Consider the following 57,671-nt stretch of genomic DNA (forward strand, 5'->3'; position numbering starts at 1 on the left):
TTATTGGTTTAAAACCCGTAGCGGCGTATGGCCGAAATCGAAGTCAAAGTGGAACTTAAAGTCAAAGTTGAAATCAAAGTGAAAGTCAGAGTCAAAGTCAAAGTCAAAGTCAAAGTCAAAATCAAAGTCAAAATCAAAGTCAAAATCAAAGTCAAAATCAAAGTCAAAATCAAAGTCAAAATCAAAGTCAAAATCAAAGTCAAAATCGGATCGAACTCAACCCAAACCCAAACCCAAACCCAAACCCAAACCCAAACCCAAACCCAAACCCAAACCCAAACCCAAACCCAAACCCAAACCCAAACCCAAACCCGAACTCGAACCCAATCTCAAAACTCCATCTTCAACCCAACATCCCTCTCAAAAAAGTCAGGGACCGTCCGGACGTTTTTGTCGACGGTTTTTTTGTTTTCTTTCCATGCCATGGAATTTAAGCCCTTCAACGTGGCTGCAAGTACATTTAAAGCGCTTGTTCGTCCCTAAACCCGTTTCCTTTTCTATTTTTGTCATAGCTCTCCTCGGATAGGGTCCTCCAAATGCGGGAACATTGTGAATGGAGGTGAGGGTCGATGGCAAAGCCATTGGTGAAATGCAGCGTATCTAACTGTGCTTTTTGGGGCGAAAACAACAACTGCAGAGCCGACGCGATCATGATCGATATCGACAGCCACGCGGGAGCGAAATTCAACGAAGAATTTGCAGGAGAAAGCTTCGATTCCGAGCATCAGGATTCCGCACCAACATCTTCCGCAACATGCTGCCATACGTTTAAGCCCAAATCCTAATTTATTCGATTGGCGGTATCGCCAAGGAGGGCATTTTGATGGGTGATCGTTTTGATGAGCTGGATAGAGACATGGAGGCAACGAAAAGCAACGAATATTACGAAAAGCCGGATGGCCAATTCGATGAGGAGTACGGCGCCGAGCTGACGCCTCCCGCCGCGCCGCTATTCGTCAATAACCGGGTGCGCGCCGATCAGGGAGACGTGCCGGATCATCCAGAGCCGAACCGCGATCTGCATGCGGAGGAAGGCGCAGGCGTGGAAACGGGCGGGGCGACCATCGGCTGGATCGGGCTTGTGCTGGCCATCGCTTCGCTGTTCATCTATCCGGCTATACTCGGTACAGGCGGCATCGTTCTCGGCATTATCGCGTATGTTCAGGGAAGCCGTGCGCTTGGTGCATGGTCGGTCATTATCGGCGGAATTGCCTTATTGTCGTTCGTAGTGCTTGTTCCGTATTACACGTAGCGGCACGAAAAAACCGTCCCGGCGATCTAGAGCCCGGACGGTTTTTCTTTAAAAAACAAGCAAGCTCAAGTTTCAGCGTAGCCGAATCGTTTCTGCTCGCAAAAAAATTCCGCTTACGCGGTCCTTATCTCGGTAAGGGCTTCGTTTAGTCGTTAGAAGCTTATCCGATACGAAAGTCCAACTTTACTAAAAGCGTTTAGAGGGGTGCAGCAGGCTGTATTGCTCAATCGTTTGATTTGCGCGTCATTCTGCCAAAGGCTTGGATCGCCGCGATGACGCCGGTTTCGACGAAAGCGGCCAAAAGCGCCAGCATAAACCAGCTTCCGTTGCCAAGCGAGTAGTACAGGAGCGCATGAAGCGCGAACAGGATAACGAACGCCCATAGCAAGCTGATCCGGTTAATCCACTCCAGCATGATCGTCCCACCTTTATACTCATTCTAAAACGTTGCATGCAACCATTATGCGCCAAATCCGCAGCCGTTATTCGTGCAGCACAGGCAAGCGGGAAGCGGGGGGAAATGAAAGGAAACCGGTAATATCGGGAGCTGTTTCAAGAACGGACTGTTCGTCCGGCAAAAAACGTTGTACAATAAGCAGGAAACCAATTGCTGAAACGGGGCTTAAGGATGAGTATAGATCCGAGGATTATGAAGCAGCTGTTGCAGCTGCAATTTCAACCGGGTGATCCGCTATCGGTGCGCAGTACGTCAGCCGACGATTCGGGAGACTTCACCGCGCTGCTCCAATCTCTGCTCGGGCAAGCGTCCGCGGAAGGGGAGAGCGGCATGACGGCAGCCACTTCCAGGCTGGGAACCGCGTCGATGCCGGCATCGGTATATAACGCACATGCGGCTTTGCAGAGCATGCAGCGTTCGGCGATTGCCCCGTCCAAGCCGAGCGCCTACCAGTTGCTTGTCGAGGAGGCGGCCGGCCGGCACGGAGTCGAACCGAGCCTGATCACGGCGGTGATTCATGCCGAGTCTTCCTTTAATCCGTACGCGGTATCGTCCGCCGGTGCGAAAGGCCTTATGCAGCTAATGGATAAGACGGGCCAAGGTTTGGGCGTCACCGACCCGTTCGACCCTGCCCAGAACATAGAAGGCGGTACCCGCTATCTGGCGGAGCTGATTCGAAAGTATGACGGCAATGAAGCCGTCGCCTTGGCCGCCTACAATGCCGGTCCCGGCCGTATAGACCGTCTCGGGGTTCGCACCGATTCCGAACTGCGGGAGAAGCAGCACCTGCTTCCTCAGGAAACGAGAAACTATGTGGACAACGTCTTGGAGCGCAAAAGGCAGTACGGCGCCTAATCGTGCTATAGCGGGATGTGAACTAGCAGGCCGTTTGAGCAGACAAACGGCAGCTTGTTTTCTAAGTTACGGTAGGGTTTCTAAGTTACAGTAACGCAAGTTTAAGTTTTCTAAGCCTCGCTTCGAAAAAGCAAACGGAGTTCTGAACCAAGAAGAAAAGCTGTTTTAAGCAGAGTAATCTGTTGTGGGAAAACCTCCTGTGGTAGCTTTTATTAACGTTTTAGAATGGAGAAGCTCGTTAAAGTGTTAAAGCGAACCGACACGTTCTGAACCAAGAAAGCAACCACTTGTGTGCGGTTTTTCATCGTGGAAAAGGCTTCGTTTAAGCTTTTCGAATAAGCACCGATACGATCAATGCGGATAGCTTGATATCCGGCATTGATCGTCTTTTTTGAGCCAAGAAGGTTATGTTTTCAGGGAATAAGGGTGGTTTGTACCCTCTATTTTGTCCGAAAACCGGCTTGGGCACGGAATAAGAGTGGTTTGAAGCTGTTAAAATCCGCGAAAAGGGCGCATCCCCCACCAGATGGTAGGAATAAGGGGTATAAACCGCCTCTATTCGTCTCGGTTCCCCGCGTATGCTCAAAATAGAGGGTGCCAGAGACTCTTATTTTGTTGGTTAGCGTTAGGTAGGTAGTCAGTCAGTTAGTCGCAGTCAGCCTGCTCACAAGAAACTTAAACTTTGAAGTGCAAAGGAGTCATCCGTTATGCTGTATTTCGACCATTGCGCGACGACGCCTCCGTATGAGGAGGTCGTTGAAGCGGTTCGAGAGGTGATGGCCCGTCACTACGGGAATCCTTCCTCGATTCACAGGGTCGGCATCGACGCGGAGCGGATGCTGACGAAGGCCAGAGAGGTTGCGGCGCGGCAGCTTCGCGCCGCTCCCGAAGAAATCGTATTTACGTCCGGTGGGACGGAAAGCAACAACACGGCCGTGCTTGGAGCGGCTCTGCAATATGCCGGCCGCGGCAAACACCTGATCACAACCGCACTCGAGCATGCCTCGGTGTATGAATGCTTCGAGTATTTGAGACAGCGGCTGGGTTACGAGGTTACGGTTATTCAGCCGGACGGAGACGGCCGAATCCGTTCGCAAGATGTGCTGGATGCGGTTCGCGACGATACGATTCTTGTGAGCGTCATGCATGTGAACAACGAGATCGGCACGATTCAGCCGGTCCGGGAGATCGGGCAGGCTTTGCGTCAACACCGCAAGGTGCTGTTTCATGTCGATGCGGTCCAAAGCGTAGGAAAAATTCCGATATGGCCGGGCGAATGGGGCATTGATCTGCTGTCCGTATCGGCTCATAAAATCCGCGGCCCGAAAGGCGCCGGCCTGTTGTACCGGCGCAAAGGCATCGCCCTGCAGCCGCTGCTGCACGGCGGCGGGCAAGAAGCCGGGCAACGCTCGGGAACGGAGAACGTGCCGGGCATCGTCGGCTTCGCCAAGGCGCTGCGGATGACGTTGGAACGGCAGGAGGGGGCGTTTGCCCGGTTATCCGGACTGCGTACACGGCTATTGGCCGCTCTTCGGACCGTTCCGGGTCTGGTCTACAACGGCTCCGAATCGGCTGCGGATATGGCGCCCCATATTGTTCACGTATCGGCTCCGGGATTGAAATCGGAAGTTTTTGTCCACGCTCTGGAAGAGCATGGCATGATGATCTCCACACGGTCGGCCTGCTCATCGGGGGAAGACCGGCCAAGCCGCGTGCTGCAGGCGATCGGAGCGGACCTCGATCGTGCGGTCAGCGGTCTTAGAATCAGCTTGTCCCCCGACCACACCGAAGAAGATATAGACTATCTTGCGGATGTTGTAGCCCGCACGATGGAACAGCTAAGGAGGTACCGGTGAATACGGAAGTGATCCTGCTTCGCTTCGGCGAGCTTATGTTAAAGGGAAGAAATCGGAATCGGTTTGAAAATCAGATCGTTCAACAAATCAAGCGAGTGTTGAAGCCGCTTGGCCGTGCGGTCGTACGTACCGAATCGTACGGAAGGATGTATGTTGAGCTCAACGGCGAATCGCATGCCGACGTCGAGAGGGAGCTCTCCAAAGTATTCGGCCTGCATTCCTTCAGCCGCGCGATCAAAACGGCGCCGGATCTGGAGGAAATCCGCGCGGCCGCACGGATCGTAATGGACCGGCTGGAGCGGGTCCCGGAGACGTTTCGGGTAACCGTAAGACGCGTCAACAAGCAGTTTCCGCACGATACGTTCGAGATGCATCAATTGCTGGGCGGATATTTGCTGGAGTCATACGAGGGACTGAAAGTGGATGTGCATGAGCCGCAGGTGAATGTGCATGTCGAGATCCGCCACCAGGAGGCGTTTGTCTATATCGGCACGCTCCCCGGTCCGGGCGGCTTCCCTCTGGGAAGCAACGGAAAAGCGATGCTGATGTTGTCCGGCGGGATCGACAGCCCGGTCGCCGGATGGTTTGCGATGAAGCGCGGTCTGCGCATCGAAGCGGTACATTTTCACAGCTACCCGTATACGAGCGAACGCGCCAAACAAAAGGTGATCGACCTGACGAGTGTGTTGGCAGAATACGCCGGCTCGATTATGATCCATATGGTTCCTTTTACGGAGATCCAGACCCGGCTGAAGGAATCGTGCCGTGAAAACTTGCTGATCACGATGATGAGACGGGTAATGTTCCGCATTACCGAACAGCTGGCCGAGCAGAGGGAAGCGCTGGCGATCGTTACGGGCGAGAGCCTCGGTCAGGTGGCGAGTCAGACGTTGTCCAGCATGAATGTGATCGGCCGGGCGGCGACGCTGCCGGTGCTGCGTCCACTGATCACGATGGACAAGCTTGAGATTATCGCCATCTCCGAGAAGATCGAGACGTATCCGATCTCGATTCTCCCGTACGAAGATTGCTGCACGTTGTTTATGCCGAAGTCGCCTTCGACGAATCCGAGCCTGAAGGTGGTTGAGTACTCCGAGAAAGCGATGGATTGGCTGCCGGAACTGATCCGCGAGGCGGTGGAGAAAACGGAGACGATGTGGGTGAAACCGGAGCAAAAGTCGGAGGAAGACCACTTGTTTTAGTCGTATGCCCACATAACAATTCCGCTACGCGCCATATGTAGGGCTCCTGGGCACGGGGCCCTTTTCCCGTTCTTCGCTCCAATTGCTGTGCGGAGTTGTACTAGAAAGGGCTGCAGGGCGCATACGTTAACCAATAAAGGGACGGGTTTCGCAAGAGACTAGGATCGGGAGGGTGTACGATGCTGGAATGGCTGTTGTTATTTTTGCAAATTTTGCTGATCAATATCGTGCTGAGCGGAGACAACGCCGTCGTCATCGCGCTGGCGAGCAAAAACTTGCCGCTGCATCAGCGGAAGCAGGCGATATGGTGGGGAGCGTTCGGGGCGATCGGGCTTCGGCTCGTTCTGACGGTTGCGGCGGTGTTCCTGCTGTCCATTCCTTTTATCCAGGCGGCCGGTTCCTTGCTCCTGTTATGGATTGCGATCAAGCTGCTGGCGGACGACGAAAGCCATGCTTCGGTAAAAGAAGCGTCTTCGCTCGGTAAAGCCATATGGACCATTATCGTGGCCGACTTCGTCATGAGTTTGGACAACGTGCTGGCGATTGCGGCTAAAGCGCAAGGAAACTTGTCGGTTATTATCCTCGGGATCGGACTGAGTATCCCGATTATCGTATGGGGCAGCAACCTGGTCGTCGTGCTGCTGCAGCGTTATCCGATTTTCATCTACGCAGGGGCCGGCATTCTCGGTTTTACGTCGGGGGAGATGTTTATTAGCGACGGCAAAATGCAGCAATATTTGCTTCACCATAACCCCACGGCTCACTGGGCGATTCCCGTCGCCACGACGCTGATCGTTCTGCTGATCGGAGCGCTGTGGAAAAGACACAGTCCCGGCAAGCCGGCGTAATGTGAAGATGAACGATTGCATGCCTATAGCAGCCAGCCTCGCTCCCGAGCTTCTCGGGAGCTTTTTGGTATGCGGAAATGCCCGAATAACGGGGGGAAAGTCCGATTTCCGCACCTGTAACCTTTTGACGCAAGGTTCGTCTATAATGAAGAAAGTAAGGAGTAGAATCGGAAATGGAGAGGGGTTCGAATGTGAGTATTCGGAGCAACCTGCGGACGAAGCTGACCGGATGGGTATTTTACCTACTGGTCTTGACGCTGATCGCAGCCAATCTCGCCCTGTGGGGAAGCGGGAAGGCTAATGCGGAGCGATTGCCGCTTGATATCGTGATCGAGCACGGCTTTGACGGTAAAATGAAGGACGGAAAATGGTTTCCGGTCAAGATGACCGTAACGAATCCGGGTGACGACGTCTCCGGCGATCTGACGGTTCGGATGACGGGCGACGTAAATGGCGGCAAAGGGATCGTGTATGCCGAACATGTCGATCTCCCCAAACAAAGCACGAAGGTCGTCTGGTTTGCTCTGCCCGGCAAACAACTGAACGAACGGAACAACGTCATCGCCTTTTATGAGAAAGGAGCCGACAAGGGCAAGGTGATCCCGTTCTCCCAGGAAGACGTATCGATCATCACGAAGCCTTTATCACCGGAAACGCTTATGGCGGGCGTGATGGCCCGTGATCCGGATACGCTTAACTTTTTATCCCTGCTGAACCAGAAGGGGTATCAAGTGCAGACGACGCTGCTTACGACGGGCGATTTTCCTTGGGAAGCCACGATGCTTGACGGTCTCGATGTAATTGCCTTCAACGATGCGGAAACGGACAGGCTGAAGCCCGAGCAGGTGAAGGACATTGAAGCGTGGGTCGAGCGCGGCGGCAAGCTCATACTCGCGGGCGGCGCCGGCTATGCGAAGACGGCCTCTCCTTTCAGCGCGATTGCGCCGGTCACGGTTTCCGGTACCGCCTCGGTTGCGGAGCTCAGCTCGTTCGTTCAGGCGACCGGCCGGGAGCTGGACCTGAAAGGTCCGGTTACGGTATCGGCTGCAGCGGTAAAATCGGGCGAGACGCTGTACGCCGAGAAAGGGATTCCGCTTGTCGTGGAAGCCCCTGTCGGACAAGGCTCGGTCACTTATATCGCTTACGACTTGTCGATGGAGCCGCTGGCGTCCTGGAACGGCAATCCGGCGATCTGGGAACGGATCTTGTCGGATGTTCTGGTTATGAATAATAGCGGCAAATCGGTGCGTATGGACGGAATGTGGGAGCTGAACAACGCGCTGGAAATATTCCCGCAACTGATTCCTCCCGCTTACGGAATTCTTGCGCTGCTATTTTTGGTATATGCCATCGTCGTGGGACCGGCGCTGTATATAATTCTAAAAAGAGTGGACCGCCGCGAATGGGCCTGGTTCGCAATCCCGATCGTAGCGATCGTAACCAGCGTCTCGATCTATGCGATCGGCGCATCCGGCCGCGGTTCGACGCTGGCTCAAACGCTCGGAATGAACATCCTCTCCGGGAAAGGGGAGGCAACCCGGACCGCAGCTTCGTCGGTATTCGTGCCGAGCGGCGGCAGCTACGAGCTGGAGTGGGCCGGCAAGCGCAGTATATCTCCGTTTATGGTGAACGACGGAAACTCCCTGCAGTCCGGAAATGCCGATATGATCATTCGATCCGAGCCCGAAAAAACAGTGGCGGCGTTCAAAAACGTTCCGTTCTGGTCGGTGCGCAAAGTGTTCGGCTCGCCAGAAACGGTAGCGGATGCGGGACAGTTCGAATACACGATCCGGCTCGACGCCTCCGGCGCCAAAGGCGAGATCGTCAACAATACGAAATCCGAGATGTACGAAGCCGGCATCTTCATCGGAGGGCAGTGGATCCGGATCGGCGACATGAAGCCGGGCGAGAAGAAGCCGTTTCAGGTCGGAACGACCAACCTATCGTCCATGATGTACTCCGACTGGGGACATATCGTATTCCCGTACGCCGGCAATCAGGACGTATGGGAGCGGGAACGCTCGCTTCTGAACAGCTTCTCGCGCAGCTATGCGAGCGGTATGCAGAGCGCCCTGTCTTCGGAGCCTATGATCGTCGCGTTCTCCAAATCGGCCAGCGCGTTGTTCAAGATCGACGGCAAAGATGTGCAGTCGGAGCGGATCGATCTGTACGCCCAGCCGCTCAAGCTAGACTACGTCCAAGGCGACCGCATTTTCATCCCGCGCGGCGTTGTCGTTCCTTTTGTAGAGTCCAGCAACGTGGCACATATGAGCACTTACAATAACGGCGGTATCGATGTAGGCAAGGGCGACTTTAAGCTTGTCTACCGCATACCGTCCCGTTCCAACTGGAAGTTTGAGAAAATAACGCTGGCGATGCAGGTTCAGCAGCAGTTTACCGTGGAACTGTGGAACGAAAGCAGCCAGTCATGGGAAGCGTTAAACGGCAATCCGAGCGAGCTGGACACCGCCCGTGTGAAGCAAGTGCTGACCGCCGCTAACGAGCTGCGCCTGCAAGTCACGAACAGTCAAAACGGCGGCCGGTTCACGTATCCGACGATCGGTGTGGAAGGGGTAGTGTTGCCATGATCGAAATTCGCGAGCTCACGAAAACATACGGACAATTCACGGCGCTTAACCGGCTCGATATGACGATTGACAAAGGAACGGTATTCGGATTCGTCGGTCCGAACGGAGCCGGAAAGTCGACGACGATGTCCATCCTGGCTACGCTGCTCATTCCGACGTCGGGATCGGCCAAAGTGGGCGGGTACGAGGTAACCGAATATCCGAAAGAAGTCCGGAAACTGATCGGGTATATGCCCGACTTTTTCGGAGTGTACGATAATTTCAAAACGACCGAGTATTTGGATTTTTACGGGGCCAGTTACGGCATTCCCCGCGCGGAACGGCTTAAGCTGATCCCCCAGCTGCTGGAACTGGTTAATTTGAGCGAGAAAGCGGACTTTTACGTCGATTCCTTATCTCGCGGCATGAAACAGCGGCTTTGTCTGGCGCGCTGCCTCGTGCACGATCCGGAGCTGCTCATTCTCGACGAGCCGGCTTCGGGCCTCGACCCGAGGGCGCGGATCGAAATGCGGGAAATTTTGAAAGAGCTCAAATCGATGGGCAAAACGATTATTATTTCGTCGCATATTTTGCCGGAGCTGGCGGAGATGGTGGACGAGATCGGCGTCATCGAAAACGGCACGCTGCTGGCCAAAGGGAAAGTGAACGACATTCAGCAGCGCATGCGCGCCAACCGGGTGCTGCATCTCCGGATCTTGGATCGGGAAGCGGAAGCCGTCGCTTTCCTGAAAGATTTGCCGCTGGTGACGCTGGTCCTGCAAGACGAACTGGGCATCCGGGTCCACTTCGGCGGGCGCGACGAAGAACAGTGGGAACTGCTAAAACTGCTCGTCGCAGGCGGATATAAGGTACTGTCGTTCCATGAAGCGCAGACGGATCTGGAAGACGTCTTCCTGGAGATTACGAAAGGGGTGCGGGCATGACCTGGAAACAAAAGTGGATCAACCCGGTGCTGGAAAAGGAATTCCGCCTTCGGATGCGGACGATCCGATCGCCTCTTGCGCTTCTCGCCTATCTGGTCGTAATCGGCCTGCTGGCGCTCGGGTATATTTATCTCGAGATGCACAGCCGCGGATCGCGCGGTTTCAGCCCGGAATCGAGCCGGATGCTGTTTTACTTTTTGAGCGGCGCACAGCTGGTGCTGGTCTGCTTTATGGCGCCAGGCTTGACGGCCGGCGTTATTAGCGGCGAGCGGGAGAAGCAGACGCTGAATATTTTGCTGACGACGCAGCAAAGCTCGGCGACGATTATTTTAAGCAAGCTGTTTTCTTCGCTTAGCTTTATGTTTTTGATCGTGTTCGCTACATTGCCGGTGTACAGTATCGTGTTTTTGTTCGGGGGCATCTCCCCTACGCAGTTGCTTGCCGTGTTCGGTTTTTATATTCTCGTCATGGTGGCGCTGGGCTCGATCGGCGTATTGTTCTCGACGGTGCTGAAGAAAACGGTCGTTTCGCTGATCGTCACATACGGGGTCGGATTGTTCCTGTACGTATTTACCGGCTTGGCTGCGATTTTTATTATGGGTGTCACGAACAATCAGGCGAGAGAGGTTTCCGGATTTTTAATCGGCATTAACCCGCTGGCGGCGATGATCAGCATATTCGAACCCGGATTTTCGGATGAGTTTTTCAGAGGCGGCTGGAAAGGGATGGAGCTTTGGCATATCTTCGTTCCGATTCATATCGTGATTTCTATTGTAGCGGTACTGCTGGCGATCCGATTCTTGCGGCCGAAAATGAAAAAGCAGACGGTGTAACGCCGGGAGCCGAATTTGAGAGGAGGACTCATCATGCCGACGGAAACTTTGCGGCGCCACATAGCGGCAGTACGAAGACGTCTGATCGCCCTGCGGATGATCCGGCTCGTCCAGTTCGGACTGATCGGCGGAGCGGCGGCGGCGGTAGCGTTAGCGGTAGCGGGCCGATGGTTTCCGATCGGGCATTACCGGCTGCTCGCGCTGATACTGGTTGCGGCCGGGGCATTAGCCGGAGTCGTCGCGGGGATGTTCCGGAAGCCGGATGAGCGGGACGCCGCCCGGGAGATGGACCGCAGCGGAGGCTTGGAAGAACGCGTCGGCACGGCGCTCGCCCATCTGGAAGCCGATTCCCCGATTGCGAAGATGCAGCGGGCCGAGGCGATCCGGTATGCGGAGTCGTTTCGGAGGGAAGCGCCGAAGCGGCTGCCGGTCCGGCTCGATCCGAAAAAGCTCGGCATGCTCGCCGGGATGGCTGCCGCACTCGTCTTCCTGCTCCTATGGCCCAATGCGATGGACGAGAAAGTGAAACAAAGGCAGGAGGCCGAGATGTGGATCGAAGAGCAGGCAGCCCAGACGGAGGAAAATCGGGAGGAGCTAAAGTCGCAAAAGCTGCCTCCGCTCGAATTGCAGAAGCTTGATAAAGAGCTGCAGGCATTGGAGCAAGGTCTGAAGAACAGCGAGACGCCCGTGCAGGCGCTTAACGAAATGGAAGAAGCGATGAAAAAGCTCAAGGAGCAGGAGGAGCAGTGGGTCAAGGAACAGAAGCAGGCCGAGCTGTGGGCCAAGCAGTGGGAAGCGAATCCGGCGTTGAAGGAGCTCGGCCGCAACTTGTCGGGGCTGAATCGCGAAGGAGTGAACTCGGCGCTGGAAGGGCTTCGTCAGGAAGCGGCCCGGATGACCCCGGAGCAAAAGCAGGAGCTCGCCAAAGCGCTTGAGAAGCTGGCCGAATCGGCCGTGTCTGCGGACAAGGAAGCGGAGCAGCAGTTGAAAGATGCGCTGAACCGGCTTGCAAGCGAAGCGAGCGGCCCGGCTTCGGCCCAGGCAGCCGGAGGGCTTAGTGAGGAAGCGCTCCAGGCGCTTCAGGAGGCGCTCGCCCAATCGATCGCCGGCCAGCTTGCCCAGCTCCAGCTCGCCGCGCAGGCCGGGCAGATGAGCGGCCAACTCGCGCAGGCCGGCCTGCAAGCCGCCGGCCAGTTGGCGGCGCAAGGCGTAGCGCTGCCGGCGGCTTGGGGCGCGAACGGGTTGGCGGCCGGGCTGGCCTCGGCCGCTTCGCCCGGAGCGGTTCCGCCGGGAGCCGGCAGCCAGCCGGGCAGCGGCACCGGAACCGGGACCGGACCAACACCCGATCAAGGCTCGGGAAGCGGGGCAGGCTCGGGCTCCGGTTCCGGGAGCGGCTCCGGGTCCGGTTCTGGTAGCGGAAGCGGCTCGGGTTCAGGCAGCGGAAGCGGAAGCGGCTCCGGATCGGGAGGCGGCGGTGCGGGCGGTCTTGCCGGTGGCGTCGGCAACGGCTCGCGCGGCTTGGTCCATACGCCCCGGACCTCTACAGGCGGCGGTACGACCGAGACGGACAGCGGACCGGTTAACGGCAGAGGGGAAGTGTCACTGGACGGATCGGCCCCCGCTATGGACGGCGCATCCCGTCCGTACGAGGAAGTGTACTCCGAATACGAAGCTGAAGCGACGCGTTCGCTGAACCGGTCGGAGCTGCCGCAGACGGTTCAGCAGCTGGTCCGCGACTATTTTACCGAAATACAACCGAATCGATAACGTTAGGAGGAATTCCTGTGATCGAAACTAAGGAACAGCTGGAGCGGCAGCTGGCGACCGTCGCCGCGATCCGCGAGCAGATCGGACGTGTCATCGTCGGCCAGAAGGAGATTGTCGAGCAACTGCTGTGGTGTCTGCTCGCAGGCGGGCATGCGCTTCTGGAGGGGATTCCCGGACTCGGTAAAACGATGCTCGTGCGGACGATCGCGGATACGGTCGACCTCAGCTTCTCGCGCATTCAATTTACGCCGGATCTGATGCCGGCCGACATTACCGGAACAACGGTGATCCAGTTTGGAGGCCAAGGAGACACGACGTACCGGTTCCAGAAGGGGCCGATATTCGGGCACCTCGTGCTCGCGGACGAAATCAACCGGGCTACGCCCAAGACGCAAAGCGCGCTGCTGGAGGCGATGCAGGAGAAGACGGTAACGGTCGGCTCCGAAACTCACGCTTTGCCGAAACCGTTTTTTGTGCTCGCGACGCAAAATCCGCTCGAGAACGAAGGGACTTACCCGCTGCCGGAAGCTCAGCTGGACCGGTTTCTGGTCAAAATCGTCGTCAGTTATCCGACGAAGGAAGAACTGAAGGAGATTGTGCTCCGCACCACTTCGACTACGACTATTCAACCGGAGAAGGCGGCGGACGGAGAAGCGATTGTGCACATTCAACAAACCGCCAAGCAGATTCTGGTTGCGGACAACATTCTGGATTATGCGGTCAACCTGCTGATGTGCACGCATCCGGCGGAGGCCGACGCTCCCGAATCGGTCAAGCGATACGTTCAGTTCGGCTCAGGTCCGCGCGGCATTCAGGCGATCGTATCGCTGGCCAAAGTCCGAGCGTTCTGCGCAGGGCGGATGAACGTGTCGTTTCACGATATCGAGCAAGTGGCGATTCCGGCTTTGAGGCACCGCGTGTTTCTTAACTTTGAAGGCCAGGCGATGGGAATAACGACCGACCGGATTTTGCAGGACGTGCTTGCCGCGATGGAGAGCCGCCGATGAGCGGGAATATGGCGCTGGATTCGGAGACGCTGCTGCGGCTCGAGCGGATGTCCATTACCGCCAAGACGAGAGTCCGGGGCACGATGCAGGGCAAGCGCAGGTCCAGACAGACCGGCGCTTCGCTGGACTTCGCCGATTACCGGCTGTACGCTCCCGGGGACGATATCCGGCAGATCGACTGGAATGTGTACGGGCGCAGCGGCAAGCCGTTCGTCAAGCTGTTTCTCGACGAGCAGGAGCTGATCGTCCGGTTGTGGGTCGATGTGTCGGCTTCGATGAATACGGGAGGCGAGCGAAGCGAAGGAACGAACAAGCTGGACTATGCCAAAAGACTGGCTGCCAGTATCGGGTATATGGCGCTCGCCGGGTACGACCGGGTAGGCGCCGGACTGTTCGGCGAGCAGGTGTCGTCGACGCTTCCCGTGATGCGCGGCAAAGCGTCCGCACGCAGGCTGTTTCAATATTTGTCGGAGGCGGAAGCGGAGCGGACGGGCGATCTGTTCAAGGCGCTCGGACAGCCCGGAACGCTGCCCCGCCAGCCTGGGATGACCTGGCTGTTCTCGGATTTTCTGTACGAATCGGGCGTCTACGAGACTTTGAACATGCTCGCTGCCGCCAGGCAGGAGGTCGTTGTCGTCCAAGTGCTGTCGCCGGAGGAGCTGCATCCGGAGTTGACCGGCGATTTGCGGCTGGTCGATATCGAGTCGGGAACCGGCAAAGAGGTGGCGATGTCCGGCAAAGTGCTGAAAGCTTATAAGGAAGCGCTGGATTCGTATACGGGAGCGCTTCGCGGCTATTGCCACGAGCGAGGCATTACGTATGCGCTGGCTCCGACGAACGTTCCGGTATTGGAATGGATTGCGGGAACGATGCGCTCAAGCGGCGTCCTGCAATGAAGGATTTGACTCAATTACGGCGGCTGGCGGGAGGCGCGTGCGAGGAGGTGCTTGGCTATGTTTTTCGATTCCGTCCCGAGCTTATGGTTCGGCTTGTCTATACCCGCCATTGTGCTGCTGTACTTGTTCAAGCGCAAATATGTGGATACGCCCGTTTCCAGCCATCTGTTATGGAACCGCGTATTGAAAGATATGGAGGCCAACCGGCCGTGGCAGAAGCTGCGCAACCGGCTGCTGATGTTCGTCCAGCTGCTGATGGCGGCGCTGCTGGTGCTGGCGCTGATGCAGCCCTGGATCGCGGCGGGAGGGTCGGCGAAGGAACACGCCGTCATCGTGCTGGACCGGTCGGCAAGCATGACGTCGACGATCGTCACGGCGGACGGCAAGAAGGAGAGCCGGCTCGACCGGGCAAAGACGGCGGTCATGGAATGGGCAGCCGGGGACGCTTCGGGAAGCGCTATCACCCTGATCGCCATGGGGGAACAGGCCGAAGTGCTGTTGTCGCGTGAAACGGACCGGAATCAGGTGAGAGCGGCACTGGATGCGGTCACCCCCGCCTACGGCAAGACGGCGTACAAAGAAGCGATGTCGCTCGCATCCGCCTTGACGCGGGACGGCAAGGATGCGGAGATCCGCCTTTTTACGGACGGGTTATTCGCCGAACCGGTAACCGGGCTGACGTTCGAGGTGCCCGTTACCGTAATGAAGCCGGAGGATGAGGCTTCGGCCGCCGGAGGCAATGTGAGCGTTACGCAGTTCGGAGTCAAAAGCATCCGGGAATCCGGCGGACTGGCGACGGCGGTCGCTTCCGTCAAAAACTGGGGGCAGGCCCCCGCCCAGATCGATGTAACGGTGTATGCGGGCAAAGAAATGGGCGATATGCGCCGGGTGACGGTGGAGCCGGGGAAACAAACGTCCGTGTACTTCGAAGGTCTTGCTCCGGCGGACTGGTACAAGCTCGATATCGGACAAAACGACGCCCTTGCGGCGGATAACGTGTCCTACGCTTTTCTGGCCGGCGAACGGCCCAAGCGGGTGCTGGCGATCGGAAGCGGCAATCTGTTCCTGGAAAAAGCGCTGCAGCTTGCCGGGGCCGAAGTGACGAAGCTGCAGCCGGAAGGGGCGGACGCGTGGATTGCGACGTTAAAGCCGGAATCCGCTCCCGACGTTTTCGTGTTGGAGTCGGTTCCGGAAGGCGCATTGGCCTCGGACGCCTGGCAAAAGCTGCTGGCCGGCAAACCCGTCCTGTATGCAGGGTCCGGCTATGAGGGCAAGCCGGCCTCCGTGCCGGCGGGGTCTTACACGATGGCCGAGCACCCGGTCACCCGCTATTTGAAATTCCAGGACACTCACGTGGCTTCCGTCCGGCAGCCTTCGAACGCATTATGGGGCAAGCCGGTCGTATCGGCCGGCGAGGTGCCGCTTGTGTACGCCGGTACGGACAATGGCGTGCCGCGGCTATTGATCGCATTTTCCCTGCAGCAGTCCGATTTGCCGCTGAGAACCGAGTTCCCGGTATTCGTCCAGAATGCGCTGGAGTGGTTGACCGCTTCGCAGGGCGGAAGCTTGGGCCGGGCGGTAGCCGCAGACCGCAAGGAAATCGCGATGTCTCCCCGCTCGTCCTCGGCGGTATGGATCGATGCGGCAGGCGGCAGGACGGCCGGCGAGGCGGAACTGACGTCAGGGCGTCTGGCGGCGTTGCAAACGGTGCCGGACCAGCCCGGGCTGTACCGCCTGGAGGAGAAGGACGAAGCCGGGCAGACGGTGCAAATGCGCTGGCTCGGGGTTACGATGGATTCGCGCGAATTCGGTACGGCTGCAGCGGAGCTTGAATTCAAGTCATCGTCCGGTACGGCCGGGGAAGCCGGGGAGGACAGCACGGAAGCGGGGGCGCCTTCGAAGTCGCCGTATTGGCTGTGGCGCTGGATTATCGCTTTGGCACTGGTTGTCGTCGTATGGGAATGGGGGGTGTACCGGCGTGGGACTTCAGTTTGATTCAGCTTTGTATATGCTGCTTCTCATTCCGGCGGCCGCCTATCTCGTATGGATGTGGAGGACGACGTCCAGGCTGGCCGGCTGGCGCAAACGGATCGCTTTCGGCCTGCGCAGCCTCGTGCTGCTGCTGCTGATTTTGTCGCTTTCCGGCCTGAATAGCTTTGCCGTGATCGAGCGCAAGGCGGTCGTATTCGTAGCCGACCGTTCGGACAGCATGACCGATTCCGCGTCCCTGGAGTCGTGGATTCGCCAATCCGCCGCAGCCAAAGCGGACCACGATTCGGCCGGAGTCGTCTCAGCGGGGCTGGAGGCGGTCATCGAGAAAAGTCCGGACCCGGAAGGGGCCGAGCGGTTTACGTTTACGAGCAAAGTGAACTCGCAGTTTACGCGGCTTGACGCGGCGCTCCAGTTGGCGGAGACGCTGATGCCAGCGGATGCGTCGCCGAGAATCGTGCTGATATCCGACGGCAGAGAAAATGTCGGGGACTTGCTCAGGCAAGGGAAGCTGCTCAGGGACAAAGGGATTCCGGTCGACGTCCTGCCTCTTCCGTCCAAGGAACGCCGCGATGCGGCAGTCGATTCCTTGATGCTGCCGGAGAAGCTGTATCAGGCCGAACAGTACGCGCTCGAGGTCGCCGTATCGAGCTCGTTCGCCACGACCGGAGAGCTGCGCATCTATGAGGACAACCGGGAAATCTCGAGCCAGCAGGTGGCGCTGGAGAAAGGACATAACCGGTTCGCGCTGCGCGGGCTTGCGAAAGAACAGGGACTGCACCGGTACCGGGCGGAACTGTACGCCGCCGGCGACGAAGTGTCGGCGAACAATGCCGCATATGCGTTCAGCCGGGTGTCGGGGCCTCCCAAAGTGCTGCTGGTGGAAGGAACCGCCGGCGCGGCGTCTAATATGACGGGCGTGCTAAACTCCGGACTGATTCCGTACGACCTGATCACGCCGGAGATGCTGTCCCGCGAGCTGGCCGACTATACGGGCTACGACTCGATCGTGCTCGCCAACGTAGCGGCCACCCGGATGTCGGACAGCCAGATGAGCATGATCGAACAGGCGGTGCGCGATTACGGCGTCGGGCTTGTGATGACCGGGGGAGACGAGAGCTTCGGACTCGGCGGTTACTTCAAGACGCCTGTCGAGCGTGCGCTTCCCGTATATATGGATTTGCGGGGGAAAAGGGAAGTCCCGTCGCTGGCGCTGATGCTCGTCATCGATAAGTCGGGCAGCATGTCCGGTGGCAAGATGGAGCTGGCCCAGGAAGCCGCGACCCGGACGATTCAGCTCATGCGCGAGAAGGATACGATCGGCGTCCTCGCCTTCGATTCCACTCCCTGGTGGGTCGTCGAGCCGCAACTACTGACAGATCCGAAGAAAGTGTCGGAGCAGGTCAACTCGATTACGGCCGACGGCGGGACGGAAATCTATCCCGCCGTGGAGCAGGCGTATCAGAAGCTGGTGGGCGTAAAGGCCCAGCGCAAACATATCATCCTGCTTACCGACGGCCAGTCGGCCACGAACCAAAGCTATGAAGCGCTTGCCGACCATATGGTGAAAAACGACATTACCTTGTCGTCGGTCGCAATCGGGGACGGAGCGGATACACAGCTGCTCGAGCGGCTCGCTCAGCTTGCCAAAGGGCGTTATTATTTCACGAACGACCAAACGACGGTCCCCGCGATCTTCAGCAGGGAAGCGGTGCTGATGTCCCGCACGTATATCGTTGACCAGCCGTTCGTTCCCGCGGTCGGCCAGGCGGCGGAATGGAACCCGATGTTTGCGGGAGGGCTGCCGCAGGTGAACGCTTATATCGCCACGACGCCGAAGGAGACGGCGGAAGTGGCGCTGATGAGCCCCGAGCCGGACCCGTTGCTTGCGCGGTGGCAGTACGGGGCGGGCAAAACCGTCGCTTGGACGAGCGACCTGACCGGCAAATGGTCGGGAGACTGGACCCGGTGGAACCGGTTCGCCGATGTATTCAGCCGGATCGTCAAGTGGACGTTCCCGCAGTTCGACGCGTCTCCGCTGGAGCTTACGAGCCGGATGAACGGAAATGAAGTGACGCTTGACGTCCGCAGCGGCGGAGGCGACGGGACCGGCTACCCCGGCGAGCTGAAGGCGGTCGTTACCGATGAGGAGCTGAACCGTACGGAGGTTGCCCTTGAGCCTACCGTGCCGGGGGAGTACAGCGGGCTGCTGGATGTCGCCAAGCCCGGCGTTTATTTGACCAAAATCGAGGCTGCAGGGGAGGGAGCGGGCACCGCCGGCGCTGCGACCGGCATGACGACCGGGTTCGTAATTCCCTATTCGCCGGAATACCGGATCAGCCAGGAGGACGGGGCGGAGAAGCTGAGACGTCTGGCGGAGCTGACCGGCGGGCGGGTGCTGTCGCCGGACAATCCGGAAGAGGCGTTCGCTTCCGCCACGGTGCCGAAAAAGCGCGTCCACGACCTGACGCGGCCGCTGCTGATCGCGGCGCTGCTCGTCTGGCTCGCGGACATCGCGGTCCGCCGCCTCCACGTGCCATGGGAGCGCCTTGTCCGCCCGCTCGCGGCCTGGACTCGCGGCGGCCGTCCGCAATCGGCCGCAGCCGGCTCCGCCGCTGCGGTCGGCCGATTGCGCACCCGCGTCGCGGAGCGCGGCCAGACTCGGCCGCCTGCGTCGGCGCCGTCTACCGCTGCGCCGACGCAGGCTTCGCCGTATGCGCCGCCTGCGGCGTCCGGAGCGCAGGCTCCGCGTCCGGCCCCCGGTCCGGGGCCGGGGGCAACGTCCGACCAGCCTACGCCGTCCGCAGCGGTCCGGGCGGCGACCGCACCTGCGCCTGCGGCAAGCGCGGATGCGCCTGACGACGGCACGGAACGGCTGAACCGGCTGCTCGCCGCCAAGAAGCGCCGGGACCGGTAAGCCGTTTCTGTTCACGAAATATGCGCCCGCCGATAGCGGGCGCATGCTCGTGAAAAGAGGCGATAAGCTTCGAATTCACACGGAAGCTAGCATTTTTTGTCCGTTTTCGTTACAATACAAGGAAGAACGGTGCGTCTGGACACCGTTTTGAACTGTAATCGGGAGGGAAAGCCTTTTGTCCAACAATCGCTACTCCGTTGGCCTGATCATCGTTGCGGTCGGCATCGTCCTGCTGCTCGGGAAGCTGGGTGTATTCGGATTTTTTTGGGAAGTGTTTTGGCCGATTTTCATCTTGGCTCCCGGTCTCTTATTCCACGCCTTGTATTTTAGCCGCGTGCTGCCTTCGGGCGTGCTCATTCCGGGCGGCATTCTGACGACGATTTCGATTATCTTTTTCCTGTGCACGATCATTAGCTGGGATCTGATTGCTTATTTATGGCCTGCGTTCATTTTGGCTCCGGCGGTCGGATTGTACGAGTTTTATTTGTTCGACAAGCGGAGTCCGCGCGGCGTGCTGCTGGCCGCAGCCATTCTGGCTGTCATAGCCGGTCTGTTGTTCAGCATGACGATTTTGTTTACGGTCGGCATTTATTTTATCGCCATCATCCTGATCGCCGTCGGCGGTTATCTGATTTTCTCCAACAACAAGCGCCGCTCCTGGTAGGCGGCGCTTTGGAAGCTGGGGCGTATTCATAGAAACTTCATGCTCCGCAGCCTTGCTTTTTGCACCATAAATATATATAATTCTATTGTGTCAAGCGTCGGCGCGTGAGTCCGACGCTTATTTCGTGATTAGTAATCCGCACGATTTCCGCACGGTTGCCCTATATAGAAAGGATGAACACCGACTTTATGCACGCAAGAGACAAAATTCGCAACATCGCCATCATAGCCCACGTCGACCACGGCAAAACGACGCTCGTAGACAAACTGCTTCAGCAATCCGGCACGTACCGCGACAACGAGACGATTCAGGAGCGAGTGATGGACTCCAACGATATCGAACGTGAGCGCGGCATTACCATCCTTGCCAAAAACACCGCCATCACCTACAAAGACTTCTTTATTAATATTGTCGATACGCCGGGACACGCCGATTTCGGCGGCGAAGTGGAACGGATCATGAAGATGGTAGACGGCGTATTGCTCGTCGTCGACGCCTTCGAAGGCTGCATGCCGCAGACGAAGTTCGTGCTGCGCAAGGCGCTCGAGCAGAATCTGACGCCGATCGTCGTCGTGAACAAGATCGACCGACCGAACGCGCGTCCGTTGGAAGTTGTCGACGAAGTGCTCGATCTGTTCATCGAGCTCGGCGCGAACGACGACCAGCTTGAATTCCCGGTCGTGTACGCTTCCGCCCTGCAAGGGACGTCCAGCATGGATCCGGAGCAGCAGGATGCCAACATGCAATCGCTGTACGAGACGATTATCGAGCATATTCCGCATCCCACGGAAAATCCGGATCAGCCTCTGCAGTTTCTCGTCACGCTTATGGACTATAACGAATATTTGGGCCGGATCGCGATCGGCCGGATTAACCGGGGGATCATCCGCCAAGGCCAGACCGTAGCCGTTATGACCCGCGAAGGCGGCACGAAGCAGGCGCGCATCGAGAAGCTGTTCGGCTTCCAGGGCTTGAAGCGGATCGAGATCGAACAGGCCGGTGCCGGAGACATCGTGGCGTTGTCCGGGATCAAAGATATTAATATCGGGGAAACGATCGCCGATCCGGCGAATCCGGAGGCGCTGCCGGTGCTCCAGATCGACGAGCCGACGCTACAGATGACGTTCGTCGTCAACAACAGCCCGTTTGCCGGAAGAGAAGGCAAATGGATTACGTCCCGGAAGCTGCGCGAACGGCTGTTCAAGGAACTCGAAACCGACGTATCGCTGCGGGTGGAAGAAACCGACAGCCCGGACGCTTTCGTCGTATCCGGACGCGGCGAGCTGCATCTCGGCATCCTGATCGAGAATATGCGCCGCGAAGGATTCGAGCTGCAAGTATCGAAGCCTGAAGTTATTGTTAAAGAAATCGACGGCGTCAAGTCGGAGCCGATCGAGCGGCTGATCATCGACGTGCCGGAAGACAGCATGGGAGCGGTTATGGAGAGCCTGGGCACGCGCAAGGCCGATATGGTCAATATGACCAATACCGGCACCGGCACGGTCCGTCTCGAGTTCCTCATACCGGCGCGCGGACTCATCGGCTACCGGACCCATTTCCTTACGCTCACCCGCGGCTACGGTGTAATGAACCACGCCTTCGACAGCTACGGGCCGTATGCGGGCGCGGGTGTCGGTGGACGTCATCAGGGCGTGCTGATCGCTTTCGAATCCGGCGTAGCGACGAATTACGGCATCCTGTCGATCGAAGACCGCGGCATTTTGTTCCTGCATGCGGGCACCGAAGTTTACGAGGGGATGATCGTGGGAGAGCATACGCGGGACAACGATCTCGTCGTCAACATTTGCAAAGAGAAGCAATTGACCAATATGCGCGCTTCGAGTAAAGACGAGACGGTGAAGGTGAAGACGCCTCGGGCTTACTCGCTGGAGCAGGCGCTTGAATATTTGAACGATGACGAGTACTGTGAAGTCACTCCGAAATCGATTCGTCTTCGCAAAAAAATATTAAATAAAAGCGAGCGGGAGAAAGCGGAAAAGCTCCGCAAGATGGCCGAAGCGAACGTTTAACGTTCGATCGGCCTTTCTTCCCATCCGAACCAAGGGAGGCGTTCGCCGGTGCAGCAGTGGTTGTACGATCATCCGTGGATTACTTATATTCTTATTTTTGCGTTTCTCGTATACATTTATAATAAGGTGTTCCGCATGCGCAAGCTTCCGCCGCTGAAGGATGCCGTCATTTATTTGACGATCGCGGTAGGCGCAGGCATCCTGACGCTGTTCCAGCTCGATCTGGAGCTGCCGATCGTGATCAGCTTGGGCGTGGCTGTAGCGCTTATGCTGACTGTCAGAATCCGGTATTGGATGATCGAGCGGGAAAACCGCAAGAATGGCATCAGCACGGCTGCGGCCCAGGATGCCCGGCAGCCTTCGCCGGACGCTGCGGCTCCTTCCGCCGGTTCGGATCTCCCGAGCAAGGGTGTCAGGGCGGTTAAGAAGGACAAGCCGCAGGCTTAATGTCAGGAAGGCAGCGGCCGTACGCGCTTTCGCAAAGGAGAGATGAGGCATGGCCCAGCTGTGGCTTACTCCGATTGTATGCCGGAGCCCGTTAATTTTAGGAGGGGAGCGCATCCGTTGCGGTCCGCCGGACGAGCTTGTCAGCTTCCGGGGGATGCTGGATCGCGTTCACCCTCGTTTTTTGCTTTCGTTCAAAGCGCGCCTGCTCTTGTCCGGGCAGGACGAGCTGGCATGCGGTGCCGGCAACGGGGCATTCTCCTTGTCCGCACCCGGCGATATTGCGTTCGACGGGACTACGCTTGCGCTGTCCGACTGCGGCTCCGCCCTGTTAAGCAGGCTGGCCGAACCGCAGCAAACCGCATTGTGGCTGGATGAGCTGGAAGCCGGGAACGATTGGGCTTTGCTGCCGGACGTTCAGCGCGGCTGGATCGGACGGATGCGTCGCTGGACCGGATTGGGCTGGACTACCATCATCGTCAGAGAGGATGCTTGATTCATGAAGCTGCAGGATGCTTTGTTCAATTGGCTTCAAATCCGATTAGTCGCCGACGTCAGACCGGACGATCGCGCTGCGGGCGAAACCGAATCGTTTTTCGCTGAAATACTGCGGGACGATCATAAGCTGGACAACGTTCGTATTGCGCTTACGGACGACACGATGGTGCATATTCAATACGAGCAGGACGGGAAGACTCAAACGCAATTATTCGATAAGGAACACGCGGAGCAGTTGCTCCAGGATATTCTCGCAAACCCGAAATATAACGAATAAAAGAGGGGGAACTCCAGATGCCGTCAACTGCCACAAAGCCCCTTCCGCCTCGGCGTCCCCGGAGCTCGTCCAGACGGGTTTGGAAGACGCTGGTCTTTATTGTCATCCTGATCCTTCTGGCTGCTGCCGCTTACGCCGGATACTTGTATTATAAGATCAATTCGGCGATCGACAGCGCAGGCGGTGACAATACAGCCCCCGTAACGAAGCCGGTGAACGCGAATCCCGTAACCGTGCTGTTGCTGGGCGTCGACTCGAGGCCTAAAGGAGGAAGCCTGAATACCGACGTCATTATGGTTGCTTCCCTGAATCCGGAAAGGAAAACCGCTACGATTGTGTCCATCCCGCGGGATACGTATATCAAAATGAACGGCTACAGCTCCGGGAAAGCCAACTCGTTTTACGCCGCTTTTCATAACGCCAAGTCATCGACGGCGGATACGAAAACGAAACAATTTTTCGGTAAATATTTAAACGTGCCGATCGATTACATCGCCAAAATCGACTTCAAAGGATTCGAAGAAATCGTCGACAAGCTGGGCGGGCTCACCTTAAACGTAGATATGAACATGTGTTACACCGACAAGTTCGACGGCACCTCGATCAAGCTGGCCAAAGGGACGCAGTCGCTGAACGGCAAGCAAACGCTCGATTTCGTCCGCTACCGGAAAGGCAACTGCCAAAATGCCGCCGATTCGAACGATATCGATCGCAACGAACGCCAGCAGCAGGTGATCGGGGAAATGGTCGGCAAGCTGAAATCGCTGGAAGGACTGCTGAAGCTCGGTCCGGTCATCGAAGCGGGAGGGAAAAACGTCGATACGGACATCCCTTCCTCGCAAATCAAAAGCTTTATCCGGACATATATGGGAATCGACCGCGATAAAATAAACTATGTTCATCTGGAAGGCGAATGGCATAGTCCGTATATTACAATCGGGCAAACCGAGCTGAAATCCGCTCAGACCGCCTTGCAGGAACAGCTCAAATAAGTTTGCTTTGCAGGATCTATACAGACGGGCGGACCCAATCGGCTATGGCTGACTGTCCGCTCGTTATGGTATACTGGAAGCAAGCTGCACATCAGGAGGATGAATGAATGGCGGAAACGATTACGGCTTTGACGGAGCAACAACTATCGGAGCTGCAGCAAGAAAGGCTCGTTATGCTTTCCACCATCGATGCGGAAACGGGTGCGCCAAGCCTTAGCGCCATTTCCTGGGTTAGACCGATGAGTCCGACGGTGGTCCGCTTCGCAATCGATCAGCGCTCTCGACTTGTGGCGAATATGAAAGCGAATCCGCTCGTAACGCTGACTTTTTTCGGCGGCGGAACGCTGAATGCGCTGTATGGGAAAGCGGCGTTCGTAACGGATGCGCTCGAAGGCGTGCCGTTTAAGCTGACTTGTATCGACGTGCAATTGGAGGCGGTCCGGGATGCGATGTTTTACGGCTCCCGCATTACTGTCGAGCCCGAATACGAGAAAACGTATGACAAACGTGCGGCAGAGAAGCTGGACGGACAAGTTTTTGCTGCCATCCAAAAAGCCTAGTTCCAAGGGAACCAGGCTTTTTGCGTCTTCATCGAAGCTTGTCCTTTAGGATGGCGCCTACAGCTGCTTATCCATCTGCTGACCGTCGTCCGTACGGGCCGGAGGATTCCCTTGTGGCGTTATATCTTTCGGAATTTGCGGCACGATCCGGCCGATCATATCGGCCAGTTCTTCGGCGAAGCCGGCTATCGGGCGCCCTTGACGGATATCCTCGCGGATTTCCGCGATGCGTCCCGCCATATCGAGATCGGCCGTAACGAAGGCGTGTACGCCGTAAGGATCTTTGCGGAGCGCTTCGGCGACCGAATATTTGATCACATCGACGCGGCTCCGGTCGAGCTGGGGATCAACGTTGATGCCGACAATAGCCGTATTGCCGAGAATGACGCAGCGTGCGCTGTGGACTTGCGGAATATCCGACGCCAGCTTCTCGAGCCTTTGCGTCACTTCCTGCTTATTATGGATTTCCGGTTTCGCCGGAACCGATTGCTGGACTTTCACTCCATTTTGCCCATCCGGCGCAGGCGTAGCCTGATTCTGCGGATGGCGGGCACAGCCGGAGAGCACAGCTATCGCCAAAACGAGGACAACGACATATCTCATATAAATCGCTCCTATTCTAATCCTGAATTGCCATGGTTAGTTTGTCCGATTCGACTGTGATTATGTACAGGCGACAGCCATACGCCAAGCGGGAGGGGACGTACGATGAAAAAAGTATATGTGTTGGATACGAATGTCCTATTGCAGGATCCGAATGCCGTCTTCGCCTTCGAGGACAACGAAGTGATCATTCCTGCGGTCGTTCTGGAGGAAATCGATTCCAAAAAACGAAACGCGGACGAATTGGGTCGCAACGCGAGAACGGTATCGAGACTGCTTGACGCCTTGCGTACGAAAGGGCGTTTGCACGACGGCGTAGAACTGGAGAACGGCGGCAGCCTCAAGGTGGAGCTGAATCATAAAAGCTTTCAGAAACTACAGGATGTGTTCGGGGAAATTACGAACGACAACAGGATTCTCGCGGTCGCTCTGAACTATTATCTGGAGGAGCAGCAGCTGGAGCAGCCGAGACCCGTCATTCTGGTCAGTAAAGATACGCTCGTACGGATCAAGGCGGACGTGCTGGGGCTCTCCGCCGAAGATTATTTGACCGACCGGGTCGTCACTTCAAATGAATTGTATCCCGGCTATTTAACGATGCATGTGCATCCGGGAGTTATAGACAACTTCTACAATGCGCGCTACTTGCCCGTTACCGACCTGAATACCAATTATACGTTTCAGCCGCATGAGTTCGTCATTTTGAAAGATGAGCTGGGCACTTCCAAGTCGGCGCTGCTAAAGGCGAGCGCGGACGGCAAACGGCTTGATCCGCTGTACTTGAGCAACGAGCCGATCTGGGGCATCGGGGCGCGGAACGTCCAGCAGCGGATGGCGCTCGAGCTGCTTCTGAACGACGAGATTCCGCTCGTTACGCTGACCGGCAAGGCGGGGACGGGCAAGACGCTGCTGGCGCTGGCGGCCGGACTGATGAAGATCGAGGACGAACGCAAGTACAAGAAGCTGCTGATCGCGCGGCCGGTCGTGCCGATGGGGAAGGATATCGGGTATTTGCCCGGCGAGAAGGACGAGAAGCTGCGTCCGTGGATGCAGCCCGTATACGACAACCTGGAGTTTCTGTTTAATACGAAAAAGCCGGGAGATATCGAGAAAATATTGGCCGGGATGGGCAGCATTCAGGTCGAGGCGCTTACGTACATTCGCGGTCGCTCGATCCCGGGACAATTCATCATTATCGACGAAGCGCAGAACTTATCCAAGCATGAAGTGAAAACGATCGTATCCCGCGTCGGGGAAGGAAGCAAAATCGTGCTGATGGGCGATCCGGGACAGATCGACCACCCGTATCTGGATGCTTACAGCAACGGGCTGACGTATGTGGTCGAGCGATTCAAAAACCAGTCGATCAGCGGCCATATCAATCTCGAGCGGGGCGAGAGATCTCAACTGGCTCAATTGGCGGCGGATTTGCTGTAGCGCGCCTTACAACCGAAAGCAGCGGGGTTCCGGTAACGGCGCCTTGCTGCTTTTTCATAAGAGGATCAGGCTCTGTGAGTTGTAATTTGTTGGCAAATGTCGAAAATAGTCGAAATGATTCAAGAGAAGGAGGTGAGTCGTTCGGGCTAGTCCGGTTCGTTCTTCCCTCCCTTGTCGATTTAGGTCGTTTGCCTGTGTTCAACTCCTTCGGTTTCCCGATATGATTGTTTATTGGAGCGTACATAACAACCGGGGGAGTATTGTACATGAGACGAACGAGAACGTTACTGCTAGCGCTTGCCTTAACGACCGGCTTGTGCCAACTGGCGGAAGGAGTCCGGGTCGTGGCGGCATCTTCGATCGAGACGCCGGGCCGATTTACGGATACGGCCGGACATTGGGCCGAACCGACGATCAACCGGCTTGTAGCCGAGGGGATTCTGGACGGATATCCGGACGGTACGTTTCGGCCGAACGAGCCGGTCTCGGCAGATCAATTTTTGAAAATCTTGCTGTTATCGTTTACAGACCGTCATCAAAACGGGGAGCGCAGCTGGAAAGAATCGTTTATTCAGTCGCTTAGCGCGGCCAACCGGAACATCCTGCGCCAGGATTACCGCGACTTTTCGTTTGCGCCCAGCTCTGTCGGATATTGGGCCAAGCCTTACATCGACCTGGCGGGAGATCTTCATCTGATGAACCCGAGCGTATTTCCCGACTTCAAGCAGAAGCTGAACCGGGAGCAAGTAGCGGAGCTGCTTTATTATACGCTGAAAGAAACCGAGTATTTGGAGGACGCGGACTACAGCCGTAAGCTGTCCAACGGCATCGGCGATCTCCGAAGCGCCAACGAGCGGCAGCAGAAGTTCATCGCCGAATCATTCGCCAAAGGCATTATGGAAGGGTACCCGAATGGGTATTTCGGCGTAGGCGTAACGGTAACGCGGGCGGAGTCGCTTACGATCGTCGAGCGGCTGATCGACAAGAGCAAACGGATCGAGCCGTCCGCGTCCCACACCGGCCTGCATACGCTTGTCGTGCCGACGAAGGACGGAAGCTATAAGCGGATCGTGTTCCCGAACGAAGCGATGAAGCGGGCGTATGGCGTGATGGAGGAAGCCGGCAAGCTTCGGGGAACGAACTACGATCTCGAAGAGACGACGCTCCGGCTGTTCAAGGACGCGGAAGCGAAGTCGAAGGCGTTGTCGCCGAACAAAAATCCGGGCGATGTCTGGGACGAGGCGTCCTTGTGGGTAGAGCCCAAGTACGATACATACGGCATTACGATTCGTCTGCAGGAAGGGGCGCTGGCCCGCAACCGCGAGCCGATTAAACGGTTCGTCAACGAAATTTTCGGCTACGACGCCGCCAAGTTCGACAGCTGGTTCGACGCCATGTACGCTCAGAAAGAAAGCGGCGGCGCCTTCGAGACACAAAGCGTCGCGATCGGTGCTTATACGATCGAAGCTTCTTCGCCGGACAACGCGTCGCTCGTCTTCTCGATTGTGCCGCAAGCTACGAAAGTCCAGAAGTAAGATTTGCCGCACATACGCAGGAATCATCTCGCGGGCGGGCAATACCGGTGTCGGCTGCAAGATCAGGCCGGCCAAACAAGCAAACGGCGGTCCCCTGAAGCAGGGGGGCCGCCGTTTCTTTGTGCGCTTGGCAGCGCAATCGACTAAGGAGTGAAAGTCTCCAGCACGCCGCGAGGTGGCGGAAGTGCATAGCTGACGCATAGTGCTCAGTCCGTGAGGATGGGTGCGGAGGTAGCGAAGACAAAACCCGGAACAGGCGGCGAAACATGTTGGCTGACGGAACCGGACAACTCTGCAAAGGAAGGGAATGTCCTATACCACCAAAGGTTCCGGAAGTTAGGAGTACTGGCTTCGGGGGAAAGTTGGTTGGCGTAACCCAAGGAGATCTCATCGACTCCAACTTAAGGTGGTAACCCTTGTGCAAGGTCGTGACGACCAAAACAAGGCTACGGATGGTGAGAAGTTAGACGTAGGGATAGTAGCGAGAAAACTTACCGGAAAGGCCGCAATGGTAAGTGAAACGGCGCAAAGTCGACGTTGCAGGCCACGACCCAAAAGGCATGGACTTGTGCGAAGCCCGAAACCAAGGAAGAAGAGAGATTGAGGGAATTCATGTGCCAGACAGGAGCCGGGGAAGCGCCAGTCCCGCGATCCCCCATTTGGCAGCTTTCACTTGGTTTTCTCCCCTTCTTGCATCACGTTTCTTTCTCTAATACTACTTGTTCAAGCCAAGTTAATAAAGAGTTTCTTCAAAGGAAGGCCGCTTCGGGGGAGGATGGGGAGGAGGGAACGGCCGGCTGAATCCGGACGTGAAGGCTGGTAGACGGGATGCAAAAAAAGGCCGCCCACCGGGAAGGAACCCGGGAGACAGCCTTATCCATCAACGCTTATTTAAATTTCGGCAGCCAGTCGCCGTGAGCTTCAATCATCGCGTCACACATCGCGACGATATCGTCGATCGACAATTCCGCGGAAGTGTGCGGGTCCAGCAGCGCCGCATGGTAAATATGCTCTTTCTTCAGCGTACGGGCCGCTTCGATCGTCAGCAGCTGGGTGTTGATGTTGGTCCGGTTAAGCGCCGCCAGCTGCGGAGGCAGATCGCCCACGTACGTAGGCGTGATGCCGTTGCGGTCGACGAGACAGGTTACCTCGACGCAAGCTTCCTTCGGCAGGTTGGTGATCAGACCGGTGTTCATTACGTTGCCGCCGATGCGGAACGGGTTGTTTGTCTCCATCGCTTCCATCATATACGAAGCGTATTCGTGGGAGCGCGTATGCTCGATATTTTTGTTATTGACGAGCTCTTCGCGCATCGTCTTCCAGCGTTCGATCTGACGGACGCAGCGGCGCGGATATTCGTCGAGCGGGATGTTGAAGCGTTCGATCAGCTCCGGATAGTTGCGCTTGATGAAGTACGGATGATATTCTGCGTTATGCTCGGAAGATTCGGTGACATAATAGCCGAACCGGAACATCAGTTCGTAGCGGACCATATCCCCGTGTTTTTCCTTTTGTTTCTCGGCGGCGCGACGTTTGATCTCCGGATACAGATCGACGCCGTCCTTCGTTACTTCCAGCAGCCATGCCATATGGTTGATGCCGGCGATTTTCGCCTGCACGCCTTCCATATCGATTCCGAGCGGCTTGAACAGATGAGGAATGCAGGCTTGGACGCTGTGGCACAAACCTACCGTTTTGACGCCGCCGTCCGTATTCATCACGTTCGTCAGAACGGCCATCGGGTTCGTATAGTTGAAAAACCAGGCGTCCGGGCATACTTCGCGAATATCTTTAGCGAAATCCAGCATCACCGGGATCGTACGCAGATTGCGGAAAATGCCGCCGATTCCGAGCGTGTCGGCGATCGTTTGCCGGAGACCGAATTTTTTCGGAATTTCGAAGTCGGTAATCGTACAAGGGTCGTAACCTCCGACCTGAATCGTATTCACGACGTAGGTGGCACCGCGCAACGCTTCCCGGCGGTCGGCGTACGAGATGATGCGGCACGTGCTGCCGGACGTCGTCTTCAAGTTGTTCAGCATGTTCTCCGAATCTTTCAACCGCACCGGGTCGATATCGTGAAGCGCGATTTCAAAATCTTGCAGAGCGGGAGTTTTCATGACGTCGCCCAGTACGTTTTTGGCGAATACGCTGCTGCCTGCTCCGATGAAAGTAATTTTCGGCATTTTGCAATTCCTCCTTGTTCGTTCTATAAGTGCGAGTTCAAAAAGTCCGGTTTTCAGCACCGAGAAGATGGGATGAAGCAAGGAAATGAGGAGCGGAGCGTAGTGAAAGCTACGTGAGCACCGGAAGTTCCGGCTTAATTCCATATTCGATGCCGAGCAGGCTTTCGGATCTGCTTTGTGATCAAAAGCGGACTTTTTGAACAACCTCTATAAGCAACTATAAAGTTAGGAGGTCAAAAAAAATATGGAGAAAAGCGTGTTGCTTATGGAACAATGCGGCTTCCTTCGAACGTGCCCCGGCAGCCTCTTGATTTGTGGCGGCGCTTCGTTTTCAATAGAAGAGAGGTTCACCGATCCAGAAAACGAACAAGGAGCGTACGACCATGAACATGGAGGAACGTCATTCGACGTCAGTGAATCCCCTGCCGGGCAAAGGAGAATTGACCGTCCTTTTCGGCGGAAGAGAGCGGACGGCGCCTGCCCATAATGTCGGTCCGCAGGTGCGCGATTATTTCCTCGTCCACCATGTGATGTCGGGAAAAGGTACGTTTAATAGCATGGGGCGCACGTACGAGCTAGGGGAAGGAGACAGCTTCTTCATTTTCCCCGGAGAGCTCATCCGGTACACGGCCGACGACGCCGATCCGTGGACGTACCGGTGGGTCGGCTTTCGCGGGAATATCGCCGAGGAGCTGCTGAATGCGGCGGACATCTCCCAGCATCGTCCGGTAGCACGACCTTCGCGTCATCGGCGCGTTGCGGTGCTGTTTCATCAGATCGAGCGGTCGCTGGAGCTCGCGGACCCCGGCGTCGACCTGCGAAGCGACGGTCTGCTGCGGATGCTGCTGGCCGAATACAGGAAGGACGAGGCGTACCGGTCCGAAGGTGCGGACGGGAAGAGGACGCCGATCGAGCAGCAGGTCGAGCGCACGATCCGCTGGCTGACCGTGCAATATGCCGAGCCGATCTCGATCGAGAAAATGTCGCAGTCGCTCGGATACAACCGGACGCATTTGTCCAAAATGTTCAAGCAGTATACCGGGCTGACCCCGATGCATTTTCTGCTGAAAATTCGCATGGAGCGGGCGAAGCTGCTGCTTCGCGAGAAGCTGACGGTGGAGCAGGTGGCGGCATCGGTCGGCTTTACCGACCCGCTTTATTTCTCCAAGCAGTTCAAGAAATGGTTCGACCGGTCTCCGACGGAATACCGGCAGGAAGCGGACGGAAAGTCTTTTTACGATTGCAAGGACTGATCGGGCCGAAGATACGCCCAAAAGCGGGGGACCGTAGCGCTCCTCCGCCTTCCTGCTGCAAACGTCATACCGCGGTACCGGAGCCATGGAGAAGGCCGGCTACTCCCAGGCGAATTGCAGGCGGCAGCCGTACGCCTTGGCGATGCCGTGCATCAGTTCGCCAAGCGAGCGGTCGACCGCATAATGCACGCTTCCTTCATAAGGAAAACGGGCGATCAGGTGCTCCTCCATCTGCGCCGCCGCCTGAACGGGCTCGGCAAGTCCGTCCGATTCGGCAAAACGGTATACGGCGCACAGATGGTCGTACAAATAGCAGCCTCCGGACAGCGATACGAAGCCGTAATCCTCAAAGAGCGGAGTCACCTCGGCCTTCTCCGGCAGCTTCAGTAGCTCGAAGGGCTCGTACTCGAATTCGTATTCCTCGATCAGCTCCGTCAATATTGCGCGCTCCCGATCCTCATCCACGATCAGCAGCTCCATATCCCGGTCCGACAGCCGTACGCAGTTCGCCAAAGCTTGGACGAACCCGGCGTAATCGCCCGGTTTTTTGCCGTCGGGAAGCTGCACCTCCACACCGTATTTCCTCATCAAATCTTCCCCCCCGCTTAGATCCGCTTTTCTCCCATTGTAACAAGCCGTCATTTCCGTGTCGATTTTCAGGAATAATTTGTATTGTTTTTTTGAAACGCATGAAAAAGAGTTCACGAAAGCGCTTTTTTGATATAGTATAGATAAAAATAAGGCTTTTGAACTAGCAACCTTTTCGCTGTCTGCATATCCGAAGGAGGGATGTCCTCTTGTTCCGCCATAAAAAGTGGCTGCTGCTCGGCTCCGCGGTATGTTTCGCCGTCGTACTCGTCTCCGTTCTGTTCGGCGGATCGGTCGACCGGTCCAAACCGAGCGCAGGGGAAGGCAATCCGGTCGATCTTACGCCCCCGTCGGCGAGCGATGCGGAGAAACAGCTGAAAGTCGCCGTCTCCATGCCGCCTAAAGAGTTTCAGCTGCTGCAGCAGTTGAAGGAGCAGTATCAAAAAGCGCATCCCGGCATCGTGATCCAGTTGGAGAACGTGCCGGACGATACGGTTTACGCCAAACTGAAAAAAGCGGCACAGCTCGGGGAAGCGCCCGACGTCATGCTGCTTGATAATAGCTGGGTGAGCGAATTCGCCGCTCTCGGTTATTTGCTGCCCGTCGATTCGATGCTTGCCCAGGATTTGCAGTCCCAGCAAATGGAACAGGCGCTGGCGCAAGTGAAATGGAACGGATACGTATGGGGGGTTCCCAAAGATTTGGATGCCCCCGTATTGGTTTATCATACAAAAAGACTGGCTGATGCGGGAACGGAGAAACCTCCGGCAACGTCCGAGGAGCTCGTGTCGCTCCATAAGCAGCTGCATAAACCGGAGGAAGGCAAGCACGGAATCTACATTCCCGCGTCCGATGGACATCTGTTTGCGACGATGGTGCGCATTCTGGGCGGCGGCAAAACCAATTCCAAGCAATATCCGGTGAAGCTGAACGACCCGGCTGTGTTGAAATCGCTGGAAGCTTTTCTGCTGACGGCGCCGGATGGGGCTAAGGAAGACGCGAAAGCGCTATTAAAATCGTTTCCTTACGAAAGCGCGACGTGGAAACCGTGGGAGCTGCTCGCGCAGGGCAAGATCGCCGGTTATTTGACCACCTTCTCCGACTGGAAGCAAAACGGTTCTCCGGCCGTTCAGACGATGGCGAAAATCCCGCTTCCCAAAGGCGAAGAGACGTGGCTGACGCCTTGGCTTTCCGGCAGAAGCTTCACGATATCCGCCCGGTCCGAAGCCGCCAAGGAATCGTTCGAGCTGATCCGGGACTGGATCTCCCAGCCGTCCGCGCTTCATTTCTGGCGAACCGCCGGTGTACTGCCGGCGCAGCGTAACGCCTATTTAACCGGAATCCGGGATGACGCCGGCTTTCAGAGCATCGCCGCGCTTATCGACAATAATGAACAGACGCCGGCTTTCCCGCAGCGGGTGAAGCAGTTGACGGCGCTTGAAACCCAACTGGAGCTGCTGTGGAAGGGCGAGCAGCCGCTCCGGACGTTCGCGGAACGGACCGAAGCCGAATGGGAGACGATCCGTCCCGCTTCCAAGTAAAGCTTACGTTCAGAGGCTGAGCTTCAAAGAAATCGTCATTTCGCCGGTTTTGATCGTTACGTCGGTCGCTTGAATAAACGGGGCGATCTTGCCCGGATAAAAAGCGAGATCGAATTGCCGCTCCAGCGACTTTGCGGTAGATTCGGGCATCGCGTACCCGTTGAACGATAAGCTGTCAATGAAAAAACGAATGGCGTTTACAGGTTTATTCTCGGCTACATACCGTCCTTTGAGCGAGATCTTGATGTCGTCGGCCGAACCTCCGGCTGCGATCGTCCCGTCTTCGAACAGAAACGAAAAACCGTGCAGCGACTTGCTCTTCGCCTGCATAAACCGGTTTAACTCGCCGTCGCCGATGACGATGGTCGGGTTCAGTCCTTTCATCGAGACCATTTTGCCGTTTTGTCCGATCAGCTCCGGCAGCTTTGTCATCACTTCGGCCAAGGCGGCGAAATACGAGCGGAACAAAGGAAGCCCGCGTTGTTCCCACTGCAAGCGGATATCGGCCAGTTCGGTTTCGAGCCGTAATCTGTCGGGGTGTCCTGCCAGCAGATGGTCGACTTCCTCTTGCGCTTTCGTCCGCTTCGCCTTTTCCGCTTCGTAGGCGTTCCGCGTATCGGCAAGCAAGCGGCGGCCCTCTTCCAGCTCGGCTGCGGCTTGCCTGTAGGCGGTGTACTGTTCCTGATAGTCGTAGATGAACTTGCGGTCGCGGGAGAGGATGAACTGCAGCTGCTCCCAGACGTACAAAGCGTCCCGGAGCGAGCTCGCGCGGAGCACGGTCAGCCAGATCGAATGCCGCTGTCCTGTATAATAAGACCGGATGACCGATCCGGTCTGATTTTTTTTCTCTTCCAGCCTCCGGCTTGTCTGTTCGGCCAGCCGGCCGGTCACTTCAAGCGTTTCGATCAGCTTGTGTTCCTCGTCCGTCAGCCTTTCGATCTCACGGTCCATCTCGTACACGGTTAATCCTTTCCCGAGCAGCAGGCTGTCGGCACTGACGCTTGGCTCGGCCAGAGCGAAGCCGTTCCCGCAGAAAAGCAGCGAGCAGGCCAGTCCGATCGCCGCCATTCGGCGAACTATATTCAGCATCGGTTGTCCCCCCTGTCCTATCCGTACTAAATGTATCGGAGGGAGCGGCGTTTTATGCTTCCCGATTTGGTGAACATGGAAGTTGTTCCGCTTCGCGGGACAGCGGGCGTAAGGAACGGCAAATCCCCATACCGGAAGGTACAGGGATTTGGGCTGGGCTGCGTTGCGATGCGCATTATCGGAAGCTCACTTCTTGGGAAGCAGCTTCCATAGATCTTCAAACGGCTTTACGGCAGCCGGGACGTTTTGTTCAAAAGATATAGGCTCGTTTATGTCCGACAAGCTGTAGTCGAGCTTGAACCGGTACGTTCCCGGGGCAGGCGACGAGGCCGCCGGCAAGGCGTTCAGATCCAGGGAGATCTGTTCGAGAAACGACTCCGGATTCACCCCAAGCCGGATGTAGCCCGGCGCTTGAAGCTGCATTCCTGCGAGCTTTGGCGGGCCGCTCCATGTGCCTCCCGTGATCGCTTGCAGCTGTCCGGTCCATCCGTCCAGTCCCGCCTCCATCTGCTTCGACAGTTCGGCCGCGTTGGCTTCCGTAATCTCGATCGAATACTGCTTGCCCGCCCCCGCGTCATCGAGCTTATCTTCCTTAAACCACTTCGGCTCGACTCCGGACAGAAGCGAATCCAGCATACGGGTCATCTCGTCCCGGGTACGGGCCAGAGCATCGGACGGCAACGCGCCGGGAGAGGAGCTGCCCGCGGGCTTTGCCAGATCAAACGAGTAGTACTCGTCCTTCTTGTTCAAAAGTGGAATCTGGGCGTACATTTTGTTATCCTTGATAAGAAACGGAATTTGAAATGAATTCCCCGACCGGGTTGTCATCTGTACGTTCGTCTCCAGCCGCACCGGGTTGTAGCTGGCGATGCCGGACCATTCCAATTGCGCGCCGTTGACGGCACCGGCCAGCGCCGTGGTAAGCAGATTGGATGCGCTGCTGGAAGCGGCTCCCGGGGTGTCCCAGCCAAACGACCCGCTGCCGCTGAATCGGAATTGCTGAATCTCGCTCTGCTTGCGGATCGCTTGCTGCACCGCTTCTTTTTCCTTGACTCCGTCCGAGCAGCCGGAGAACAGCAGGGCGACAGCCGCCAATACGACCGGGAGGAACGGCAGCTTTTGGTTCATCGATGTCTCCTCCTTTGCGGGTTTTCCCTAGTTTATCGCTCTCATTATACTTGGATATCGGGCGATTGTCTGTACGCAACAAGTGCCATTTACAGAAGCAGGAAGGAGGCCGCAAACCGTGACGGACTTAACCGGACTGTGTCCGTTGATTCCGATCATCCGTTCGATAATCGGCGATAGTCCCTGTTCGGCCCTATCGTTTCGCGATTATATGGAGCTGTGCTTGTACCATGATCCTCTCGGCTATTACAGCCGCGATACGGTCAAAGTGGGCAAGGACGGGGATTTCTACACGAGCTCCTCGATCGGAACGATTATGGGCGAAGTGCTGGGCATGTTTATTATCAAGCAAGCGCAGCGGTACGATGTGGATACGCCTCTGACGATCGTCGAATGGGGAGGCGGTACGGGCCGGCTGGCCGGCCATATCCTCGATACGGTCGCACAGCGCAGTAAACCTTTGTACGACCGGCTGACATATGCGATGGTGGAGAGCAGTCCTTTCCATAGGCGGCTGCAAACCGAGCAATTGAGTCCTCATCCGGTGGTGCAACACGTAACGCCCGGACAATCGTACGAGATGCTGGAGAACGGTCCGGCGATCGTGCTGTCGAACGAACTGCTCGACGCGTTCCCGGTACACCGGATCGAGCGCAAGGACGGGAGCCTGTACGAATGGTTCGTCGGCTGGAGCGAAGAGTCCGGCAAGTTCGAGACGCGGCTGTTTCCGCTGGCTGCCGGCAGCCGCGCGGCTTCTTATATCGAGCGGGAATCGGTGCCGGTCCGCGAGCGCCAGATCGTCGATGTGAATCCGGAGGCGGCCGATTGGGTGAAACGCGTCGTATCGGGACTGCGGGAAGGCATGCTGGTTACGATCGATTACGGCGATGTCGCCGAAGAGCTGTACAGCGCTCACCGCATGCAGGGAACGTTTTTATGCTACAGGAAACATCAGGCGTTCGATGATCCGTATGCGTATCCGGGCGAGCAGGATATGACTTCTCATGTAGACTTTACGGCTTGCATACGGGCGGGTACGGAAGCAGGGGCGGGCGAATGGTCGCTAAGGACGCAAAAGCAGTTTCTGATCGACGAAGGGGTGCTGGAGCTGCTTGTTGCTCATAACGGTCAAGACCCGTTCGGGCCTGAGGCGAGACGGAACCGTGCGGTTCGCCAGCTGCTCGTCAGCGATTCGATGAGCGAATTGTTCAAAGTTTTGGTGCAAACGAAAAAAAGGTGATCTCCCGGTTATGTACGTAAAACGCCGGAAGCTCACCTTTTTTTGTTGGCTTACTTGCTAAGCAGGGGATTAAAGCTCCATCTCGAAAAACGACCAGTACGTGAACCCTAAGAAGGAGAGAACCATGTATCCCCAGAAAATCATAATGTACGTACGTTCGGACAAATTCATATACCCCAAAACGACAAAAGCGGCGGTTTGGAAAAAGAACAGCAGCGCCATCTCCTTCATGTCGCCGGCCAGTGCCATCAGACCGATCGCGAGCGTCCAAAAGCCGAGCACTCTGAACATGCGAGCCACCATTACTCCCCCTCTCTGTTGAACGATCGATAAACGCAAAATCCTATTGTCCATTATACCTGCAACCTTTTCGACTTGTAAACCGGAGAACGTGACGAATTAGCAAACTTTTTAACCCTGGTGGTTCTAGCATAACCGGTTGTCCGAAAAAACATGTATGAGCGCCACAAAAAATGGTAATACCAAATAGTATCAAATAGATTCTATGAACTCTAGTTTGGGCATAGAAATAAGTTAGTGGCGATATTAGTTTGTGTTGGGAGGTTTTCGTTGATGACTGTAGTCAGACAAGACGCATGGAGCGAGGAAGACGATCTAATATTGGCCGAGGTGACGCTTCGCCATATCCGCGAAGGCAGTACGCAGCTTGCGGCCTTTGAAGAAGTAGGGGAAAAGATAGGTAGAACGGCGGCCGCCTGCGGGTTTCGGTGGAACAGCTGTGTACGCAAAAAATACGATGCGGCGATCTCGATCGCAAAGGCTCAACGGCAGAAGCGGAACCAGTTCCGGAAGCAAGCCGGAATAGGCTCGGCCGTAACGTCCGTAGCTACGCTGGATACGGCGGATATCGGCTCGTCCAGACACGAGCCGGTGACGGAGGAGTCCATCTCGATCGATGCGGTCATTCGTTTCCTGCGCCAGTGGAAAGGAACGTATCAGGAGATGAGCAGACAGATCCGCAATCTCGAAAAAGAACTGAAGGAAAAAGACGAAGAGCTGGACGATCTGCGCCGCGACAAGGAACAGCTAGGGAAAGAAATCAGCAATGTGCAGACCGATTACCGCGTCGTGAATGACGATTACAAGGCGCTCATTCAAATTATGGACCGTGCCCGCAAGCTTGCTTTTCTCGTAGAAGAGGAAGAGGATCAGAAAACGCGGTTTAAGATGGATGCGAACGGAAACCTGGAACGGATCGATTGACGATTGCAGCCGCGATGCCGGGCAACGATGCGCACGCGGACGATATAAGGAAGTTCGAGCTATAAGCCTGAAGCGGTTTAACCCGCGGCGGGCTTTTTCGATTTATTAGACAGTATATCGTGGAAGTGGCTTCAACCCCCGGTAAACGCCAGCGTCAAAGACGCCGGTAGGCGTTTATCCTTGTTTCCTTCCGAAAATATGGTATAGTAGCGGAAAAAGCCGGGGGGGACGGACATGAGGATCGCATGCGTAGGCGCCGGATCGATAGGAATGCTGGTAGCTTTCAGACTGGCTGCCGCGGGGACGGATACGACGCTAATCACCCGTACCGGAGAGCAGGCGGAGCTGCTGAACGAAACGGGTGTTCATTTGCTGAATGGCGGGGCGGAGAGCGTTGTCGCTATTCGCGCACGTTCCTATGAAAGCAAGACCGCTCCGCTGCCGGACGGCGCAGAGAAACCTTACGATTGGGTGTTCCTGACGGTGAAGCAGAAGCATATTACGGAGCCGCTGCTGGACACTTTGCATCATTTGCTGGGGGAGCAAGGGAAGCTGGTATGTTTTCAGAACGGAATCGGTCATGTCGAGAAACTGGAAGAGCGGTTTCCGCTGGCGCGCATTTATTTGGCGGTGACGACGGAAGGCGCGAAGAAACTGTCTCCTAGCCGGGTCGCGCACACCGGACAAGGATGGACAACGATCGGACATGCAGGTACGGATATTGGTGGGAAAGAGCGAAATTTGCTTGAAAAAACGATGAATGAGGCAGGATTTCGTACGTTCCTGTCGAACCAAATGATAGAGATTGTATGGAATAAGCTGCTTATTAACGCGGTCATCAATCCGCTGACTGCTCTGCTTCGTCTTCGTAACGGAGAGCTTCCGGCGTCCGAGGCGAGGCGCCGACTTATGCGCGATCTTCTGGAGGAGGGGCTGGCAGCCGCCAACGCTTCTGGCATCCGCACGCGCGAAGACGTATGGGAGCAGCTGCTTGACGTATGCGCCAAGACGGCCGGCAATCATTCCTCCATGCTGCAGGACGTATCCGAAGGCCGTATCACCGAGATCGATTGGATTAACGGAGCCATGCTGGAAGCAGGCGCGCGTCACGGCGTGCCGATGCCTCATCATGAATCCGTATACCGTCTAATAAAAGCTGCGGAGCCGGCGGAACCGGCAACAACATAATTCCGGTTTGCTGCGGGCAGCTTGAACGACGATGTCTCGATAAAGCGACGATAACACGTTACACGTACGTTTCGGAAAAAGATCATGATTCCGGGTGGTGCAGGTTGGACGGATTATTGAACATACTCATCCATATTTACGCATTTACCGCCGCAGTACCGTTTTTATGGTTTTTCATCCTGTGGATCGGAGTATATCTTTGGCGCAGGGATACCAAAAAAGCGACGAAGCTGGCGATGGACGTAACGACTTTGCTGCTCATCGGTTCGGTTCACGCGATGTTTTTGCAAATTTTTCATTCCGATTTCGGCTTTTTTCTAATTTTACTTTTCTTTTTAATCGGCTACGGGCTTGTCGGCAATTTCCAGTATCGGATGAAAGGCAAGCTGGACCATGTCAAAATCGTCCGGCTGTTATGGAGGCTAGGCTTCCTTTGCCTTAGCGTCGTTTATTTGTTGTTTTTGGTCGTCGGTCTTATCAAATCGATCGTATCCGTTTAACCCGTTCCGCAGCGTTAGCCGCAGTAAGCCGCTTCTTGCAATCCGCGTGATTGCAGAAACGGCTTTTTTGCTTTGCTTTACATATTTTAGCCGCTGCGGGGGAACTTAAAAAGGAGAAAAGATGTCCTGCTTTAACGCTGAAAAGCTTGCTCTGTTTAACGCTTCAACGATTTTCGCTATTCGTGCAGTAAAGAAAGAAGCGGTGTCAAGATCAATATATTGCACGTTTTCGTTCAATATAATGCGTGGTTTTTTGACTCCGAGGGAAGTATATTATTTCGTGTATGACAAAAGGTAGAGAAAAAAAGTTTCATGAACAGGGAGGAACATTTGTGAAGATTAAGGGGTTCAACAAATCTGTAATCGTTTTCACGAGTATCGTTCTGCTTGCGGGAACAGCGCTGGTTGGCTGCGCGAAAAAGTCCGAAACGGGCGCAGACGGTGCGGCCGCCGAGCAGAAGTTTCGGATGCTGATCGCTTCCGAGCCGCCTTCACTCGATCCGGGCCTGGCCCAGGACAACAACTCCTCGACGGTGCTTCGTCCGATCTACGACGCCTTGACCCGTATGGACGAAAAAGGCGAAGTAAAACCGGGCGCAGCGGAGAAGTGGGATGTCTCGGAAGACGGCTTGAAATACACGTTCCACCTTCGCAAAGACGCCAAATGGTCCAACGGGGACCCGGTTAAAGCGAGCGATTTCGAATTCGCCTGGAAGCGCGTGCTTGATCCGGGGATGACGCCTCCGGCTCCATATGCGTACCAGCTGTACTACATCAAAAATGCGGAAGAATACAACACAAAGAAAATTACGGACGCCTCCCAAATCGGAGTGAAGGCGAAGGACGACTTTACGCTTGAAGTCGAACTGAAATCGCCGACGCCGTATTTTCTCAGCCTGGTTGCCTTCTACACCTATATTCCGCTTAACGAAAAAGCGGTGAAAGCGAATCCGAAATTCGCATCCGAGGCGGCTACGATGGTCACAAACGGACCGTTCCTGCTGAAGGAATGGAAGCATAACGATTCGTTGACGCTTGTCAAAAACGACCAGTATCATTCCGCCAAAGACGTTAAGCTGACCGAAGTAAACATGAAAATTATGAACGACCCGGGCACGATGCTGAACATGTACAACACGAACCAGATCGACTGGGCCGGCCGTCCGACCAACGAATTCCCGGTTGATCAGCTACCGATGCTGAAGAAGGACCCGAAGATCAACCTGCAAATTAAAGGGATCGCATCGACGTATTATTACGAGTTCAACACGAAAGCCGAGCCGTTCGACAATGCGAGCATCCGGAAAGCGTTCGCCATGTCGATCGACCGCAAGGCAATCGTAGAGAAAATTACGCAGGGTGACCAGCAGCCGGCCTACGGTCTTGTCCCTCAAGGCATCCGCGGCGAAAGCAAAACGTTCCGCGAAGAAGTGAAGGACGACTACTTCAAGGAAGATATTGCCGAAGCGAAGAAGCTGCTTGAGCAAGGGATGAAAGAAAAAGGCTACTCGAAGCTTCCGGCGGTTACGCTGATCTATAACAAAAGTGAAGCGCACAAAAAGATTGCGGAAGCAGTCGTCGATATGTGGCGTCAAAACCTCGGCATCGACGTCAAGCTGGAAGTGCAGGAGTTCGGCGTCTATATCAAAAACCGTCAAAACGGCAACTTCCAAATTGCGCGCGCAGGCTGGGGAGCGGATTACAACGATCCGATGACCTATATCGATCTGATGATGACCGGCGGCGGCAACAACAATTCGAAATATTCGAACGCGGATTACGACAAGCTGATCAAAGATGCGTACGGCACGTCCGATCAAGCAAAACGTATGAAGGCGATGGCGCAAGCCGAGAAAATCATGATCAACGACATGCCGATTATGCCGATTTATTACTACACCGGTATTTGGGCTCAAAAAGATTACGTGAAAAACGTGTTCGTCGATTACAAAGGCGACGTCAACTTCATCTACGGCTCTATCGAGAAGAAATAATCGGGTCACCATACAGGTTGGAGTTCCCATTCGGGGTATATAGGGCGTCTTATATATCCCGAATTTTTTTGTGCAGGCATGGAAAATGCTGCAGTTGGACAGAATGAGACGTTATTGTTTACAATAATTAAAGAGTTATGTTAACTAATTCGCTATTCACCGAAGCTGGCTGACATGCTTCGTATTTTGTTCGGGAGGTGCGCGATTTGGTTCGCTACTTGCTGCGAAAGCTGGTTTTTGTAGTCATCTCCTTGTTCGTACTGGCTTCGGTCACGTTTTTTCTGATGAAGGCGATACCGGGTGATCCTTTTACGTCGGAGAAAGCAGTACCGCCTGAAATCAAGGCGAACTTGATGGCCCATTACGGCTTGGACAAACCCTTATATGTCCAATATGCCGCATACATTAAAAATGTCGCTTCGTTCGATCTGGGCATGTCGATGAAATGGCAGGGCCGTTCGGTCAACCAAATTATCGAAGGCGCGTTCGGTTATTCGCTTCGCCTTGGCCTGCTGGCTGTCGTAACCTCGGTTACGATCGGCGTGCTTCTGGGAACCGTCGCGGCGCTCAGACACCGCAAGCTGCTCGATAACGTCGCCATGATCGTTGCGGTTCTCGGGGTGGCCGTACCGAGCTTCGTTATGGCTACGCTGCTTCAATACTTATTCGGGGTGAAGCTCCCGCTGTTTAATGTCGCCGGGTTAAACGAGCCGCTGGATTATGTGCTGCCCACGCTCGCTTTATCGTTTATGCCGATCGCCTTTATCGCCAGGCTGACGCGTTCCAGCATGCTGGAGGTGCTGCAGTCCGATTTCATCAAAACGGCGAAGGCCAAAGGTCTTTCCGGATCGGTTATTACGGTCCGGCATGCTTTGCGCAACGCCATTCTGCCTGTTGTCACCTATTTGGGACCGCTTGCAACGAGCGTTATTACCGGATCGGTCGTCATCGAGAAAATTTTCGGGATTCCCGGCTTAGGCAAATATTTTGTCGAAAGTGTGGAAAACCGCGACTATACGCTTATCATGGGCCTGACTTTGTTTTACGGAACGCTGCTGATGAGCGCCCGCTTTTTTACGGACGTGGCCTATGGTCTCGTAGACCCGCGCATTAAATTGACCGGTGGAAAGGAGAAGGCATGATGAAGGAACATTCGGTCCCAGGCATGCCGGAGACGGTGACGCCGGATCAATTCGAGAAACTGGATCACGAGAGCAGGCAAGGGGAGAAGATCGTCCGTGAAAGCTTGTCCTCCTGGAAAGACGCATGGCTGAGACTGCGGGCGAACAAGCTCGCGATGACGGGTCTCGTCATCCTGATCATTCTTGCGTTTATGGCCGCTTTCGGCCAGATGATGACGCCTTACGACTATTATACGAACGACCTGAACAATACGAATCAGCCTCCGTCGGCCGAGCATTGGTTCGGTACGGACGATCTCGGACGCGACATGTTCGCGCGGACGTGGATGGGCGCTTCGATCTCGCTGCGCGTCGGGCTGTTCGCCGCTGTGATCGATTTGCTGATCGGGGTTATTTACGGCGGCATCATGGGCTACTTCGGCGGCCGAATCGACGAAGCGATGAATCGTTTCTCGGAAGTGATGGATTCGATTCCTTACCTGCTTATCGTTATTATGTTCGTAGTTGTATTTGAACCGAGCATGTACACGATCATCCTCGCGCTGGTCATAACCGGATGGATCAAGATGGCCTGGATCGTCAGGGGGCAGGTCATGCTGCTAAAAAACCACGAGTATGCGCTCGCCTCGCGTTCGCTCGGAGCCGGCTTCTCGCGGATTTTGTTCCGTCATCTGATCCCGAACGCTTCCGGTCCAATTATCGTGACGCTGACGCTGACCGTGCCTCAGGCGATTTTCGCCGAAGCGTTTCTGAGCTTCCTCGGTCTTGGCGTCAACTCCCCGGCGGCTTCCTGGGGGACGATGATTTCCGACGCGCTTTCGTCCTGGATGTATATGCCTTGGAGATTGTTCTTCCCGGCCGTACTGATCAGCTTGACGATGTTTGCCTTTAACGTATTCGGAGACGGCTTGCGCGACGCATTTGATCCGAAGATGAAAAAATAACCGGCTTATCGATTTTTGAAACAATGGAAGGGAGGAGTGCCTGATGGAACCGATCTTGGACGTACAAGATTTGCAGGTATCGTTCCGCGTTCGCGGCGGAGAAGTTCAAGCGGTGCGCGGCGTCAGCTTTCAGGTCGGCAAGGGGGAAGCGGTGGCGATCGTAGGCGAGTCCGGCTGCGGCAAAAGCGTTACCGCTCAAACGATCATGCGGCTCATCCCGTCGCCCCCCAGCATCATCAAAGGCGGCGAGGTCCGTTTCCTGGGCCAGGATCTGCTGAAAAAGTCGGAGAAAGAGATGCAGCGCATTCGCGGCAAAGATATCGGCATGATCTTCCAGGACCCGATGACCTCGCTGAACCCGACGATGACGATCGGCCGGCAAATCGCCGAAGGGCTTATCAAGCACCAGAATATGAGCGCGAAGGCGGCGGACAGCCGCGCGGTGGAGATGCTGCAGCTCGTCGGCATTCCGAATCCGGAATCGCGCATCAAGCAATACCCGCACGAATTCTCCGGCGGGATGCGTCAACGGGCGATGATCGCGATCGCGCTTGCCTGCAATCCGGCGCTGCTGATCGCTGACGAACCGACTACCGCTCTTGACGTTACGATCCAGGCGCAAATCTTGCGGCTGATGAAAGATTTGCAGAAAAACTTGGGGACGTCCATCATCCTGATTACTCACGATCTGGGTGTAGTCGCCGATATGTGCGATAAAGTGATAGTCATGTATGCAGGCAAAGTGGTGGAGGCCGGCACGAAGTGGGAGATTTTCAAAAACCCGCAGCACCCTTATACGAGAGGGCTGCTTCGTTCGGTGCCCCGGCTCGATCAGCGGAAAGACGAGCCGCTCATTCCGATATTCGGCACGCCTCCCGATCTGATCAAACCTCCGGCCGGCTGCGGCTTCTGCGCCCGCTGTGACGACGCGATGCGCATATGCGCCGAGCGTGATCCGGGGACGACTACGATCAGCGACAGCCATCAGGTCCGCTGCTGGCTGACGCATCCGCTTGCCAAGGAGGTGGCGCAATGAGCCAGCCCTTAGTGGAAATCCGCAATTTGAAAAAATATTTCAATATCGGTAAAGGCCAGACGCTGAAGGCGGTCAACGACATCAGCTTTAATATCAAGCAGGGCGAGACGCTGGGTGTCGTAGGCGAGTCGGGCTGCGGCAAGTCTACGGCGGGACGTACGATCTTAAGATTGTACGAGCCGACCGAAGGCTCCGTTCAGTTTAACGGAACGGATATCTACTCCTTGTCGGGCTCGAAGATGAAGGCGCTGCGCCGGGAGATGCAGATGATTTTCCAGGACCCGTACGCCTCGCTTAACCCGAGGATGACGATTACCGATATTATCGGGGAAGCGCTGGACATTCACAAGCTGAGCGGCAGCAAGGCGGAGCGTAAAAAGCGTGTAGAGGACCTGCTCGATCTGGTCGGGCTGAATCCAGACCATGCGACGCGGTATCCGCACGAGTTTTCCGGCGGACAACGCCAGCGGGTCGGGATTGCCAGGGCGCTTGCCGTTGATCCGAAGTTCATTATATGCGATGAGCCGATATCCGCTCTGGACGTGTCGATTCAGGCGCAGGTCGTGAATTTGCTGCAGGAGCTTCAGCGCAAAATGGGGCTGACTTACTTGTTCATCGCACATGACTTGTCGATGGTCAAGCATATTAGCGACCGTGTGGCGGTGATGTACCTGGGCAAGGTCGTAGAGATCGCACCCAGCGAAGAGCTGTACGCCTATCCGACTCATCCGTATACGAAGGCGCTGCTGTCCGCCATCCCGATTCCCGATCCGGAAATCGAAGCGACGCGGGAGCGGATCGTACTTACCGGCGACTTGCCGAGCCCGGTGAATCCGCCGAGCGGCTGCAAGTTCCGGACCCGCTGTCCGCTCGCTACCGAGAAGTGCGCAAGCGTGGAGCCGGAGCTGGTGGAAGCCCGTCCGGGCCATTTTACGGCTTGCCATTATGCTTAAGTATTAACCGTCGTGTATTAAGCCGAATCGATTGCGAGCACCCGGTAACGGCCTTTTAGCCGCCGCTGACGGGTGCTTTTCGGCGTGAGCGCGCGTTTGCTTCTTTGGTCTGCGAACGGCGTTAACGAAACGGTTCCGAAAGACGTATCTTTTTTTGACGAATCGGGTTCGGACGTGTACAATCGAAGTAGTTTTGCCGCGAAAAATGCACGACATCTTACGATGAGGGGTTGCCGCTATGAAAATGGAACGTTACCGATGGGCGCCCGGACAACCGATTACGCGGGATTACATACATGATTTCGCATCTGTAGCTTCTCTGTACGAGTTTAACCCTTGGGAGGAATCCGGAGAACGGGAACGGGTTGCCTGGCTGGACAGGGAAGACAGGCCGGAGGCGGATCGGGAGGAGCTCGTTCGGACGCTGCTCGCCTATAATAAGAAGATCGGGAACGCAGCCGCGGCGCTCGATCGGATCGAATCGCTGCGGGATCGCGGAACGCTCGTCGTGGCGGGCGGCCAGCAGGCGGGATTGTTCACGGGGCCGCTGCTCGTGCTCTACAAGGCGATCACGATTTTGACGGAAGCCCGCAGAGCGTCCGCGAGACTCGGCAGGGAAGTCGTGCCGGTCTTCTGGATTGCCGGAGAGGATCATGACGTAGACGAGGTCAACCATACCTACGTGCTCTCCGATACGCTCGCCGTACATAAGATTAAGTTGAATGCGGAAGCAGGCGTCAAAACTTCGGTCAGCAGGTGGAACGTGCCGAAGGAAGCCTGGGACGCTGCCCTTGCGCAGCTCGAACAAACGCTGATGAATACCGAGTTCAAGCCGGTGCTGATGGAGAAGCTCCGGGCGATCCTCGCGGATTCGGACAGCTTGACCGACCAATTTGCCCGGACACTCGCCTGGCTGTTCGGGGAGCACGGCCTTGTCTTCGTCGATTCCGACGACCCTTCGCTCAGGCGGCTGGAGTCCGGGTTGTTCCGTTCGATCGTCGGACGGCAAGCCGAGCTAAGCGAGACGGTGATACAGGCCAAGAGCCGTCTTGAAGAGGCGGGATACAAAGCTCAAGTCGAGCTTCACTCCGATCAGGCGCACTTGTTCGTTTACGATGATGCGGGAGAGCGGATCTTGCTGTACCGGCGGGACGGATTGTTCGTCGACCGGAAGGGGACGGTGTCGTTCACAACGCAGGAGCTGGAGCGGCTGGCCGAGGCTGAGCCTCACAGGCTCAGCAACAACGTCGTGACGAGACCGCTGATGCAGGACTATTTGTTTCCCGTCTTGTCCACGGTGCTCGGCCCTTCCGAGATCGCTTACTGGGGCTTGCTCCGCGAAGCGTTCCGGCTGTTCGGCTTAAGGATGCCGGCGCTCGTCCCGAGACTGGAGTTTACGCTGCTTGAAGGGACGATCCAAAAGCAGATGGGCAAGTTCGGACTCGAGTTCGACGATGTCGTACGCCGTCTGGACGACAAGATGAACGGCTGGCTGGCGGCCCAGGGCTCGGTTGAGGTGGAGAAGCTGTTCGCGGATGCAAAGGCGAAGTTCAGCGATCTGTACGGCCCGGTTGTGGATACGGTGGCCGGACTGAATCCGGGGCTGAAGAAACTTGCGGAGACGAATCGGAGCAAGATCGTCGAGCAGATCGAATTTCTCGAAGCAAGGGCGGCGGACGCGTTCCGCTCCCAGCACGAGACGTCCTTGCGTCACTGGGAACGGATTCGCCAATCGGTACTGCCGCTGGGCAAGCCGCAGGAGAGAGTGTATAATGTGTTTCAGTACTGGGTGAAATACGGCGGCGGCTGGCTGCAGCAGTTGGCCGAAGAACCGCTATCCAGCGACGGCGATCACCGGATTGTATACTTTTAAGCGGATAGAGCCAAAGAATCAACCTACATTCAAGGAGGCCATTATTAGAATGAGCACAAAGGCACAACAAAACTCGATTATTACCGATCTGTCCCTGGCTAAGGACGGTCACCTGAAAATTGACTGGGTACAAGCTCATATGCCGGTATTGAACCGGATCCGCGAACGTTTTGAGCAAGAACAGCCGTTCAAAGGTTTGAAAGTGGCGATCTCCCTTCACTTGGAAGCGAAAACCGCTTATCTCGCCAAAGTTGTACAAGCGGGCGGCGCTGAAGTAACGATCACGGGAAGCAATCCGCTGTCCACGCAGGACGATGTGTGCGCGGCTCTCGTCGAAGACGGCATCACGGTATTCGCCAAGTACAATCCTTCTCCGGAAGAGTACAAGCAACTGCTCATTCATACCTTGGAAACGAAGCCGGACCTGATCATCGACGACGGCGGCGACCTCGTAACGATTCTGCACTCGGAGCGTCAAGATCTGCTCGCGCAAGTTCGCGGCGGCGCGGAAGAAACGACGACCGGTATTCTCCGCCTGAAAGCGATGGAGAAGGAAGGCCAATTGAAATTCCCGATGGTGGCGGTTAACGACGCCTTCTGTAAATATTTGTTCGACAACCGTTACGGTACCGGCCAATCGGTTTGGGACGGCATCAACCGGACGACAAACTTGGTAGTGGCGGGTAAAACGGTCGTTGTCGTCGGATACGGCTGGTGCGGCAAAGGCGTAGCGATGCGTGCGAAAGGCCTCGGAGCTAACGTCATCGTTACGGAAATCGACGCGATCAAAGCAGTCGAAGCGTACATGGACGGCTTCGCGGTTATGCCGATGGTCGAAGCTGCCAAGGTCGGCGATTTCTTCGTAACGGTAACAGGCAACCGCGACGTTATCCGCGGCGAGCATTACGAAGTGATGAAGGACGGCGCGATCCTGTCCAATGCAGGCCACTTCGACGTAGAGGTGAACAAGCCGGAGCTGGAAGCTTTGTCGTCTTCCAAACGTACGGTTCGCCGCAATATCGAAGAGTATGCGCTGAAAGACGGCCGCAAAATCTACATTTTGGCGGAAGGCCGTCTGGTCAACCTCGCGGCTGGCGACGGACATCCGGCCGAAATTATGGACATGACGTTCGCGCTGCAAGCGATGTCGCTCAAATACGTAAACGACATGTACAAAGAAATCGGCAGCAAAGTCGTGAACGTTCCATACGAGCTGGACGAGCAGGTTGCCCGCTTCAAGCTGGAATCGCTCGGCTTCGGCATCGACAGCTTGACCGAAGAGCAAAAATCGTACCTCGACAGCTGGGTGGAGCATTAATCTCCCGCTGTAATCCGAACCTAAACCAAGCCCTTCCTGATCCCAGGAGGGGCTTTTTGTCACAAGATCAGGAAGTTTAAGTTATTCACCGCGGTTATGCGGAATAGGGGTTCCTTGCTTTATGCTGTCGGGTCAGCGATGTCACAAAAGCTGCCTATCGTTTGTTATCGTGGCCGTTCGGCTCTTTGTCCTGCAGCTGTTTGGGGGGGAGGAGTCGCAATAGGAGTGGTTTGCAGCCTTTATTTGGTCAGAAAACCGGCTGGGACGCGGAATAAGAAGCGGTTTGAAGCTGCTATATCCGCGAGAAAGGCGCAGCCCCCTTCAAGTGGGGGAAATAAGGGGTACAAACCGCCGCTTTTTGTCTATTTCCTCCCAAAATGCCGATAATAGAAGGTGGCTGAGACTCTTATCTGGTTGGGTAGCCTGTACAGATAGCGCCCGTGAAGCCAACGCGATCGGTTCGAATGAAACTTGTTTACGGGCGTCGGCGTCATTCGGAGTCGAGTTGTTCTGGAACACCCTCAACAACGACCGGCTGGAGCGAATGGGCCCGACCTTCCGCGCTCCAACATGTGGGTTTGCACGTCAAAGACCGTCCGGGAGATTTGAAGTTACCGGACGGTTTCTTATTTCGATTCGCATCTCACAACGGAGCGCCTCCGGGAGAAGCGGCCGTCAAGGGACCGGACGATCCTGCTCTCCGATCGCCCGCATGCCGGCGATCGTATGCTTCGTCTCCTCCGTACCTAGCTCGTACAGCTTCCGGTACACTTCGGTCAGCGCATAATCGTAGCCGTCGTGTTCGGCGTCCTGATGATACGGCACGCCCGGCAGATGGGCGCGAAAGGCCGAAGCGTTGTCCTGATCGCTCAGCATCCCGAACTGTTCGATCAAATCGTCCACTTCCGGTTCCGTTGCGAAGATCTCGAACTCGTAGGCGGCGTCCCCCTGATTCTCCAGCACAGATCCGGCCTGAACCGAGACGTAGTATTTTTTCTTATCCACCGGGTAACACTCCCTTCATTATACATAAAACCAAAGCATGACGGCGGCGACCACCGCCAGGACGGGAAACACCACATAAGCGATTACGATCGGATTCGCCAGAAACGGATGCTTGGCGGTTGTCGCATTCGTATTTTGGTCGAACCTGCCTTCTCGCTGCTTTCGGCCCGCAATAACGGTAAGTACGAAGCCGACAGCCGATACAAGTACAATAAGCCAGGCGAGGTACGTGATCACGCGCAAAACTCCTTTAAGTCGATATCGTTCCCAATATTGTTATCCCATAACAGAGGGGACTTTATTCGCCGGGAGAGGAATCCGTACGGATTGCTCAGCAACCGCAACCGCAACCGCAATCCCCTCTGCAAACCCCTCAACTGCCCCCCTCAGCAAACCTCATATCTTGCCGTCTCTTTTTTTCCAAATCTTTGCAACCTTAAGCGGATTTGACTCGTTTAGGGAGTGGCGGCGCTTTCATCTGCGATTCACGCTGTCAAAATAGGGTAGACCTAGGGGGAATAGATTTGAGCGGATTCAGAAGGGGACGTAAGACGGGAACCGTTTTGCTGGCGGGTTGTCTGCTGGCCGTCGGCTTGCTGGCCGGGTGTGGGTCGGCGAAGGAGGCAACTGACCAGGCGATGAATTCGGAGTCGGCGCCGGCACCGACGATGGCAGCCAAACAGGAATCGGCCCAGATTTTCAATGCCAACGATTCGGGCACGGCGGCAGGAGCGGCGGAGCAAACAGACAGCATCCAAGCAACATCCGGCATGACAAACGTTCAATCCGGGGCGGGAGCGCCGGCTTCGGTTCCGGGCGCTGCTCCAACCGGGCAGCAACCCGCGTCGATCGACCGGCAAATCATCTACAAAGCGAATGTGACGATGGAGGTAGCGGAGTACGGCAGCGCCCATACGGAGATTAACAACCTGGTTCATTTGTCCGGCGGTTACCTGCTCCAGTTTTCCGAAAACCGGACCGACTACGAGCAGAGCGGCATCCTTGTCGTGAAGGTGCCGTCCAAAGGGTTCTCCGGATTTTTAGCCAATCTGGAGAAGATGAAGCCGAAGTCAATCCAGCGCAGCGTACAAGGCCAGGACGTTACGGAAGAATATGTGGACCTGACCTCCCGGCTTAAGGCGAGAGAAGCGGAGCTGGCAAGACTGTTTTCCTTTATGGACAAAGCGACCAAAAGTGAAGATCTGGTGACGTTCTCGAAGCAGATCGAGACCGTTCAGACCGAAGTCGAGCGGTTGAAAGGCCGGATGCGTTATTTGGAACAGAACGTCGCCTATTCGACCGTTGAGATTCGGCTGTATCAGAAAATCGAAAAAGCGAAGGTTGAAGCGGAGAAGGCGCAGGAGAGCGGCTTTGCAAGCAAGCTGGCCAAAGCGCTGAAAGGCAGCGCCAAGGTTGTGCTTGGTTTCCTGCAAGGGGTTGTAATCGTGCTCGCCGGGGCGCTTCCGGTACTTGCGGTGCTAGCTGTAGTCGGCATACCGGCAGCTACCATCTACCGGAGACGGAGAGCCCGCATGAAAGAGCTGGAGGAACGTTCCAGATCGATCCGCAGGCAAAACCTGTCCCAGATCGAGTCCGATTCAGAAGCGGATCGAGATGCGGATCACGACAGCAAGCCGCCGGCCTCCGATGCGTAAGCGCAGCCGACTAGTACAAATTGAAAACAATTGATAAATTATTTCAAAAATCCTGCTGCTTGCGGCAGGATTTTATTTGTCTATGGAGAATAACAAGTCAGAGTGGTGAAAAGTGGGTGAAAGTGGCGGGAAGGGGGAGACTAGCGGATGTTCATGGGGGAATACCAGCACTCGGTCGATGATAAAGGTCGAATGATCGTTCCCGCCAAGTTCCGCGAAGCTCTCGGAGCCGCGTTCATCGTCACCCGCGGGCTCGATAACTGCTTGTTCGTATATCCCAGGGAAGAGTGGGCCGTACTCGAGCAGAAGCTCAAAAGCTTGCCGCTTATGAAGGCGGACGCCCGCGCGTTCACCAGGTTTTTCTTCTCCGGCGCAACCGAATGCGAGCTGGATAAGCAAGGCCGCATCAATATCCCGAGAAACTTGTGCGAATACGCCAAGCTGGACAAGGACTGCGTCGTACTGGGAGTCTCGAACCGGGTGGAGATTTGGAGCAAGCAAGTTTGGGAAAGCTATTATGAGCAGTCGGAGGAGTCGTTTAATGAGATTGCGGAGAAGCTCGTCGACTTCAATTTTGATCTCTAACCTTGTCGATTTTACACATTTCGTACGATAGAATCGTCCGGCTGGCAATCGCTGCGCCGGACTTACAGGAGGGCGCAGTTTGTTCGAGCATGTGACGGTATTAAAGGAAGAATCGGTAGAAGCGCTGGCGATCAGGCCTGACGGCATCTATGTAGACTGCACGATGGGCGGGGCGGGCCACAGCTCGCTGATCGCTTCCAGGCTGGGGGAGCAAGGCCGGCTGATTGCTTTCGACCAGGACGATATCGCCCTGGAGAACGGCCGAATCGCGCTGGCTCCATTCGGTGAACGGGTACATATGGTCAAGAGCAACTTCAGATATTTGCGGAGCGTACTGGGCCGCCTCGATTTCGTACCGAAGAAGGACGGAGTGCCGCAGGTGGACGGGATCTTGTTCGATCTGGGTGTATCGTCGCCGCAACTGGATGAAGCGGACCGCGGATTCAGCTACAACCACGACGCCGAGCTGGACATGAGGATGGACCGGGATTCCGATTTGACCGCACGCGAGATCGTTAACGAATGGAGCGCGGAGGACATTGCCCGCATCCTGTTCGAGTACGGGGAAGAGAAGTTTTCGCGCAAGATCGCAAGAACGATTGAAGAAGCGCGGAAGTCGGCTCCGATCGAGACGACCGGCCAACTGGTGGAGCTGATTAAAGAAGCGATCCCCGCAGCCGCGAGAAGAACGGGCCCTCATCCGGCCAAGCGCAGCTTTCAGGCGCTGCGGATCGCCGTGAACGATGAGCTGGGCGCGTTCGAGGATGCGCTGGAGCAATCGATCCAGTGTCTCGCTCCGCACGGCCGTGTAGCGGTGATAACGTTTCATTCGCTCGAGGACCGGATCTGTAAGCACGCCTTCGCCAAATATGTAGAAAAATGCACGTGTCCGCCCGATTTCCCGATGTGCGTCTGCGGCACCAAGGGGATCGTCCGGCTTGTGCACCGCAAGCCGCTGCTGCCTTCGGACGAGGAACTGCAGCGCAATTCGAGAGCGAGATCGGCGAAGCTGAGAGTAGCAGAGAAGCTGCACGTCTAATCTGCATGAATATAACCAGGGGAACGCCCGAAGGAGGATGACACCCGCGTGTCGGCATATATCAACGGAAACTTGGCGATTGAACGGAAACCCGTCAAAAAGCCGAAAGGACAAGACCAGAAGAAAGTCGTGGTCAAACGGAAATCGATTCCGGTTCAGGAGAAGCTGCTGTATTTATTTACCGTCATCGTATGCGTCGTGGTGGCGGGTGTCATCATATGGCGTTACGCTCAAATCTATGAAATGAATACGAGAATTCAAAAGATAGAGAGTGAAGTCAAGGCGCTGCAAATTGAAAACAACAAGCTGAAGATGGAGATCACGAAATATCAAGACCCGAAAAAACTGCTCGATCAAGGAAAGTCGCTCGGACTTGTCCCGAACGAAGAGCTGAACCAGTTGACCGAGAGAAAGTCCCCCGCCGGCGATAGTCGCTAATGAATACGAGTGAGAGGACCGGGCCATGAATAGAAAAGTAAAACTGCGCACACTGCTGATAGGGGGATTGTTCACCCTATTTTTTATTGTCCTTATCGGTAAAATTTATTGGGTTCAAGTCGTAGACGCAAAAGAACTGATCAAAAAAGCGCAGGCGATGTGGGAGCGCAACAAAATCCTTCAGCCGGTCCGGGGATCGATCGTCGACAGGTACAATCAGGTTCTCGCCGAGGACGGCGCTTCGTATACGGTCATCGTAAACCCGACGGCGATCGATAAGCTCAAAAACGCCCAGACGGTTGTCCAAGTGCTGTCGAGCATTTTGAACAAACCGGAAAACGAACTGATGGAAATGGTTACGAAGCAAAATAAGGACGGTGAGTTGTCCAGTTGGGTGGAAGTACGAAGCGAAGGCTGGAAGATTGACGCCGAGACGGCCGACCGGATCGCCAAGGCGCTTAACTTGCCCGAACCGATCAATAAGCAAGCCAATCTGTACACCCACGGCGTGTATTTGGAAGAATCGCAGAAACGGTACTACCCGGCGGGATCGATGGCTTCCCACGTGCTCGGGTATTTCGACAAAAACGGCAAAGCGGTGATGGGGCTCGAAGCCGCCTACAATGAGCTGCTGACGGGCAAGCCCGGCCATATCAGTACGACGAAAGACCGGATGGGCTACGAGCTGCCGGACGCGAAAGCCAGCTACGAGCCAGCCGAGGACGGCAAGACGCTGCAGTTGACGATTGACCGGAATATCCAGTCGTATATCGAGACCGCTTTGGAGAAGTCGTATAACGAATGGAAGCCGAAAAGCATGACGGTCGTGGCGATGAACCCCAAAACGGGGGAAATCCTCGGTATGGCAAACATGCCGACCTTTAATCCGTCCAGATATTGGGAGTCGGAAACGAAAAACTTCTACAACCATGCCGTAGGCTCGCAGTACGAGCCGGGATCTACGTTTAAGCTCGTAACTCTTGCGGGCGCCATAGAAGAAGGACTGTTCGATCCGAACGACAAGTTCCAGTCCGGCGGGATCGCCGTTTATGACCGGACGCTGAAAGACCATAATTTGAAAGGCTGGGGCAAAATTTCGTATCTCGAAGGATTAAAGCGTTCCAGTAACGTTGCTTTCGTCAAGCTGGGCTACGAGAAGCTGAAGCCGGACAAGCTGAAGGAATATATTACGCGATTCGGCTTCGGAGAGAGAACGGGCATCGATATTCCCGGAGAAACAAAAGGTCTGGTGCGTTTCAATTATCCTGTCGATTACGCAACCGCTACGTACGGGCAAGGCGGCGTCTCGGTTACGGCGATTCAGCAGATCGCCGCATATGCCGCGATCGCCAACGGCGGTAAGATGATGCAGCCGCACATCGTGAAAGCCGTGCTTGATCCGAAGACGAACGAGCCGGTTCAAACGTTCGAGCCGAAAGAAATTCGTCAAGTCGTATCGCCGGAAACTGCAGCAAAAGTAACGGAATATTTGGAGCAGGTCGTATCCGATCAGGAGATCGGTACGGGAAGAAATGCTTATATCGAAGGCTACCGGGTAGCCGGCAAGACGGGAACGGCGCAAAAGGTTATCGACGGCAAATATTCGACGGAGAAATGGCTGATTACGTTCGTCGGATACGCGCCGGTCGAAGATCCGAAAATAGTGGTTCTCGTACTGGCCGACGAGCCGGAACTGCACGGCAATTACCATAACGGCGGTCTGGTCGCTCCTCCCGTATTTAAAGAAATCGTAACGCAAAGCTTGCGTTATATGAACGTCTCGGCAACCGTCAAGCAGGAACTGTCGGGTATCGACAAAAAAGTGGTCGCCCCCCAAGTGGAAGGCAAACTGCTTATAGAAGCGAAGAAAGATCTGGGTGATTCGAAAATCAAGTACGATGTGCTGGGCAAAGGGGCGTCCGTTGTAGCCCAATTTCCCGAAGGCGGTACGGAAATCGGACCGACGCAACGAATCTATTTGGTAACCGAGGAGAAGGCGGGGATGGATCTGCCTAACCTGCAGGGCAAATCGCTGCGCGACGCGCTCGCCGTCTGCTCGTTTCTGAAAGTGAACTGCCAGGTGACCGGCGAAGGTTATGTCGCCTCGCAAACGTTATCTGCAGACGAAGGCGGACAACAAGTCGCGGTGCTTCAGCTCGTTCCTTGGATCGATCTGGAGAAAGCGAAGGCGGAGGCGGCCAAATTGGCGGCCAAGACCGAAACCGCGAACAAACAGCAGCCAGCCAATTCTGCGAAAAATAGCGATCCAAAGCAAAAGACGGACAAAAAACAGTAAGAAAGCTAGCGAAAGAGCTTGTTCTAACCCCCCTCACCCAGGAATAGCTATGTTATGAAACGTTCTAGCTATTTCTGTAGATAAGATCTAGCAAGCTTGATCCGAAAAAGGAAGGCGTACGAGCTGCGGCTGACGATTTCGGAGGAAAGCGTGAGGGGGGCTCTCTTCGTGAAAGTATCCAGTGTTACCGTTCGTCGCAGATTGTTTATTGCGCTTCTCGGAAGCGGGATTATTTTTGCCGCGCTTGTTCTGCGTCTGGCTTACGTCCAGCTATGGATCGGCGGGGATTTGGCGGAGAAGGCGGAAGATTCGTGGCGCCGCAACATACCGTTCGCCGCAAAGCGGGGCGATATTTTGGACCGGAGCGGAGTACGTCTGACTTACAACGTCAGTTCTCCGTCCGTCCTGGCCATTCCCGCCCAGATCCAGGACGCGCGCGGCACGGCGAGGGAACTGGGCCGTGTGCTGCAAATGAATGAAGATGAGATTTACGCGACGATTACAAAAAAGCAATCCAGCGTCTATATCCGGCCAGCCGGGCGTAAAATGACCGAGGAGAGGGCTAAGGAAGTCCGGGAGCTGAATTTGCCGGGTATCGAGGTGGCTGAGGACAATAAGCGGTATTATCCGTTCGGCTCGTTCGCTTCCCATATTCTCGGGTTTACCGGGATTGACAACCAGGGATTGACCGGAGTCGAGGCGGCTTATAATGCGGAGCTGCGGGGCATTAACGGAAGCGTGTCGTATTTGAGCGACGCGGCGGGGCGCTACATGCCGGGTACATCGGAGCAATACATCCCGCCCAAAGACGGTCTGAACTTGCAACTGACGATCGACAAAAACATTCAGTCTTTTCTGGAACGCGAGCTCGATCAGGCGATGGTCCAGCATCAGGCGAAAAACGCGATCGGCATCGCGATGGACCCGAATACCGGTGAAATTCTCGCGATGTCAAGCCGGCCGACGTACGATCCGACGAACTTTCGCGACTTTCCTTCCGAGGTGTATAATCGCAATTTGCCGATC

The 57,671-nt window shown here is 55.9% G+C and carries 52 protein-coding genes (1 of these 52 only partly in view); 43 read left to right on the plus strand and 9 right to left on the minus strand.

The features are described from left to right. Window positions 1-27 precede the first annotated feature (27 nt). The 3 genes from IDH45_RS07195 to IDH45_RS07205 all read left to right on the plus strand — a co-directional run bounded on the left by IDH45_RS07195 (window position 28) and on the right by IDH45_RS07205 (window position 1,252). On the plus strand, window positions 28-483 hold the full coding sequence (locus tag IDH45_RS07195; RefSeq protein ID WP_190926064.1) for a DUF6603 domain-containing protein: 456 nt from the start codon (window positions 28-30) through the stop codon (window positions 481-483). 86 nt (window positions 484-569) lie between these two features. Then, window positions 570-785: a DUF1540 domain-containing protein gene (locus tag IDH45_RS07200; RefSeq protein ID WP_190926066.1), complete on the plus strand. Its 216-nt coding sequence runs from the start codon at window positions 570-572 to the stop codon at window positions 783-785. Between the two features lie 38 nt (window positions 786-823). Further along, on the plus strand, window positions 824-1,252 hold the full coding sequence (locus tag IDH45_RS07205; protein WP_190926068.1) for a hypothetical protein: 429 nt from the start codon (window positions 824-826) through the stop codon (window positions 1,250-1,252). 223 nt (window positions 1,253-1,475) lie between these two features. Here IDH45_RS07205 and IDH45_RS07210 read toward each other — a convergent pair whose 3' ends face one another. Then, entirely contained in the window at window positions 1,476-1,667 is a 192-nt protein-coding gene (locus IDH45_RS07210) for a hypothetical protein (protein ID WP_190926070.1), read from the minus strand. 213 nt (window positions 1,668-1,880) lie between these two features. Between IDH45_RS07210 and IDH45_RS07215 the strand changes: the two genes are divergently transcribed. From IDH45_RS07215 to IDH45_RS07305, 19 genes are all read left to right on the plus strand, one after another. After that, complete coding sequence (locus tag IDH45_RS07215) at window positions 1,881-2,564, plus strand: lytic transglycosylase domain-containing protein (RefSeq protein WP_190926072.1); 684 nt, start codon at window positions 1,881-1,883, stop codon at window positions 2,562-2,564. Between the two features lie 707 nt (window positions 2,565-3,271). Further along, window positions 3,272-4,420 carry a cysteine desulfurase family protein gene (locus IDH45_RS07220; protein WP_190926074.1) on the plus strand — a complete coding sequence of 383 codons (1,149 nt, stop codon included), beginning with the start codon at window positions 3,272-3,274 and terminating at the stop codon, window positions 4,418-4,420. Further along, window positions 4,417-5,622 carry a tRNA uracil 4-sulfurtransferase ThiI gene (thiI, locus tag IDH45_RS07225; protein ID WP_190926076.1) on the plus strand — a complete coding sequence of 402 codons (1,206 nt, stop codon included), beginning with the start codon at window positions 4,417-4,419 and terminating at the stop codon, window positions 5,620-5,622. Before IDH45_RS07220 ends, thiI begins: the two co-directional genes overlap by 4 nt. A gap of 179 nt (window positions 5,623-5,801) precedes the next feature. Then, entirely contained in the window at window positions 5,802-6,470 is a 669-nt protein-coding gene (locus IDH45_RS07230) for a TerC family protein (RefSeq protein WP_190926078.1), read from the plus strand. A gap of 191 nt (window positions 6,471-6,661) precedes the next feature. After that, complete coding sequence (locus IDH45_RS07235; protein ID WP_190926080.1) at window positions 6,662-9,058, plus strand: DUF7408 domain-containing protein; 2,397 nt, start codon at window positions 6,662-6,664, stop codon at window positions 9,056-9,058. Beyond that, window positions 9,055-9,981: an ABC transporter ATP-binding protein gene (locus IDH45_RS07240; protein ID WP_190926082.1), complete on the plus strand. Its 927-nt coding sequence runs from the start codon at window positions 9,055-9,057 to the stop codon at window positions 9,979-9,981. The genes IDH45_RS07235 and IDH45_RS07240 overlap by 4 nt, the downstream gene beginning before the upstream one ends. Further along, window positions 9,978-10,814, plus strand: coding sequence for an ABC transporter permease (locus IDH45_RS07245; RefSeq protein ID WP_190926084.1), 837 nt, complete (start codon window positions 9,978-9,980; stop codon window positions 10,812-10,814). Before IDH45_RS07240 ends, IDH45_RS07245 begins: the two co-directional genes overlap by 4 nt. A gap of 33 nt (window positions 10,815-10,847) precedes the next feature. Then, a complete protein-coding gene (locus IDH45_RS07250; RefSeq protein WP_190926086.1) occupies window positions 10,848-12,581 on the plus strand; it encodes a hypothetical protein in 1,734 nt (577 codons plus the stop codon). A gap of 17 nt (window positions 12,582-12,598) precedes the next feature. Beyond that, the gene (locus IDH45_RS07255; RefSeq protein WP_397326995.1) at window positions 12,599-13,588 is read left to right on the plus strand and encodes an AAA family ATPase; all 990 of its coding nucleotides are present in this window, start codon (window positions 12,599-12,601) and stop codon (window positions 13,586-13,588) included. Next, window positions 13,585-14,484 (plus strand): DUF58 domain-containing protein, encoded by a 900-nt coding sequence (locus tag IDH45_RS07260; protein ID WP_190926088.1) that lies wholly within the window; start codon window positions 13,585-13,587, stop codon window positions 14,482-14,484. Before IDH45_RS07255 ends, IDH45_RS07260 begins: the two co-directional genes overlap by 4 nt. A gap of 57 nt (window positions 14,485-14,541) precedes the next feature. After that, entirely contained in the window at window positions 14,542-16,479 is a 1,938-nt protein-coding gene (locus tag IDH45_RS07265; RefSeq protein ID WP_190926089.1) for a vWA domain-containing protein, read from the plus strand. Then, on the plus strand, window positions 16,463-19,390 hold the full coding sequence (locus tag IDH45_RS07270) for a VWA domain-containing protein (RefSeq protein ID WP_190926091.1): 2,928 nt from the start codon (window positions 16,463-16,465) through the stop codon (window positions 19,388-19,390). The genes IDH45_RS07265 and IDH45_RS07270 overlap by 17 nt, the downstream gene beginning before the upstream one ends. Window positions 19,391-19,565: 175 nt before the next feature. After that, a complete protein-coding gene (locus tag IDH45_RS07275) occupies window positions 19,566-20,054 on the plus strand; it encodes a hypothetical protein (protein ID WP_190926093.1) in 489 nt (162 codons plus the stop codon). Between the two features lie 188 nt (window positions 20,055-20,242). Next, window positions 20,243-22,084: a translational GTPase TypA gene (typA, locus tag IDH45_RS07280; RefSeq protein WP_190926095.1), complete on the plus strand. Its 1,842-nt coding sequence runs from the start codon at window positions 20,243-20,245 to the stop codon at window positions 22,082-22,084. 48 nt (window positions 22,085-22,132) lie between these two features. Next, window positions 22,133-22,531 carry a YlaH-like family protein gene (locus tag IDH45_RS34925; RefSeq protein ID WP_190926097.1) on the plus strand — a complete coding sequence of 133 codons (399 nt, stop codon included), beginning with the start codon at window positions 22,133-22,135 and terminating at the stop codon, window positions 22,529-22,531. Window positions 22,532-22,580: 49 nt separating this feature from the next. Beyond that, window positions 22,581-23,024 (plus strand): hypothetical protein, encoded by a 444-nt coding sequence (locus tag IDH45_RS07290; protein ID WP_190926099.1) that lies wholly within the window; start codon window positions 22,581-22,583, stop codon window positions 23,022-23,024. Window positions 23,025-23,027: 3 nt separating this feature from the next. After that, window positions 23,028-23,303, plus strand: coding sequence for a hypothetical protein (locus IDH45_RS07295; RefSeq protein WP_190926101.1), 276 nt, complete (start codon window positions 23,028-23,030; stop codon window positions 23,301-23,303). A gap of 17 nt (window positions 23,304-23,320) precedes the next feature. Beyond that, the gene (locus IDH45_RS07300; RefSeq protein ID WP_190926103.1) at window positions 23,321-24,295 is read left to right on the plus strand and encodes an LCP family protein; all 975 of its coding nucleotides are present in this window, start codon (window positions 23,321-23,323) and stop codon (window positions 24,293-24,295) included. A 107-nt stretch (window positions 24,296-24,402) separates the two neighbouring features. Next, window positions 24,403-24,855 (plus strand): pyridoxamine 5'-phosphate oxidase family protein, encoded by a 453-nt coding sequence (locus IDH45_RS07305; RefSeq protein WP_190926104.1) that lies wholly within the window; start codon window positions 24,403-24,405, stop codon window positions 24,853-24,855. A 57-nt stretch (window positions 24,856-24,912) separates the two neighbouring features. On the opposite strand, the gene IDH45_RS07310 is transcribed toward IDH45_RS07305, so the two are convergent. Beyond that, window positions 24,913-25,458 (minus strand): YhcN/YlaJ family sporulation lipoprotein, encoded by a 546-nt coding sequence (locus IDH45_RS07310; RefSeq protein ID WP_190926106.1) that lies wholly within the window; start codon window positions 25,456-25,458, stop codon window positions 24,913-24,915. A gap of 105 nt (window positions 25,459-25,563) precedes the next feature. Between IDH45_RS07310 and IDH45_RS07315 the strand changes: the two genes are divergently transcribed. Continuing rightward, the gene (locus tag IDH45_RS07315) at window positions 25,564-26,895 is read left to right on the plus strand and encodes a PhoH family protein (protein WP_190926108.1); all 1,332 of its coding nucleotides are present in this window, start codon (window positions 25,564-25,566) and stop codon (window positions 26,893-26,895) included. A 266-nt stretch (window positions 26,896-27,161) separates the two neighbouring features. After that, window positions 27,162-28,430 carry an S-layer homology domain-containing protein gene (locus tag IDH45_RS07320; RefSeq protein WP_190926109.1) on the plus strand — a complete coding sequence of 423 codons (1,269 nt, stop codon included), beginning with the start codon at window positions 27,162-27,164 and terminating at the stop codon, window positions 28,428-28,430. Window positions 28,431-29,317: 887 nt separating this feature from the next. Here IDH45_RS07320 and melA read toward each other — a convergent pair. After that, the gene (gene melA / locus IDH45_RS07325; RefSeq protein WP_190926111.1) at window positions 29,318-30,616 is read right to left on the minus strand and encodes an alpha-glucosidase/alpha-galactosidase; all 1,299 of its coding nucleotides are present in this window, start codon (window positions 30,614-30,616) and stop codon (window positions 29,318-29,320) included. A gap of 383 nt (window positions 30,617-30,999) precedes the next feature. Here melA and IDH45_RS07330 point away from each other — a divergent pair, with 383 nt between their 5' ends. Next, the gene (locus IDH45_RS07330; RefSeq protein WP_317891163.1) at window positions 31,000-31,869 is read left to right on the plus strand and encodes an AraC family transcriptional regulator; all 870 of its coding nucleotides are present in this window, start codon (window positions 31,000-31,002) and stop codon (window positions 31,867-31,869) included. Between the two features lie 99 nt (window positions 31,870-31,968). Here the strand turns inward: IDH45_RS07330 and IDH45_RS07335 are convergent, their stop codons facing one another. Then, a complete protein-coding gene (locus tag IDH45_RS07335) occupies window positions 31,969-32,457 on the minus strand; it encodes a hypothetical protein (protein WP_190926113.1) in 489 nt (162 codons plus the stop codon). Window positions 32,458-32,666: 209 nt separating this feature from the next. Here IDH45_RS07335 and IDH45_RS07340 point away from each other — a divergent pair, with 209 nt between their 5' ends. Further along, a complete protein-coding gene (locus tag IDH45_RS07340; RefSeq protein ID WP_190926115.1) occupies window positions 32,667-33,998 on the plus strand; it encodes an extracellular solute-binding protein in 1,332 nt (443 codons plus the stop codon). A 9-nt stretch (window positions 33,999-34,007) separates the two neighbouring features. On the opposite strand, the gene IDH45_RS07345 is transcribed toward IDH45_RS07340, so the two are convergent. After that, window positions 34,008-35,087 (minus strand): coiled-coil domain-containing protein, encoded by a 1,080-nt coding sequence (locus tag IDH45_RS07345; RefSeq protein ID WP_190926117.1) that lies wholly within the window; start codon window positions 35,085-35,087, stop codon window positions 34,008-34,010. A gap of 186 nt (window positions 35,088-35,273) precedes the next feature. Continuing rightward, window positions 35,274-36,215, minus strand: a complete 942-nt coding sequence (locus IDH45_RS07350; RefSeq protein WP_190926119.1) for a hypothetical protein — start codon at window positions 36,213-36,215, stop codon at window positions 35,274-35,276. A 118-nt stretch (window positions 36,216-36,333) separates the two neighbouring features. On the opposite strand from IDH45_RS07350, the gene IDH45_RS07355 reads away from it, so the two are divergent. Further along, window positions 36,334-37,455 carry a class I SAM-dependent methyltransferase gene (locus tag IDH45_RS07355; RefSeq protein WP_190926121.1) on the plus strand — a complete coding sequence of 374 codons (1,122 nt, stop codon included), beginning with the start codon at window positions 36,334-36,336 and terminating at the stop codon, window positions 37,453-37,455. Between the two features lie 69 nt (window positions 37,456-37,524). Here IDH45_RS07355 and IDH45_RS07360 read toward each other — a convergent pair whose 3' ends face one another. Beyond that, window positions 37,525-37,755 carry a DUF2626 domain-containing protein gene (locus IDH45_RS07360; protein ID WP_190926498.1) on the minus strand — a complete coding sequence of 77 codons (231 nt, stop codon included), beginning with the start codon at window positions 37,753-37,755 and terminating at the stop codon, window positions 37,525-37,527. A 273-nt stretch (window positions 37,756-38,028) separates the two neighbouring features. Here IDH45_RS07360 and IDH45_RS07365 point away from each other — a divergent pair, with 273 nt between their 5' ends. From IDH45_RS07365 to IDH45_RS07410, 10 genes are all read left to right on the plus strand, one after another. Next, window positions 38,029-38,679: an RsfA family transcriptional regulator gene (locus IDH45_RS07365; RefSeq protein WP_190926123.1), complete on the plus strand. Its 651-nt coding sequence runs from the start codon at window positions 38,029-38,031 to the stop codon at window positions 38,677-38,679. Window positions 38,680-38,913: 234 nt separating this feature from the next. Next, window positions 38,914-39,867, plus strand: a complete 954-nt coding sequence (locus tag IDH45_RS07370; protein ID WP_190926124.1) for a ketopantoate reductase family protein — start codon at window positions 38,914-38,916, stop codon at window positions 39,865-39,867. Window positions 39,868-39,971: 104 nt separating this feature from the next. Then, complete coding sequence (locus IDH45_RS07375; RefSeq protein WP_223836453.1) at window positions 39,972-40,367, plus strand: DUF3397 domain-containing protein; 396 nt, start codon at window positions 39,972-39,974, stop codon at window positions 40,365-40,367. Window positions 40,368-40,699: 332 nt separating this feature from the next. Then, entirely contained in the window at window positions 40,700-42,361 is a 1,662-nt protein-coding gene (locus IDH45_RS07380; RefSeq protein WP_317891164.1) for a peptide ABC transporter substrate-binding protein, read from the plus strand. A 206-nt stretch (window positions 42,362-42,567) separates the two neighbouring features. After that, window positions 42,568-43,503: an ABC transporter permease gene (locus IDH45_RS07385; protein WP_190926128.1), complete on the plus strand. Its 936-nt coding sequence runs from the start codon at window positions 42,568-42,570 to the stop codon at window positions 43,501-43,503. A 23-nt stretch (window positions 43,504-43,526) separates the two neighbouring features. After that, complete coding sequence (locus IDH45_RS07390) at window positions 43,527-44,447, plus strand: ABC transporter permease (protein ID WP_223836467.1); 921 nt, start codon at window positions 43,527-43,529, stop codon at window positions 44,445-44,447. A 43-nt stretch (window positions 44,448-44,490) separates the two neighbouring features. Beyond that, on the plus strand, window positions 44,491-45,483 hold the full coding sequence (locus tag IDH45_RS07395) for an ABC transporter ATP-binding protein (protein ID WP_190926132.1): 993 nt from the start codon (window positions 44,491-44,493) through the stop codon (window positions 45,481-45,483). Then, window positions 45,480-46,436 (plus strand): ABC transporter ATP-binding protein, encoded by a 957-nt coding sequence (locus IDH45_RS07400; RefSeq protein ID WP_190926134.1) that lies wholly within the window; start codon window positions 45,480-45,482, stop codon window positions 46,434-46,436. The genes IDH45_RS07395 and IDH45_RS07400 overlap by 4 nt, the downstream gene beginning before the upstream one ends. A gap of 238 nt (window positions 46,437-46,674) precedes the next feature. Beyond that, complete coding sequence (gene bshC / locus IDH45_RS07405; RefSeq protein WP_190926136.1) at window positions 46,675-48,309, plus strand: bacillithiol biosynthesis cysteine-adding enzyme BshC; 1,635 nt, start codon at window positions 46,675-46,677, stop codon at window positions 48,307-48,309. Between the two features lie 49 nt (window positions 48,310-48,358). Continuing rightward, window positions 48,359-49,627 (plus strand): adenosylhomocysteinase, encoded by a 1,269-nt coding sequence (locus tag IDH45_RS07410; RefSeq protein ID WP_190926138.1) that lies wholly within the window; start codon window positions 48,359-48,361, stop codon window positions 49,625-49,627. A 675-nt stretch (window positions 49,628-50,302) separates the two neighbouring features. Here IDH45_RS07410 and IDH45_RS07415 read toward each other — a convergent pair. After that, window positions 50,303-50,632, minus strand: a complete 330-nt coding sequence (locus IDH45_RS07415; protein WP_190926140.1) for a hypothetical protein — start codon at window positions 50,630-50,632, stop codon at window positions 50,303-50,305. 18 nt (window positions 50,633-50,650) lie between these two features. Next, window positions 50,651-50,869, minus strand: coding sequence for a hypothetical protein (locus IDH45_RS07420; protein WP_190926142.1), 219 nt, complete (start codon window positions 50,867-50,869; stop codon window positions 50,651-50,653). Window positions 50,870-51,156: 287 nt separating this feature from the next. On the opposite strand from IDH45_RS07420, the gene IDH45_RS07425 reads away from it, so the two are divergent. From IDH45_RS07425 to IDH45_RS07450, 6 genes are all read left to right on the plus strand, one after another. Then, window positions 51,157-52,287, plus strand: a complete 1,131-nt coding sequence (locus IDH45_RS07425) for a DUF4349 domain-containing protein (protein ID WP_190926144.1) — start codon at window positions 51,157-51,159, stop codon at window positions 52,285-52,287. Between the two features lie 147 nt (window positions 52,288-52,434). Then, the gene (mraZ, locus tag IDH45_RS07430; protein ID WP_190926145.1) at window positions 52,435-52,872 is read left to right on the plus strand and encodes a division/cell wall cluster transcriptional repressor MraZ; all 438 of its coding nucleotides are present in this window, start codon (window positions 52,435-52,437) and stop codon (window positions 52,870-52,872) included. 79 nt (window positions 52,873-52,951) lie between these two features. Next, a complete protein-coding gene (gene rsmH, locus IDH45_RS07435; RefSeq protein WP_190926147.1) occupies window positions 52,952-53,911 on the plus strand; it encodes a 16S rRNA (cytosine(1402)-N(4))-methyltransferase RsmH in 960 nt (319 codons plus the stop codon). Between the two features lie 48 nt (window positions 53,912-53,959). Continuing rightward, the gene (locus tag IDH45_RS07440) at window positions 53,960-54,349 is read left to right on the plus strand and encodes a septum formation initiator family protein (RefSeq protein ID WP_190926149.1); all 390 of its coding nucleotides are present in this window, start codon (window positions 53,960-53,962) and stop codon (window positions 54,347-54,349) included. Window positions 54,350-54,374: 25 nt separating this feature from the next. Then, entirely contained in the window at window positions 54,375-56,645 is a 2,271-nt protein-coding gene (locus IDH45_RS07445; RefSeq protein ID WP_190926151.1) for a penicillin-binding transpeptidase domain-containing protein, read from the plus strand. Between the two features lie 168 nt (window positions 56,646-56,813). Continuing rightward, a protein-coding gene (locus IDH45_RS07450; protein ID WP_190926152.1) for a stage V sporulation protein D crosses the window boundary here: on the plus strand, window positions 56,814-57,671 show its 5' end (the start). It continues 1,071 nt past the right edge of the window; the window shows 858 of its 1,929 coding nt (coding positions 1-858); its start codon is at window positions 56,814-56,816; the stop codon falls past the right edge of the window.

This window comes from Paenibacillus oceani (genome assembly GCF_014705615.1).
GTDB lineage: Bacteria > Bacillota > Bacilli > Paenibacillales > NBRC-103111 > Paenibacillus_AB > Paenibacillus_AB oceani.

What these genes read in the sequence shown, in the direction of transcription:
- IDH45_RS07295 (WP_190926101.1), top strand. Translation starts at nt 23,028, where the DNA reads ATGAAGCTGCAGGATGCTTTGTTCAATTGGCTTCAAATCCGATTAGTC.
- IDH45_RS07290 (WP_190926099.1), top strand. Translation starts at nt 22,581, where the DNA reads ATGGCCCAGCTGTGGCTTACTCCGATTGTATGCCGGAGCCCGTTAATT.
- IDH45_RS07410 (WP_190926138.1), top strand. Translation starts at nt 48,359, where the DNA reads ATGAGCACAAAGGCACAACAAAACTCGATTATTACCGATCTGTCCCTG.
- IDH45_RS07240 (WP_190926082.1), top strand. Translation starts at nt 9,055, where the DNA reads ATGATCGAAATTCGCGAGCTCACGAAAACATACGGACAATTCACGGCG.
- IDH45_RS07195 (WP_190926064.1), top strand. Translation starts at nt 28, where the DNA reads ATGGCCGAAATCGAAGTCAAAGTGGAACTTAAAGTCAAAGTTGAAATC.
- IDH45_RS07330 (WP_317891163.1), top strand. Translation starts at nt 31,000, where the DNA reads ATGAACATGGAGGAACGTCATTCGACGTCAGTGAATCCCCTGCCGGGC.
- IDH45_RS07345 (WP_190926117.1), bottom strand. Translation starts at nt 35,087, where the DNA reads ATGCTGAATATAGTTCGCCGAATGGCGGCGATCGGACTGGCCTGCTCG.
- IDH45_RS07205 (WP_190926068.1), top strand. Translation starts at nt 824, where the DNA reads ATGGGTGATCGTTTTGATGAGCTGGATAGAGACATGGAGGCAACGAAA.
- IDH45_RS07315 (WP_190926108.1), top strand. Translation starts at nt 25,564, where the DNA reads ATGAAAAAAGTATATGTGTTGGATACGAATGTCCTATTGCAGGATCCG.
- IDH45_RS07210 (WP_190926070.1), bottom strand. Translation starts at nt 1,667, where the DNA reads ATGCTGGAGTGGATTAACCGGATCAGCTTGCTATGGGCGTTCGTTATC.
- IDH45_RS07265 (WP_190926089.1), top strand. Translation starts at nt 14,542, where the DNA reads ATGTTTTTCGATTCCGTCCCGAGCTTATGGTTCGGCTTGTCTATACCC.
- IDH45_RS07320 (WP_190926109.1), top strand. Translation starts at nt 27,162, where the DNA reads ATGAGACGAACGAGAACGTTACTGCTAGCGCTTGCCTTAACGACCGGC.
- IDH45_RS07395 (WP_190926132.1), top strand. Translation starts at nt 44,491, where the DNA reads ATGGAACCGATCTTGGACGTACAAGATTTGCAGGTATCGTTCCGCGTT.
- IDH45_RS07400 (WP_190926134.1), top strand. Translation starts at nt 45,480, where the DNA reads ATGAGCCAGCCCTTAGTGGAAATCCGCAATTTGAAAAAATATTTCAAT.
- IDH45_RS07350 (WP_190926119.1), bottom strand. Translation starts at nt 36,215, where the DNA reads ATGAACCAAAAGCTGCCGTTCCTCCCGGTCGTATTGGCGGCTGTCGCC.
- IDH45_RS07335 (WP_190926113.1), bottom strand. Translation starts at nt 32,457, where the DNA reads ATGAGGAAATACGGTGTGGAGGTGCAGCTTCCCGACGGCAAAAAACCG.
- IDH45_RS07390 (WP_223836467.1), top strand. Translation starts at nt 43,527, where the DNA reads ATGCCGGAGACGGTGACGCCGGATCAATTCGAGAAACTGGATCACGAG.
- IDH45_RS07260 (WP_190926088.1), top strand. Translation starts at nt 13,585, where the DNA reads ATGAGCGGGAATATGGCGCTGGATTCGGAGACGCTGCTGCGGCTCGAG.
- melA (WP_190926111.1), bottom strand. Translation starts at nt 30,616, where the DNA reads ATGCCGAAAATTACTTTCATCGGAGCAGGCAGCAGCGTATTCGCCAAA.
- IDH45_RS07305 (WP_190926104.1), top strand. Translation starts at nt 24,403, where the DNA reads ATGGCGGAAACGATTACGGCTTTGACGGAGCAACAACTATCGGAGCTG.
- IDH45_RS07370 (WP_190926124.1), top strand. Translation starts at nt 38,914, where the DNA reads ATGAGGATCGCATGCGTAGGCGCCGGATCGATAGGAATGCTGGTAGCT.
- IDH45_RS07220 (WP_190926074.1), top strand. Translation starts at nt 3,272, where the DNA reads ATGCTGTATTTCGACCATTGCGCGACGACGCCTCCGTATGAGGAGGTC.
- IDH45_RS07200 (WP_190926066.1), top strand. Translation starts at nt 570, where the DNA reads ATGGCAAAGCCATTGGTGAAATGCAGCGTATCTAACTGTGCTTTTTGG.
- IDH45_RS07215 (WP_190926072.1), top strand. Translation starts at nt 1,881, where the DNA reads ATGAGTATAGATCCGAGGATTATGAAGCAGCTGTTGCAGCTGCAATTT.
- typA (WP_190926095.1), top strand. Translation starts at nt 20,243, where the DNA reads ATGCACGCAAGAGACAAAATTCGCAACATCGCCATCATAGCCCACGTC.
- IDH45_RS07250 (WP_190926086.1), top strand. Translation starts at nt 10,848, where the DNA reads ATGCCGACGGAAACTTTGCGGCGCCACATAGCGGCAGTACGAAGACGT.
- mraZ (WP_190926145.1), top strand. Translation starts at nt 52,435, where the DNA reads ATGTTCATGGGGGAATACCAGCACTCGGTCGATGATAAAGGTCGAATG.
- IDH45_RS07310 (WP_190926106.1), bottom strand. Translation starts at nt 25,458, where the DNA reads ATGAGATATGTCGTTGTCCTCGTTTTGGCGATAGCTGTGCTCTCCGGC.
- IDH45_RS07300 (WP_190926103.1), top strand. Translation starts at nt 23,321, where the DNA reads ATGCCGTCAACTGCCACAAAGCCCCTTCCGCCTCGGCGTCCCCGGAGC.
- IDH45_RS07230 (WP_190926078.1), top strand. Translation starts at nt 5,802, where the DNA reads ATGCTGGAATGGCTGTTGTTATTTTTGCAAATTTTGCTGATCAATATC.
- IDH45_RS07365 (WP_190926123.1), top strand. Translation starts at nt 38,029, where the DNA reads ATGACTGTAGTCAGACAAGACGCATGGAGCGAGGAAGACGATCTAATA.
- IDH45_RS07245 (WP_190926084.1), top strand. Translation starts at nt 9,978, where the DNA reads ATGACCTGGAAACAAAAGTGGATCAACCCGGTGCTGGAAAAGGAATTC.
- bshC (WP_190926136.1), top strand. Translation starts at nt 46,675, where the DNA reads ATGAAAATGGAACGTTACCGATGGGCGCCCGGACAACCGATTACGCGG.
- IDH45_RS07445 (WP_190926151.1), top strand. Translation starts at nt 54,375, where the DNA reads ATGAATAGAAAAGTAAAACTGCGCACACTGCTGATAGGGGGATTGTTC.